The 56,822-nt window shown below is 57.0% G+C and carries 56 protein-coding genes and 1 pseudogene (1 of these 57 running past the window's edge); 51 read left to right on the top strand and 6 right to left on the bottom strand.

Annotation, left to right across the window (positions count from 1 at the left end; genetic code table 11):
- A protein-coding gene (locus AB5Z09_RS10410; protein WP_231720585.1) for a GNAT family N-acetyltransferase crosses the window boundary here: on the bottom strand, nt 1–283 show its 5' portion. Its footprint begins 137 nt before the window's first position; the window shows 283 of its 420 coding nt (coding positions 1–283); it begins with the start codon at nt 281–283; its stop codon lies off the left edge, out of view.
- 160 nt (nt 284–443) lie between these two features.
- Between AB5Z09_RS10410 and AB5Z09_RS10405 the strand changes: the two genes are divergently transcribed.
- Entirely contained in the window at nt 444–944 is a 501-nt protein-coding gene (locus AB5Z09_RS10405; RefSeq protein ID WP_128816009.1) for an SRPBCC domain-containing protein, read from the top strand.
- Between the two features lie 205 nt (nt 945–1,149).
- Here the strand turns inward: AB5Z09_RS10405 and glk are convergent.
- Nucleotides 1,150–2,121 (bottom strand): annotated as a pseudogene (gene glk / locus AB5Z09_RS10400) (glucokinase); the annotation flags it as partial.
- Nucleotides 2,122–2,468: 347 nt separating this feature from the next.
- Here glk and AB5Z09_RS10395 point away from each other — a divergent pair.
- The 3 genes from AB5Z09_RS10395 to AB5Z09_RS10385 all read left to right on the top strand — a co-directional run bounded on the left by AB5Z09_RS10395 (nt 2,469) and on the right by AB5Z09_RS10385 (nt 5,925).
- Nucleotides 2,469–3,323, top strand: coding sequence for a MurR/RpiR family transcriptional regulator (locus AB5Z09_RS10395; RefSeq protein ID WP_005334759.1), 855 nt, complete (start codon nt 2,469–2,471; stop codon nt 3,321–3,323).
- A gap of 163 nt (nt 3,324–3,486) precedes the next feature.
- Nucleotides 3,487–4,926, top strand: coding sequence for a pyruvate kinase (gene pyk, locus AB5Z09_RS10390; protein WP_005353698.1), 1,440 nt, complete (start codon nt 3,487–3,489; stop codon nt 4,924–4,926).
- A gap of 213 nt (nt 4,927–5,139) precedes the next feature.
- Nucleotides 5,140–5,925 carry a hypothetical protein gene (locus tag AB5Z09_RS10385; protein WP_368195249.1) on the top strand — a complete coding sequence of 262 codons (786 nt, stop codon included), beginning with the start codon at nt 5,140–5,142 and terminating at the stop codon, nt 5,923–5,925.
- 91 nt (nt 5,926–6,016) lie between these two features.
- Here AB5Z09_RS10385 and AB5Z09_RS10380 read toward each other — a convergent pair whose 3' ends face one another.
- Nucleotides 6,017–7,768, bottom strand: coding sequence for an amidohydrolase (locus AB5Z09_RS10380; protein WP_368195248.1), 1,752 nt, complete (start codon nt 7,766–7,768; stop codon nt 6,017–6,019).
- 66 nt (nt 7,769–7,834) lie between these two features.
- Nucleotides 7,835–8,746, bottom strand: a complete 912-nt coding sequence (locus AB5Z09_RS10375; RefSeq protein ID WP_192848968.1) for a GyrI-like domain-containing protein — start codon at nt 8,744–8,746, stop codon at nt 7,835–7,837.
- Nucleotides 8,747–8,900: 154 nt separating this feature from the next.
- Here AB5Z09_RS10375 and fliE point away from each other — a divergent pair, with 154 nt between their 5' ends.
- The 39 genes from fliE (at nt 8,901) to AB5Z09_RS10180 (ending at nt 44,672) form a co-directional block, all read left to right on the top strand.
- A complete protein-coding gene (fliE, locus tag AB5Z09_RS10370) occupies nt 8,901–9,218 on the top strand; it encodes a flagellar hook-basal body complex protein FliE (protein WP_005362062.1) in 318 nt (105 codons plus the stop codon).
- 62 nt (nt 9,219–9,280) lie between these two features.
- A complete protein-coding gene (fliF, locus tag AB5Z09_RS10365; protein ID WP_005334750.1) occupies nt 9,281–10,990 on the top strand; it encodes a flagellar basal-body MS-ring/collar protein FliF in 1,710 nt (569 codons plus the stop codon).
- Entirely contained in the window at nt 10,983–12,044 is a 1,062-nt protein-coding gene (fliG, locus tag AB5Z09_RS10360) for a flagellar motor switch protein FliG (RefSeq protein ID WP_005334749.1), read from the top strand. Before fliF ends, fliG begins: the two co-directional genes overlap by 8 nt.
- 68 nt (nt 12,045–12,112) lie before the next feature.
- Nucleotides 12,113–12,937, top strand: a complete 825-nt coding sequence (fliH, locus tag AB5Z09_RS10355) for a flagellar assembly protein FliH (RefSeq protein ID WP_368195246.1) — start codon at nt 12,113–12,115, stop codon at nt 12,935–12,937.
- Between the two features lie 52 nt (nt 12,938–12,989).
- Nucleotides 12,990–14,321, top strand: a complete 1,332-nt coding sequence (fliI, locus tag AB5Z09_RS10350) for a flagellar protein export ATPase FliI (RefSeq protein WP_368195244.1) — start codon at nt 12,990–12,992, stop codon at nt 14,319–14,321.
- Nucleotides 14,322–14,348: 27 nt separating this feature from the next.
- Nucleotides 14,349–14,789: a flagellar export protein FliJ gene (gene fliJ, locus AB5Z09_RS10345; protein WP_005334746.1), complete on the top strand. Its 441-nt coding sequence runs from the start codon at nt 14,349–14,351 to the stop codon at nt 14,787–14,789.
- A gap of 67 nt (nt 14,790–14,856) precedes the next feature.
- Nucleotides 14,857–16,761, top strand: coding sequence for a flagellar hook-length control protein FliK (locus tag AB5Z09_RS10340; RefSeq protein ID WP_368195243.1), 1,905 nt, complete (start codon nt 14,857–14,859; stop codon nt 16,759–16,761).
- A 57-nt stretch (nt 16,762–16,818) separates the two neighbouring features.
- A complete protein-coding gene (fliL, locus tag AB5Z09_RS10335; RefSeq protein ID WP_368195241.1) occupies nt 16,819–17,334 on the top strand; it encodes a flagellar basal body-associated protein FliL in 516 nt (171 codons plus the stop codon).
- A 7-nt stretch (nt 17,335–17,341) separates the two neighbouring features.
- On the top strand, nt 17,342–18,412 hold the full coding sequence (fliM, locus tag AB5Z09_RS10330; protein WP_005334736.1) for a flagellar motor switch protein FliM: 1,071 nt from the start codon (nt 17,342–17,344) through the stop codon (nt 18,410–18,412).
- A 49-nt stretch (nt 18,413–18,461) separates the two neighbouring features.
- Complete coding sequence (gene fliN, locus AB5Z09_RS10325) at nt 18,462–18,854, top strand: flagellar motor switch protein FliN (RefSeq protein ID WP_005298791.1); 393 nt, start codon at nt 18,462–18,464, stop codon at nt 18,852–18,854.
- Entirely contained in the window at nt 18,851–19,231 is a 381-nt protein-coding gene (gene fliO, locus AB5Z09_RS10320; RefSeq protein ID WP_075114864.1) for a flagellar biosynthetic protein FliO, read from the top strand. The genes fliN and fliO overlap by 4 nt, the downstream gene beginning before the upstream one ends.
- Complete coding sequence (fliP, locus tag AB5Z09_RS10315) at nt 19,218–19,991, top strand: flagellar type III secretion system pore protein FliP (protein WP_075114865.1); 774 nt, start codon at nt 19,218–19,220, stop codon at nt 19,989–19,991. Before fliO ends, fliP begins: the two co-directional genes overlap by 14 nt.
- Before the next feature lie 25 nt (nt 19,992–20,016).
- Nucleotides 20,017–20,286 carry a flagellar biosynthesis protein FliQ gene (gene fliQ / locus AB5Z09_RS10310; RefSeq protein ID WP_368195240.1) on the top strand — a complete coding sequence of 90 codons (270 nt, stop codon included), beginning with the start codon at nt 20,017–20,019 and terminating at the stop codon, nt 20,284–20,286.
- Complete coding sequence (fliR, locus tag AB5Z09_RS10305; RefSeq protein ID WP_019444720.1) at nt 20,283–21,080, top strand: flagellar biosynthetic protein FliR; 798 nt, start codon at nt 20,283–20,285, stop codon at nt 21,078–21,080. Before fliQ ends, fliR begins: the two co-directional genes overlap by 4 nt.
- Nucleotides 21,073–22,203, top strand: a complete 1,131-nt coding sequence (flhB, locus tag AB5Z09_RS10300) for a flagellar biosynthesis protein FlhB (RefSeq protein ID WP_019444721.1) — start codon at nt 21,073–21,075, stop codon at nt 22,201–22,203. The genes fliR and flhB overlap by 8 nt, the downstream gene beginning before the upstream one ends.
- Before the next feature lie 107 nt (nt 22,204–22,310).
- Complete coding sequence (gene flhA, locus AB5Z09_RS10295; RefSeq protein ID WP_005353675.1) at nt 22,311–24,413, top strand: flagellar biosynthesis protein FlhA; 2,103 nt, start codon at nt 22,311–22,313, stop codon at nt 24,411–24,413.
- Nucleotides 24,414–24,429: 16 nt separating this feature from the next.
- Nucleotides 24,430–25,854, top strand: coding sequence for a flagellar biosynthesis protein FlhF (gene flhF, locus AB5Z09_RS10290; protein WP_064339694.1), 1,425 nt, complete (start codon nt 24,430–24,432; stop codon nt 25,852–25,854).
- Nucleotide 25,855: 1 nt separating this feature from the next.
- The gene (locus AB5Z09_RS10285) at nt 25,856–26,731 is read left to right on the top strand and encodes a MinD/ParA family protein (RefSeq protein ID WP_013723550.1); all 876 of its coding nucleotides are present in this window, start codon (nt 25,856–25,858) and stop codon (nt 26,729–26,731) included.
- Nucleotides 26,724–27,443: an RNA polymerase sigma factor FliA gene (locus AB5Z09_RS10280; RefSeq protein ID WP_019444723.1), complete on the top strand. Its 720-nt coding sequence runs from the start codon at nt 26,724–26,726 to the stop codon at nt 27,441–27,443. The genes AB5Z09_RS10285 and AB5Z09_RS10280 overlap by 8 nt, the downstream gene beginning before the upstream one ends.
- 111 nt (nt 27,444–27,554) lie before the next feature.
- Nucleotides 27,555–27,938, top strand: a complete 384-nt coding sequence (gene cheY, locus AB5Z09_RS10275) for a chemotaxis response regulator CheY (RefSeq protein ID WP_013723552.1) — start codon at nt 27,555–27,557, stop codon at nt 27,936–27,938.
- A gap of 12 nt (nt 27,939–27,950) precedes the next feature.
- Nucleotides 27,951–28,691 (top strand): protein phosphatase CheZ, encoded by a 741-nt coding sequence (locus tag AB5Z09_RS10270; RefSeq protein WP_005334707.1) that lies wholly within the window; start codon nt 27,951–27,953, stop codon nt 28,689–28,691.
- Nucleotides 28,692–28,702: 11 nt separating this feature from the next.
- Nucleotides 28,703–30,886, top strand: coding sequence for a chemotaxis protein CheA (locus AB5Z09_RS10265; RefSeq protein ID WP_368195238.1), 2,184 nt, complete (start codon nt 28,703–28,705; stop codon nt 30,884–30,886).
- A 32-nt stretch (nt 30,887–30,918) separates the two neighbouring features.
- Nucleotides 30,919–32,034 carry a chemotaxis response regulator protein-glutamate methylesterase gene (locus AB5Z09_RS10260; protein WP_100645386.1) on the top strand — a complete coding sequence of 372 codons (1,116 nt, stop codon included), beginning with the start codon at nt 30,919–30,921 and terminating at the stop codon, nt 32,032–32,034.
- Between the two features lie 2 nt (nt 32,035–32,036).
- Nucleotides 32,037–32,774, top strand: coding sequence for a flagellar motor protein (locus tag AB5Z09_RS10255; protein WP_368195236.1), 738 nt, complete (start codon nt 32,037–32,039; stop codon nt 32,772–32,774).
- 2 nt (nt 32,775–32,776) lie between these two features.
- Entirely contained in the window at nt 32,777–33,697 is a 921-nt protein-coding gene (locus AB5Z09_RS10250; RefSeq protein WP_368195234.1) for a flagellar motor protein MotB, read from the top strand.
- Between the two features lie 4 nt (nt 33,698–33,701).
- Nucleotides 33,702–34,496, top strand: a complete 795-nt coding sequence (locus AB5Z09_RS10245) for a ParA family protein (RefSeq protein ID WP_100645387.1) — start codon at nt 33,702–33,704, stop codon at nt 34,494–34,496.
- Complete coding sequence (locus tag AB5Z09_RS10240) at nt 34,493–35,365, top strand: chemotaxis protein CheW (RefSeq protein WP_088868756.1); 873 nt, start codon at nt 34,493–34,495, stop codon at nt 35,363–35,365. The genes AB5Z09_RS10245 and AB5Z09_RS10240 overlap by 4 nt, the downstream gene beginning before the upstream one ends.
- Before the next feature lie 69 nt (nt 35,366–35,434).
- The gene (locus AB5Z09_RS10235) at nt 35,435–35,923 is read left to right on the top strand and encodes a chemotaxis protein CheW (RefSeq protein ID WP_005298836.1); all 489 of its coding nucleotides are present in this window, start codon (nt 35,435–35,437) and stop codon (nt 35,921–35,923) included.
- A gap of 28 nt (nt 35,924–35,951) precedes the next feature.
- Complete coding sequence (locus AB5Z09_RS10230) at nt 35,952–36,329, top strand: DUF2802 domain-containing protein (RefSeq protein ID WP_005334692.1); 378 nt, start codon at nt 35,952–35,954, stop codon at nt 36,327–36,329.
- 198 nt (nt 36,330–36,527) lie between these two features.
- A complete protein-coding gene (gene ccmA / locus AB5Z09_RS10225; protein ID WP_111900486.1) occupies nt 36,528–37,172 on the top strand; it encodes a cytochrome c biogenesis heme-transporting ATPase CcmA in 645 nt (214 codons plus the stop codon).
- Nucleotides 37,173–37,176: 4 nt separating this feature from the next.
- Nucleotides 37,177–37,845, top strand: coding sequence for a heme exporter protein CcmB (gene ccmB / locus AB5Z09_RS10220; RefSeq protein ID WP_368195232.1), 669 nt, complete (start codon nt 37,177–37,179; stop codon nt 37,843–37,845).
- 170 nt (nt 37,846–38,015) lie between these two features.
- Nucleotides 38,016–38,756 (top strand): heme ABC transporter permease, encoded by a 741-nt coding sequence (locus AB5Z09_RS10215; RefSeq protein ID WP_021229891.1) that lies wholly within the window; start codon nt 38,016–38,018, stop codon nt 38,754–38,756.
- 2 nt (nt 38,757–38,758) lie between these two features.
- Nucleotides 38,759–38,965: a heme exporter protein CcmD gene (gene ccmD, locus AB5Z09_RS10210; protein ID WP_005353657.1), complete on the top strand. Its 207-nt coding sequence runs from the start codon at nt 38,759–38,761 to the stop codon at nt 38,963–38,965.
- Nucleotides 38,962–39,453, top strand: a complete 492-nt coding sequence (gene ccmE, locus AB5Z09_RS10205; protein ID WP_005334685.1) for a cytochrome c maturation protein CcmE — start codon at nt 38,962–38,964, stop codon at nt 39,451–39,453. Before ccmD ends, ccmE begins: the two co-directional genes overlap by 4 nt.
- An 82-nt stretch (nt 39,454–39,535) precedes the next feature.
- Nucleotides 39,536–41,491: a heme lyase CcmF/NrfE family subunit gene (locus AB5Z09_RS10200; protein ID WP_193860087.1), complete on the top strand. Its 1,956-nt coding sequence runs from the start codon at nt 39,536–39,538 to the stop codon at nt 41,489–41,491.
- Nucleotides 41,488–42,018 carry a DsbE family thiol:disulfide interchange protein gene (locus AB5Z09_RS10195; RefSeq protein ID WP_005353655.1) on the top strand — a complete coding sequence of 177 codons (531 nt, stop codon included), beginning with the start codon at nt 41,488–41,490 and terminating at the stop codon, nt 42,016–42,018. Before AB5Z09_RS10200 ends, AB5Z09_RS10195 begins: the two co-directional genes overlap by 4 nt.
- Nucleotides 42,019–42,029: 11 nt before the next feature.
- Complete coding sequence (locus AB5Z09_RS10190) at nt 42,030–42,509, top strand: cytochrome c-type biogenesis protein (protein WP_144712272.1); 480 nt, start codon at nt 42,030–42,032, stop codon at nt 42,507–42,509.
- Nucleotides 42,506–43,774: a c-type cytochrome biogenesis protein CcmI gene (gene ccmI / locus AB5Z09_RS10185; protein WP_368195230.1), complete on the top strand. Its 1,269-nt coding sequence runs from the start codon at nt 42,506–42,508 to the stop codon at nt 43,772–43,774. Before AB5Z09_RS10190 ends, ccmI begins: the two co-directional genes overlap by 4 nt.
- An 85-nt stretch (nt 43,775–43,859) precedes the next feature.
- The gene (locus AB5Z09_RS10180; protein WP_005334673.1) at nt 43,860–44,672 is read left to right on the top strand and encodes a VacJ family lipoprotein; all 813 of its coding nucleotides are present in this window, start codon (nt 43,860–43,862) and stop codon (nt 44,670–44,672) included.
- Between the two features lie 112 nt (nt 44,673–44,784).
- Here AB5Z09_RS10180 and sodB read toward each other — a convergent pair whose 3' ends face one another.
- Nucleotides 44,785–45,369, bottom strand: a complete 585-nt coding sequence (gene sodB, locus AB5Z09_RS10175; RefSeq protein ID WP_005334664.1) for a superoxide dismutase [Fe] — start codon at nt 45,367–45,369, stop codon at nt 44,785–44,787.
- Between the two features lie 288 nt (nt 45,370–45,657).
- Between sodB and AB5Z09_RS10170 the strand changes: the two genes are divergently transcribed.
- The 6 genes from AB5Z09_RS10170 (at nt 45,658) to AB5Z09_RS10145 (ending at nt 52,916) form a co-directional block, all read left to right on the top strand.
- Nucleotides 45,658–46,002, top strand: a complete 345-nt coding sequence (locus AB5Z09_RS10170) for a Grx4 family monothiol glutaredoxin (RefSeq protein WP_005353650.1) — start codon at nt 45,658–45,660, stop codon at nt 46,000–46,002.
- 359 nt (nt 46,003–46,361) lie between these two features.
- Nucleotides 46,362–47,366 (top strand): bifunctional threonine ammonia-lyase/L-serine ammonia-lyase TdcB, encoded by a 1,005-nt coding sequence (gene tdcB, locus AB5Z09_RS10165; RefSeq protein WP_005334660.1) that lies wholly within the window; start codon nt 46,362–46,364, stop codon nt 47,364–47,366.
- Nucleotides 47,367–47,377: 11 nt separating this feature from the next.
- Nucleotides 47,378–48,709, top strand: a complete 1,332-nt coding sequence (gene tdcC, locus AB5Z09_RS10160; RefSeq protein WP_005362021.1) for a threonine/serine transporter TdcC — start codon at nt 47,378–47,380, stop codon at nt 48,707–48,709.
- Nucleotides 48,710–48,765: 56 nt separating this feature from the next.
- Nucleotides 48,766–50,124 carry a propionate kinase gene (tdcD, locus tag AB5Z09_RS10155; protein WP_368195229.1) on the top strand — a complete coding sequence of 453 codons (1,359 nt, stop codon included), beginning with the start codon at nt 48,766–48,768 and terminating at the stop codon, nt 50,122–50,124.
- Nucleotides 50,125–50,168: 44 nt separating this feature from the next.
- Nucleotides 50,169–52,463, top strand: coding sequence for a formate C-acetyltransferase (gene pflB, locus AB5Z09_RS10150; RefSeq protein ID WP_368195227.1), 2,295 nt, complete (start codon nt 50,169–50,171; stop codon nt 52,461–52,463).
- A 69-nt stretch (nt 52,464–52,532) separates the two neighbouring features.
- Nucleotides 52,533–52,916 carry a RidA family protein gene (locus AB5Z09_RS10145; RefSeq protein WP_368195226.1) on the top strand — a complete coding sequence of 128 codons (384 nt, stop codon included), beginning with the start codon at nt 52,533–52,535 and terminating at the stop codon, nt 52,914–52,916.
- 81 nt (nt 52,917–52,997) lie between these two features.
- On the opposite strand, the gene AB5Z09_RS10140 is transcribed toward AB5Z09_RS10145, so the two are convergent.
- Nucleotides 52,998–54,209, bottom strand: a complete 1,212-nt coding sequence (locus tag AB5Z09_RS10140) for an RsmB/NOP family class I SAM-dependent RNA methyltransferase (protein WP_368195224.1) — start codon at nt 54,207–54,209, stop codon at nt 52,998–53,000.
- A gap of 215 nt (nt 54,210–54,424) precedes the next feature.
- On the opposite strand from AB5Z09_RS10140, the gene AB5Z09_RS10135 reads away from it, so the two are divergent.
- Both AB5Z09_RS10135 and AB5Z09_RS10130 read left to right on the top strand, forming a co-directional pair.
- Nucleotides 54,425–56,401, top strand: a complete 1,977-nt coding sequence (locus AB5Z09_RS10135) for a reprolysin-like metallopeptidase (protein ID WP_216955861.1) — start codon at nt 54,425–54,427, stop codon at nt 56,399–56,401.
- The gene (locus tag AB5Z09_RS10130; RefSeq protein WP_120415664.1) at nt 56,398–56,727 is read left to right on the top strand and encodes a hypothetical protein; all 330 of its coding nucleotides are present in this window, start codon (nt 56,398–56,400) and stop codon (nt 56,725–56,727) included. The genes AB5Z09_RS10135 and AB5Z09_RS10130 overlap by 4 nt, the downstream gene beginning before the upstream one ends.
- Nucleotides 56,728–56,822 lie beyond the last annotated feature (95 nt).

Below are 56,822 nucleotides of genomic sequence, written 5' to 3'. Positions count from 1 at the left end.
AATCAGCGAGGCCTCGCTCCAGCAGGGCGCGCCCTATCCCCTGACCGTGCCAGTCGCTTGACACATAGAGGTGATGGACGAAGTGATCGGGCTGCCAGATGGCTATAAAGCCGCAGATATTGCCCCCCTGCTCGGCGACCCACACCTGTTCACCTTTGGTCTGTTCCTCGAAATCCTCGAGTTGGAAACGGGCGGGATCAACCCAGTGAAAGGTGTGGCGGCGGCTCTTTAAAAACAGCCGGGCCAGTTGTGGAATGTCGTGTTCTTCCATGAGCCGGATCATGATGTCCTCCCGGATCAAGCCAATGTTCATTGAGGCAGCTGCACAGCGGCAGGTTAATCGATGCAAATGACAAGGGTGTGATTAAGCACTGTCCATTGTATTTGCCATGGGGCTATACTGCCGGAGTCCCTTGTATGGATGGCTTGAGGATCGCTGATTTATGGACAATAAACTGATTGAAGGCAACATTTTTGTGCCGGCGCACATAGACGATGTCTGGCACGCCTGGACTACCGAAAGCGGTCTGCGCAGTTTTCTGGCTCCCGAATGTTTGATGGTGGCCGAACCGAATGGTCCTTTCGAGATCTACTTCAGGCCTGATGCCCCGCTGGGTGAACGTGGCAGCGAAGGGTGCCGGGTCATGGCCGTCATGCCTTATGACCTGCTCAGTTTCAGCTGGAATTTCCCGCCCAGCCTACCCCATATCCGCCAGCAAAAGACCCAGGTTTGCCTGCGCTTTGTGCCGGAAGGGCAGGGAACTCGCCTCTACTTCCTCCAGAGCGGTTGGGCCAATGATCCGGATTGGGATCAGGGTTATGCCTATTTTCGGGAAGAGTGGCTGGAGACCAGCCTGCCACGGTTGCAGTACCGTTTTACCCATGGCCCCATCGACTGGAATAATCCCCCCGACAAGACGCAGCTGAAGGCGTTGGCCCAGTAATCCCGGATATCAGACATAAAAAAAACCGGCCAAAAGGCCGGTTGAAACAGTTCAGGCTTGTCAGGTGACAAACGTATCCAGCGGATGAGAGTCGCTTTCCACTCCTTGTGAAGCACAACCCTCTTGGTTACGTGCGGCTACTTTATGCCATTCACACTGAATCGAGGCTGAACCATGGATGATCCCGCCTCGTTCCCCTCTTTAATCAGACAGTGATCCCCATCGACTGGCGCAAGTAAGCGCCCGCACCGAGCAGCCCCGGCCCTTCATGGGTGATCAGAAACACCGGGATCTCCTTGAGGTAGGACTTGAAGCGCCCCTTGTCTTCAAAGGCGACCCGGAAACCGGAACCGGTAAAGAACTCCTGGAAGCGCGGCACTATGCCACCTGCGATATAGACGCCGCCAAAGGTGCCCATATTGAGGGCCAGATTGCCGGCAAAGCGGCCCATCAGCACGCAGAACAGGCTCAGAGTGCGGCGGCAATCGAGGCACTCACCCGCCAGTGCGCGCTCGGTAATGTCTTTGGGGGCAAACGGTTCGGGTTCACGGCCATCGGATTTCACCAGCCCGCGATAGAGATTGACCAGACCCGGACCGGAGAGGAAACGCTCTGCCGAGACATGGCCCAATTCACCTCGCATTACTTGCAGCACCGCATCTTCCTCTTCGGTGTTGGCAGCAAAATCCACATGACCACCTTCACCCGGCAGACTCAGCCACTGCTCACCCGCCTTGACCAGATGGGCGACCCCAAGGCCGGTGCCCGCACCATAGATGGCGATGGGCTTGCCCGCTACCGGCGCGGCGCCGCCCAGCTGGATGCGATCCGATTCGGCCAATACCGGCACCGCCATCGAGACCGCAGTAAAGTCGTTGATCACTTGCAGGCGTGCCAGCCCGAGATTGCTCTGCATCTCGCTGATGGAGAACTCCCAGCTGTGGTTGGTCATGGCAACCCAGTCACCGTTGATGGGGCAGGCGATGGCAATGCAGGCTTCAGCTACCTGAACCTTGTGTTCTTCCAGATAGAGGCGTACCACGGCTTCAAGGCTGGGATGGGCCAGACCTGAGTAGGTCTTTGCCTGAGAGATAGTACCGGTGGCCAGCTCACACAGGGCCAGACGCGCATTGGTGCCGCCGACATCGCCGACCAGCGCATGGGTATGCTGCATAACAACTCCTTCGTTACAGGATGGGGACGACTCTGGTGTCCCGAGATTATTGTTGGATTATGACGGCTCATTCTATCCGAGCTCAGGCTTGCTCACCCGCCGGATCGATACAAACGTGCGCCTGCTCACAGTGTTGTTGCTTTGCAACATTTGTAAGCGCTTTCATGGCAAGGTGACGTTTTGTAACGAAAAGTACGAAATAATTAGAGATGAGTCATACTTTGTATGGCAGGCGTTAGTTGCGATAACCGCTTGTCTTGTATAGTCCTTAGCTTGAATGGAAACTTGCTTAGCCGTAGATTGAGTGCAAAGACACTGAAGCTAAATTACAAAAACGCCTGGTGGTGATGATGAATACCCTTGATAAAATTACGAACAACTTGGAAAGTTTCAGTAAATCAGAACGCAAGGTTGCCGAGGTGATCCTGGCGTCTCCCCAGACCGCCATCCACTCCAGCATCGCTGCTCTGGCCAAGATGGCCGACGTCAGTGAACCGACCGTCAACCGCTTTTGCCGCCGTCTCGATACCAAGGGCTTTCCTGATTTCAAACTCCATCTGGCCCAGAGCCTGGCCAATGGCACCCCTTACGTAAATCGTCATGTGGAAGCGGAAGATGGGCCTGATACCTACACCGCCAAGATCTTCGAATCCACCATGGCCTGTCTGGATGCTGCCAAAAACAGCCTGGATATCTCTGCCATCAACCGCTGTGTCGATATCCTGACCCAGTCCAAGAAGATCAGCTTCTTCGGCCTTGGCGCCTCCTCCGCCGTTGCCCGCGATGCCCAGAACAAATTCTTTCGCTTCAACATTCCGGTAGTGAGCTTTGACGATATCGTCATGATGCGCATGAGCTGCATCAACAGCAGCGAAGGGGATGTGGTGGTGCTCATCTCCCACACCGGCCGCACCAAGGCGTTGGTCGAGATCGCCGCGCTGGCTCGCGAGAACGACGCCACCGTGATCGGCATGACCGCCAAGGACTCCCCGCTGGCCCGCGAGTGCAATCTGGTGCTCTCCATGGATGTGCCGGAAGATACCGATGTCTATATGCCGATGGCATCCCGCATCGCCCAGCTGGCGCTGGTGGATGTGCTGGCGACCGGTTTTACCCTGCGCCGGGGGATGAAATTTCGCGAAAATCTGAAGAAAGTAAAAGAGGGATTGCGCGAATCCCGCTTCGAAACCCCGCACTCTTCCTGAACCGTCGGGGGCTCCGGCCCCCGACTGTCTATGCCACCCGCCTTGGTGTAGTATTGTAATTTAATAACAAAAACCACCCAGATGGTTTGTAAACGGGTGCATCGAGCCATGGGCTTGATGGGGCAGAATCTCAAGTCATATCAACTTCATATTGGAGTCTTTCATGCCTAGACGTACAAAGATTGTAACCACACTCGGTCCGGCTACCGACCGCGAAGGGATCCTCGAAGGGATCATCCGCGCCGGGGCCGACATGGTGCGGATGAACTTCTCTCACGGCACTGCTGAAGACCATATCCTGCGCGCCAATCAGGTGCGTGACATTGCTGCCAAGCTCGGTCGTCACGTCGCCATCATGGGTGATCTGCAAGGCCCGAAAATCCGTGTTTCCACTTTCAAGGATGGCAAAATCTATCTGGCCATCGGTGACAAGTTCATTCTCGATGCGGCACTCGGCAAGGGTGAAGGTTGTCAGGAGCAGGTCGGTATCGACTACAAGAGCCTGCCAGACGATGTGGTACAGGGCGACATCCTGCTGCTGGACGATGGTCGTGTGCAGCTGAAGGTCGAGCAGGTTGAAGGCACCCGCATTCACACCACGGTGACCGTGGCCGGGCCGCTCTCCAACAACAAGGGCATCAACAAGAAAGGGGGCGGTCTCTCCGCTCCGGCCCTGACCGAGAAAGACAAGGAAGACATCAAGACCGCTGCCCGCATGAATGTGGACTATCTGGCTGTCTCCTTCCCGCGCTGTGGCGATGACCTGCGTTACGCCCGCGAGCTGGCCCGCGAAGCCGGTTCCAATGCCAAGATCGTGGCCAAGGTTGAGCGCGCCGAAACCGTCGCCACCGATGAGGCGATGGAAGACATCATCCTCGGTTCCGATGCCGTGATGGTTGCCCGTGGCGATCTGGGTGTCGAGATCGGTGACCCCGAGCTGGTTGGCGTACAGAAGAAGCTGATCCGCCACTCCCGTCGTCTCAACCGTGTGGTGATCACCGCGACCCAGATGATGGAGTCGATGATCAATGCGCCGCTGCCGACTCGTGCAGAGGTCATGGATGTGGCCAACGCCGTGCTGGATGGTACCGATGCGGTGATGCTCTCCGCCGAGACTGCCGCCGGTCAGTTCCCCATCGAGACAGTGACCTCCATGGCGAGCGTCTGTGTCGGTGCCGAGAAGCATCCGAGCCTGAACGTCTCCAACCACCGCATGAGCTACACCTTCACTTCCGTTGAAGAAGCTGTAGCCATGTCCACCATGTATGCAGCCAACCACCTGGAAGGGGTGAAGGCGATCGTGGCACTGACCGAGTCCGGCACCACGCCGCTGCTGATGTCCCGTATCAGTTCCGGTCTGCCGATCTTTGCCATGTCTCCCCACAACAAGACCCTGGCCTGGACCAATCTCTACCGTGGCGTCACCCCAGTGATGTTTGACGGTGACGAGACCAAACCGGTCTACGAAGTGTGCCGCGACGCGCTGGCCGTGCTCAAGGATAAGGGGCTGCTGCAGAGCGGCGACATGGTGCTGCTGACTCACGGTGACAAGATGGAAACCGTGGGCAGTACCAACACCTGCAAGGTGATGATGGTCGAATAAGCCCGTCCGGTTTTACTGTGCTTAACAAGGCTGCTCCTCTTTGATGAGCAGCCTTTTTGTTAACTGCTGTCGGGCTGTGGCGGTATAAACAGGACTCAATGATTGCTTAACCGGATTCCCCTTCCGATAATGCGGGGGTGATTTTCAGCGGGTAGCCTGTTGTAGGTGGTCGCCCCAGGTAACCCAGACACTCGACAATACGGGAGTGAAAAAATGAACAAGCGTAACTGGTTGCTGGCCTTGTCACTGAGTCTGGCCTTCTCACCCTGTTATGCCGACTGGGCCAAGCTCAAGGCCGCAGCGTCCGATCTGGGTGCGGCAGTGAGCGAGACCAGCAAGGAGGTGTGGCAGGATGTCAGTGATTTCTCCAAGAAGAGCTGGGCCTCCATCTCGGCCTGGGGAGAGGATGCCTTCAATACCGCCGGGGTCTGGACCGACAAGAGCATCGCGACCGGCAAGGAGTGGCTGAAGGCGGCCGACAAGGAGCTCAACGAGATGCTCAACCCCAAGACGGCGAAAGAGGCGAGGATCGCGCTCAATACCATGGCCGACACTGCGCTGATCCGGTTGTTCAACGAGCAGCCATCAGTCAAGTTGTTGTTTGACAAGGCTTATGGCTATGCAGTGTTCGATTCGCGCAAGTTCTCCCTGATGCTGCATACCAATCAGGGGGCCGGGGTGGCGGTCAATCGCAAAACCGGCAAGCACACCTATATGAAGATGTTTGGCGCAGGTCTGGCGGCTGGGATTGGTGGCAAGTTCTATCAGCAGGTGATCCTGTTTGAAGACAAGGTCAGATTCGATGCCTTCGTGACCCAGGGGTGGGAAGCTACCTCCGAAGTGGGTGTGGTGGCCGGCAAGGAGAGCGCCGAACTGACCGCCAAATACAACGGCGGCATGGCCATCTACCAGATTGGCGAGAAGGGCTTGCTGCTCGATGCCAATATCTCCGGCTCCAAGTACTGGATTGACAAGGACTTGACTGAAACGAGCCGCTAATCCCGCCGTTATCGGTTGCTCACTGCACGCCATACGCTTGTCGTGATCTTGCCAACAGGCCCGCAATGCGGGCCTGTTTGTTCTCTCGGTGTCAGTGGGCCGAATAGACCTGCTTGCCCTTGAACATGGTCCAGAGCACCTTGGTCTCCTTGAGCTCTTCGCTTGCTACCTGTTCCAGATTGCGATCCAGCAAGATCAGGTCAGCACTCTTGCCCGCGCTGATGGAGCCAATCTCTTTCTCCCGTCCAATTACCTTGGCGGCGTTGAGGGTATAGGCCTGCAAGATGGCCTGACGGCTGATCTGCTCGCTGGCGGGGGGCAGCAAGCCAAGCTCCCCTTGACGGGTGATCGCGGTATACATGGCGAGGAAAGGGTTGGGGCTGGAGACCGGCCAGTCACTGGCACCGGCGATAATGGCGCCGCTTTGCAGCAAGCTGCCTGCCGGATAGAGGCGGGCTAGCAGTGCCGGGGGCACTTTTCCCTCAAGCAACAGGGTGGTCGCCACGTTTTTCCCGGCCCACAACAGTTGCATCGATGCAGCCACATTGAGCGGTTTGAAGCGGGCAATACTGGCCGGGCTCACCACCTCCAGATGGGTGATGCTGTGCAGCAGGCGGTGATCCCGATTGTGGGCCCGGGCATAGGCGATGGCATCGAGGGATTCACGGACGGCCCGATCGCCGATGGCATGAAAGTGAGCGATAAGTTGATGGGCATCCGCGGTGCGGATCAGCTCGTTGAAACGCTGCTTGTCCAGATCGTCCTTGCCGCTGTAACCGGGACGGTTGAGGTAGGGCTCGCTCAACTTGGCGGTCTGGGATGGATACTCGATGACACCATCTTGCAGGATCTTGATCCCCACCAGTTTAACGTCCGGGGCATCTTGAAACTGCTGTTGCAGCGCCAATACGTCATCAATGATGGCGGGTGATGCATGTATCCCCACCAGTGCCAGTGCGGACACATGTCCGGTCAGCTTGCCTTCCCGGGAGAGCATGCTGTACGCCGGCAGCAGGCCGGTATTGCGGCGATCCGGCTCGGCGTTGAAGATGGGGGCGAGGGGGCGAATGTTGCTGATAGGGTCCATCCAGGCGGTAATGCCCACCTGATTGAGTTGTTTGGCGGCGGTCATGATGGCACTGGCAATCGTCTCGTCGCTGACGGGGGGCAGGGCCTTGATGATGGTATCCCAGCCGCCTTCTGAGGCAAAGCCATTGAGCTTGCCGGATGGGGTGAGGCCAAAATTGCCTTTCAGCGGAGCATAACGACCGTCAAGGGTGTCGGCATCAATGCCAGCCTTGCGCAGCATGGCCTGATTGGCCCAACCGGTGTGGGCATCCGAACCGGCAAGCACTACCGGGATCTGCCGGTATTGCGGGCCATTGAACACCTGATCGAGCAGGGGAAGCTGATGCCAGTAGTCGAGGGAGACATTGCTGTATAGCTCTACATCGCCCAGTGTCAGGCGGGGGTCATCCTTGCTGCGGGTCAGAAATTGCTGCACCTGCTCAACCTCACTCATGGCATCAGGAAAGTTAACCGTCATCCCCTGAAAACCGGCAAATGCCGCATGAACATGGCTGTCGATGAGCCCTGGCATCAGGTACTTTCCTTTCAGATCAAGACGCTTGGCATGGTTGCCGAGGCGGGCGCTGACCTCCTGATAGCTGCCGACTGCCACTATCTTTTTACCTTCAATGCCGACCGCTTCCGGGTGAGGGTTCGCCGGATCACCACTGTAGATGGTGCCGCCAAAGATCAGAGTCTGGCTCTGTGACTGGGCATTGGCGGCAGCGGGGAGCGTTACCAGCAGGCTGGCGAGAAACAGCGTTTTGATATTCATGAGCATGACTCCGTCGCTTCGGTGACCGAAGGCACCGAAGTGGGTAAATGGAAATGAGGTATCGGCTTATCGGTTGATCAGCGGGATACAGATATCAAACACGTAATGATCCCGGTCGGGGTCCGTGCCTGCGTGGTATTGCTCGTAACACGGGCGATCGTCGCAGTTCAGCCCTTGGCCCACTACCCAGCGAAACGCCGTTTCCCAGCAGGCAACCAGTTGATCGCCGCGAGCGATAAACTGACAAACCGCATAGGGGCCCGCGGCGATGGTCTGGGTGGTTAACTGGCGCCCAGCGGGGATCTCTGGCCCCAGCTCGATGCAGACGTCAGTACGGCAACGGGTCTCATCGGTGATATCGGGGATATCCCAATAGAGACTCAGGGTACCCGCCGGTGTCATCGCCTCGTCTGAGGCAAACAGCGCGAGCAAATCCCGATGAGCTTGCTCGCAGGTCTCTTTGCCATAGGGGCCCAGGCGGCGCATGTACGCCACGCGCCGGGCGGGCATCTGCCTGACGCTAGCCCCCTGCAACAGACCCGGGTGTTCGGTGACCGGGTGCATGACCAGGCCATCATAGGTGTCAAAGGGAAGGGGATCGTTTCCAATCTTGCTTTTCCAGTTTCCCCCCTGCTGCTGGCGGTATTCCGAAGGGCTCATGGCGAAGTGCAGGCGAAAGGCCTTGGCGAAATTCTGGGAGCTGGAGAACCCGGCGGCCAGTGCGAGGGTGGTGATGTCGCTTTGGGGGGAGGCGAGCAAGCGACGGGCTGCGCGCTCCATACGCAGGCGCCGGGTAAATCCGGCAATGGTCTCGCCGACCATCGTCTTGAAAATACGGTGGAAGTGGAAGGTGGAGATGGCTGCCGCTGCTGCGACCTCATCCAGGCCCGGATTGTCATCCAGATGGTGGCTGATGTAGTCCATCGCCTTGAACACGGGTTTGCGATAATCCAGAGCGGACTCCTTGCCAGCCAGCAAAAGTGGGCGTCAGAGTCGGATTTAATCAGAGCCACCTGCCGTTGTCGAACCCGTCCGGCCTGGTCTGGCCACTCATCCGCATCGCGTTTTTAACGCATTGGCACTCTAATTGCTTGTTGCATGCCAGCGTCAATGATTTGTCTGGGGATGGAAAATGGAAATTAGTGCAAGCAGCCTGATGCAAGAGATGCAGGCGCTCAAGATCGAAGCAGGCGCAACGCCGCTGGCACAACCCGGTCGTCAGGTAACCTCCGACTTTGGTCAGCTGCTGCAACAGGCGCTTGGCAACGTCAACGAGCTGCAAGGGGCCGCCAATGACCTGCGTACCCGTTTCGATATGGGCGACAAGTCGGTGGATCTGGCCGAGGTGATGATCGCGGGCCAAAAATCGTCTATCGCCTTTGAAGCCACGGTACAGGTGCGCAACAAGATGGTCGATGCCTACAAGACCATCATGAACATGCCGGTATAAGCGACGCCAATAAACCATGACGACTGAACATCATGAACATGTCAGCAATAAGGACATAAATCGTGGCTACTGACCAAAACGGCGATCTGCTGATAAACGATGAGGGCACCGCCGCCCTCGATGAAAATGAGCAGAAGAGTTCGGCGCTGGGCTTCCTGTCCAACACCGATGTGCTGCGGCAAATCACCCTGATCCTGGGGCTTGCCATCTGTCTGGCCATTGCGGTGTTTATCCTGCTGTGGGGCAAGGAGCCGGATATGCGTCCCCTCGGCACCTACACCACCCAGGAGCTGGTGAAGACTCTCGATTTCCTCGATCAGCAGAAGATCCCCTACGAGGTAGATGGCAAGAGCGTGCTGGTCAACGCCGAAAGTTACCCCACTATCCAGTTGGCCCTGACCCGTGCCGGTCTTGCCAATGCCACCGATAGCAACATCGGTGGTGAAGATATCCTGCTGAAAGATTCCAGTTTCGGCGTCAGCCAGCGGATGGAGAGTGAACGTCTGAAGCTGAGCCGCGAGCGCCAGCTGGCGAGCGCCATCGAGCAGTTCCAGAATGTGGCCAAGGCCCAGGTGCTGCTGGCTATTCCGAAAGACAACGTGTTTGCCCGCAACGAACGCAAACCCAGTGCCACCGTGGTGCTCAACCTGAAAGGGGCGGCGCTGGGGCAGGGGGAGGTGGACTCCATCGTCGATATGGTAGCGTCCGCCGTACATGGCCTTGAGCCGACCCGGGTGACCGTCACCGACCAGAATGGCCGCCTGCTCAACTCCGGCTCGCAAGACCCGATCTCGGCCCAGACTCGCAAAGAGTTTGCCATGCAGCAGAAACAGGAGCTGGAGTACAAACAAAAAATTGACGCCATCCTGATCCCGGTGCTGGGGGCCGACAACTATACGGCGGAAGTGGATCTCTCCCTCGACTTCTCCCAGCAGGAGCAGACTCGCAAGACTTACAACCCTGACTTGCCTGCAGTGCGCTCCGAGATGACCATGGAAGAGAACAGCGCCAGCGGCAGCAATGGTGGTGTGCCTGGTGCACTCTCCAACCAGCCCCCTGCCGCCTCCAATATTCCCGAGGAGGCGACCGGTGGTGATGGTGCCAGCGCTGCCGCTTCGGGCCGCTCCCGCAAAGAGGCGACCCGCAACTTCGAACTGGATACCACCGTCAGCCATACCCGTCGCCAGATGGGAGGCATTCGCCGCATGACCGTCTCGGTTGCCGTGGATTACAAAGCGGTACCCGGTGCCGACGGGGCTGTGACCCGTGAGGCGCGCACCCAGGCAGAACTCGATACATTGCGCCGTTTGCTGAGCGGTGGCCTTGGCTTTGATGTGACCCGTGGTGATACCCTTGAGGTGGTCGCGATTCCGTTCAATCGCCCAGAGCTGGATACCGTGGCCGAGGTGCCGCTCTACGATCAGCCCTGGTTCTGGCGTGCGGTGCGGATTGCCGCCTCGGTACTGGTGATCATCGTCTTGATCGTCACCGTGGTTCGCCCCATGCTCAAGCGACTGCTCTATCCGGATGCCAAACCGGAAGGGGAAGTGGATTTCGACAACCACACCGTACTGGGTGGCGACGACGAGTTGAGTCTGCTGTCAGCACAAGTCGAGAACGATCAGGTATTTGGTGTCCGTGATGGCCAGCTGAAACTGCCGGATCTGCACCGTGACGAAGACTTGCTCAAGGCGGTACGTGCGCTGGTTGCGAACGAGCCGGATCTGGCCGCTCAGGTCATTAAAGAATGGGTAACGAACAAAGATGCCTGAAGAAAAGAAGAGTCAAGTCACCGGCAATGACATCACCGACAGTCAGCGCCAGATCCTCGACCAGATGTCGGGGATGGAGATGGCTGCGGTGCTGATGCTGAGCCTCAATGAAGAGGATGCAGCCCAGATCTTCCGTCATCTCGAGCCCAAGCAGGTGCAGCGGCTCGGTATGTCGATGGCCTCCATGTCTGACTTCAGTCACGATCGGGTGGCGGCGGTGCACCGTCAATTCATCGACGATATCCAGAAGTACACCAACATTGGTATCGGCAGCGAAGACTTCGTGCGCAAGGCGTTGGTGGCGGCCCTTGGCGAGGACAAGGCGAGCAATCTGGTGGACCAGATCATTCTCGGTTCCGGCGCCCGTGGCCTCGATTCGCTCAAGTGGATGGATGCCCGTCAGGTGGCCAGCATCATCCAGAACGAACACCCGCAGATCCAGACTATCGTGCTCTCCTATCTGGAGCCGGAGCAATCCGCCGAGATCCTGAGCCAGTTCCCGGAGCAGGTGCGTCTCGATCTGGTGATGCGTATCGCCAACCTCGAAGAGGTACAACCGGCGGCACTGCAAGAGTTGAACGACATCATGGAGAAACAGTTTGCCGGTGCGGCCGGTGCCCAGGCAGCCAAGATGGGCGGCCTGAAGGCAGCCGCCAACATCATGAACTATCTGGATACCAATATCGAAGGCCAGTTGATGGACTCCATCCGCGAGTCGGACGAAGAGATGAGCCAGCAGATCCAGGATTTGATGTTCGTGTTCGAAAACCTCATCGATGTGGACGATCGCGGCATCCAGACCATGCTGCGGGAAGTGCCGGGGGATCTGCTGCAACGCGCCCTCAAGGGCTCCGACGATCAGATGCGCGAGAAGATCTTCAAGAACATGTCCAAACGGGCGGCCGAAATGCTGGCGGACGATCTGGAGGCCATGGGGCCGATCCGGGTCTCCGAAGTGGAAGCGGCCCAGAAAGAGATCCTCTCCATCGCCCGTCGTCTGGCGGATGCCGGCGAAATCATGCTGGGTGCCGGTGGCGGCGAGGAGTTCCTCTAAGCCATGGCCCATAAACCGAATTGCGATGCCAAGCCCGCATCAGGCAGTGGTGAGGAGCCGCGCAAAACATGAATAACAAACTGCGTGGTTATGTGCGCCCCGAGGGCGATGATGCCCGGGTTGAGACTTGGGGCTGGCCCGAGATGGAGGTCGAGGTAGAGGCGGGAGCGCCTACCAATGCTCTTGGCCTGTCCCCTGACTGGTATCAGCAGGAAGAGGAGGTGGTGGAGCCGGAGCCCGAACAGGAGCCGGCCCCCAGCATCACTGCCGAAGAGCTTGAAGCGATCCGTCAGGCCGCCTGGGAAGAGGGGATGGCCGAGGGGCGCGAGTCCGGTTATGCCAAGGGTATGGAAGAGGGCAAGCTGGAAGGATTGCAACAGGGTCATTCCGCTGGTCTCGAACAGGGGCGCGAGGAGGGGCTGGCCATGGGCCGCGAGCTGGTGGAGCAGGAGATCGCCCACTGGCAGGGGCTAGCCGCCCGCCTTGCCAATCCGCTTAACGAGCTGGATCAGGCGGTGGAGCAGCAGCTGGTCTCGCTGGTGATGCAACTGGCCCGCGCGCTTATTCGTCACGAAGCGGAGACCTCCCCCCGCATTCTGCTGGAGGCGCTTAAAGAGGGGCTGGCCTTGCTGCCTGCCGCCGAACAGGGGGTGACTCTGATGTTGCATCCCGACGATATCGCGCGAATCGAACAGGCATTTGGCGCCGACGAGTGCGCCAAGCGCCACTGGCGATTGCAGAGCGATCCCACCCTATCCCCCGGCGATCTGCAACTGGCGACCGAGCTCTCCAGCATCGATTTGACCCTCTCCGGGCGCATCGATCAGCTGCTGCGCAACTTCTTGCGGGACAACGCGTCCCAGAAACCGGCTTCGCCGGACTCACGCCCATAACCGATGCCGGACGTTGCCGTCCGGCTGCACTTTTTAGCTCTCAGGAGGCCAGATGAGCGGCACGCTACTGAACCGGTTGCAAGGGTACAAGGTACGCGACAGCGCCCCCAAACCGCCGGTCGCCGGTAAATTGACCCGGGTGGTGGGGCTGACCCTCGAAGCCATCGGCTGCCGCGCCGCCATCGGTGCCCTCTGCCGCATCGATACCCTTGATGGGACGCTGGAGGCTGAAGTGGTCGGTTTTTCTGGCGATCGCCTCTATCTGATGCCGAGCGAGCAGCTCAAGGGGGTGATCCCCGGTGCCCGGGTGGTGCCCATCACCGAAGAGCACGGCATTCCGGTTGGGATGAACCTGCTTGGTCGAGTCATCGACGGCATCGGCCAGCCACTCGATGGGCTGGGCCCCATTCTCTCCTCCCAGACCGTGCAGTTTGCCCAGCACCGCATCAACCCGCTCTCTCGCCGTCCGATCCATCAGCCGATGGACGTGGGGGTGCGCGCCATCAACGCCGTGCTGACGGTCGGTCAGGGCCAGCGGATGGGGCTGTTTGCCGGTTCCGGTGTCGGTAAATCGGTGCTGCTGGGCATGATGACCCGCGGCTCGGTGGCGGATGTGGTAGTGGTCGGCCTCATCGGTGAACGGGGTCGGGAAGTAAAAGAGTTTATCGAAGACATTCTGGGAGAGGAGGGGCGAGCCCGCTCCGTGGTGGTGGCGGCTCCCGCCGACGCCTCGCCGCTGATGCGGCTCAAGGGGTGTGAAACGGCGCTGGCCATTGCAGAATATTTCCGCGATCAGGGGCTTAATGTGTTGCTCTTGATGGACTCCCTCACCCGTTATGCCCAGGCCCAGCGTGAGATCGCGCTGGCGGTGGGCGAGCCGCCTGCAACCAAGGGTTATCCACCGTCGGTATTTGCCAAATTACCGGCGCTGGTGGAGCGGGCGGGCAACGGCAGTGACGGCCAGGGCTCCATCACCGCCTTCTTCACCGTCCTGACCGAGGGGGATGACCTGCAAGATCCCATTGCCGATGCGGCGCGGGCGATCCTCGATGGCCACATAGTGCTGTCGCGCGAGCTGGCCGATGCGGGCCACTATCCGGCTATCGACATCGAGAAGTCCATCAGTCGGGTTATGCCCATGGTGACCTCGCCGGAACATATGGATCTGGCGCGCACCCTCAAGCAGTTCTACTCCCTCTATCAGCAGAACCGGGATCTCATCACCATCGGCGCCTACAGTCAGGGTTCCGATCCGCGCATTGACCGCGCCATCATTCAAAAACCCTATCTGGATCAGTTCTTGCAGCAGGGGATGCGTGAGGTCATTCACTACGATGATGGCCTGCAAGCCTTGCAGATGGTGGCGATGCCATTGATGCGCTGATGATGGTCGGTAACAGAGAGGTCGACGATGAGTAAAGGGTTGGTATTGTTGGCCGATCGGCTGGTGGAGGCGGAGCAGCAGTGTGCGCTGGCGCTGGTGAAGGCGCAGCAGGATCTCAAGCTGTTCATGGATCAGCAAAATGCCCTCAATCAGTACCGCCAGATCTATCACCAGCAGTGGACCGATCGCGGCCTGCAGGGGATTTCGCCTCAACAAAATACCCAGTATCACGCCTTTATCAACAAGCTCGAACAGGCAGCGACCCAGCAGTACGAAGGGGTGTTGCAGGTGCGTCAGGCGCTGGAACAGCGCCGTGAAGAGTGGCTGGCTGCACAGCAGCGGCGCAAGGCGGTAGAGCTGTTGCTGGAGAAGCAGGCGAGCCGCGAGCAGCAGAAAGCCCAGCGTCAGGAGCAGAAGATGCTGGATGAGTACGCCATGTTGCGACGCTTTCATCAATCTGGCCTGTAACTTGCTTTGATCTGGACATTGTCGGCGGCCATCTCTTTGGGGGCCACCAGAATTCAGGGATCCCATCATGATGCAGACACTGTTGACACAAACGCCTTCGGCTGCGGCCAACGGGTTGGACAAAGCGCCTCTGAGCGGTTCCGTCGAGAGCAAAAGTATCGATGGGGGAACCGGCAGCGACAGCAAGGGGGATTTCGCCACCCTGATTGCCAAGGCCCGGAACAGCGAACAGGGCGCCGCCGAGGCCACTCAGGGCGGTAACCATGTCCGATCAGCCAAATCTTTGGCGACCGAGAGCGCCTCTCCCAAAGAGGAGACCGGCAAGGAGCAGGATCCTGACGCCGACAACAAGGTGGAGGAGGTCCCTGCCACCGACTTTCTGCTGCGCCTGCAAGACTCCCTCAAGCTCGATACCTCGCTAGTGACACCCCAGCTGGCGGTGGCAGCCCAACAGAGCGCGACTGTGGTAGACGGCAATCCGTTGCCGCAAGAGGGTGAGCAGGAGGGGATTGGGCTTGATGAAAGCGAGCAGACCCCAGCCGCTGCCAGGATTGCCAGCCAGCTTGCCGGTCAGACCGGAGCGCAGACCGCCAACTCGACTCTTGATACCACGGTATCGTCCTCTGCGGCGCGAGTGGTGACGCAGGGCGATGCCTCTGCTGCCGTTCTCTCCTCTGAAAGTGAAGATGCCGCTACTACTGCGGATGGGCAGGCCGGGAAGAAAGCCTCTGCCAAGGGCGAAACCCTCGGAGCAGATGGCAAGCAGACCAAGCCCCTCACGGGGGCCGAGCGGATGGCCCAGCTGGCCAAGGTGCTGCCGGTCGATGAGTCGGCAAGCACCGCCAAATCCGCTGAGTCTCTCGCTGCAAAAGAGGCTGGCGACAGCAAATCCGATCCCGCCGCCAGCAATGCTTTGACTAACAAGGGGCAGGCGACGCAAGCCGCGACTCAGGGGGCTGCGCTCAAGGCCTTCAGTGAGGGGCTCAAGCAGCCTGAAGCTGGCGCTGCAACCACCTCAGCAACTGCGGATGGAAGTGGGGTAGCTGGCAAGGGGGCAGAAAAGGGGGCCGCCGAGGGTAGCCAGCAGCAAGCCACCGCCGCCAATCAAGGTTCGGCGCCCGTGAGGACGGCGCAGAGTGCCGCAGAAAGTGCCGCAGCCCAGAGCAGCGTAACGACAAATGCGACGGCTCAGACCGATAGTGCTGCCGCCCCCGTGATGGTGGCGCCGCAGCAGGTGTTGGCACAGGCTGAATCTCAGGGGCCGCAAGCGCCGCTGTCGACTATTTCAGCCGGCATCAAGCAGATGGAAGTGACCGGCACCGACGAGGTGCGCAAAGCGGTTTCGCTTGAGGTAAAACCGAAGGCCGGTGAGGCGGAGAAGAGCCTGGTTGCGACGACATCGAGCGGCGAGAGCAGCCCGAGCCAGACCGTTCAGCATGGCCAGAACAACCAGACTCAGCCACAGGTGGCCGATAGCCGGGCGCCCGCCGCTGAGACGACGTTGCGCCGTGAGCCGCAGAATTTACCCCATTTGAAACTGGCCAGTCAGGAAGCGCCTGCCGAATTGCACCAGAAGGTCAATGTGATGCTGGCCGAAAAACTGCAACAGGCGGAAATTCAGCTCGACCCCCTCGGCCTTGGCAAGATGAAGATCCAGATCCAGATGGGAGCCGACAGCCAGGCCAACGTTCATTTTGTGGTACAACATGGACAGACCCGCGAGATGCTGGAGCAGGCGATGCCCCGGCTGCGTGACATGCTGGCAGGGCAGGGGATCCAGCTTGGCCAGACGCAGGTGCAGCAGCAGTCGCAGCAACAGGGCCAGCCCACCTTTAACGGGCAGGGGCAGCAGGGGCAGAGTAGTGGTCAGCCGCGGTCCGGTAACGGGCTGGTTGAAGGGGAACTCACCACATCCAACCCCAGTTTGCTGGTGGAATCGACAAACGGTTCCGGAATTGATTTCTATGCTTGATGCAATCCCGAGTAAGTTTATGATATCGAACAGGTTTGAGACTAGGGTGGACAAGGGATGGCTGACGATAACGAGTTGACGCTAAAAGACCCGGCTGCGGGCAAGAAAAAGAAGCTGATCATTATCATTGCCCTGGCGGTAATTTTGCTGGGCGGTGGTGGTGTTGGCGCCTTCCTGATGCTCTCCGGCTCCGATAAACCGCCTGCTGAAGTGGCGGAAGGTGCCGAGGCCGCACCCAAGGAGGAAGCGCCTAAACCTTCCCTCTATGTCGGTATGCCGCGCCCCTTTGTCTTCAACGTCGCAGGTGCCCAGCGAGATCGACTGGTGCAGATCAAGATCCAGCTGATGGTGCGCGGTACCGCCGACGAGACGCTGGCCAAACAGAATATCCCCCTGATTGAAGGCACCTTGCTGCGGGTATTCAGCGCAGCCAGTGCCGAACAGCTGATGACCTTTGAAGGCAAGGAGAAGCTGCGCAAGGATTCACTGGAAGAGTGCCGTCGGGTGCTCAAGGACCTGGTCTCTTCCCCCGTTATCGAACAAGTGCTGTTTACCGGCTTTGTAATGCAGTAGGTGAAGCGTGAGCGATCTGTTAAGTCAGGACGAAATTGATGCCCTCTTGCACGGTGTCGATGATGTCGAAGAGGAAGAGATAGGCGGCGCTGGAGACCCCGGCGTAGCCCAGTTTGACTTCTCCTCCCAGGACCGCATCGTCCGTGGTCGCATGCCGACGCTGGAGCTGGTGAATGAGCGTTTCGCCCGCCATATGCGGATCAGTCTGTTCAACATGATGCGTCGTACCGCCGAGGTCTCGATCAACGGCGTGCAGATGCTCAAGTTTGGCGAGTATGTTCATACCCTGTTTGTGCCGACCAGTCTCAACATGGTGCGCTTCCGCCCGCTCAAGGGGACGGCGCTCATCACCATGGAGGCTCGACTGGTCTTCATCCTGGTGGAGAACTTCTTCGGTGGCGACGGTCGCTATCACGCCAAAATTGAGGGGCGCGAGTTCACGCCGACCGAGCGGCGGATCATCCAGATGCTGCTCAAACTGGTGTTTGAGGATTACAAGGATGCCTGGGCGCCGGTGATGGACGTGGGGTTCGAGTATCTCGACTCCGAAGTGAACCCGGCGATGGCCAACATCGTCAGCCCGACCGAAGTGATCGTGGTCAGCTCGTTCCACATCGAGCTCGATGGTGGCGGCGGCGACTTCCACGTGGCGATGCCTTATTCCATGCTGGAACCGATCCGCGAGCTGCTGGACGCCGGTGTGCAGAGTGACAAGGGGGATACCGACGTACGCTGGAGCAAGGCGCTGCGTGACGAGATCATGGACGTCAAGGTGGAGCTGCGGGCCAAGCTGCTGGAGACCGAACTCACTTTGCGTGAGCTGATGGAGCTGCGACCCGGCGATATCATTCCGGTCGATATGCCGGAAAATCTGCTGGTTTTTGTCGAGGACTTGCCCACTTTCCACGCCAAGATGGGCCGCACCAAGGATAATGTGGCGCTCAAGATCACCGATAAGCTCAAACGTCCTGAAGGGGTCAAGACGGAGATGCATCTGGTGACCCGGGGCGGGGTACGAATTGATGGCGAGGCCGAGCTGGAAGAGCTCGAGCGCAGTATCGAAGATCAACAGCGATAATTGACGGTTTATTACGGTAAACGGTCACGAAGTAGCATAAGGAAACAAGATGAGCGGAACTGAGGAAGAGGATCTGATGGCTGATGCCTGGGCTGCGGCTCTGGAGGAGCAGGTGACGGCGGAAGCCAAGCCAGCCCCGCTGGAAGAGTTGAAAGATGATGCCCCTATCAGTGCCGAGGAGCGTCGCAAGCTCGACACCATTCTCGATATTCCGGTCACTATCGCCATGGAGGTGGGCCGCAGCCAGATCAGCATCCGCAACCTGTTGCAGCTGAACCAGGGCTCGGTGGTGGAGCTGGATCGGGTTGCCGGCGAGCCGCTGGACGTATTGGTCAACGGCACCCTGATCGCTCACGGCGAGGTGGTGGTGGTGAACGACAAGTTCGGTATTCGCCTGACCGACGTCATCAGCCAGATAGAACGGATCAAGAAGCTCAAATGATGCGCCTCCTGTTGTTATTGCTGCCTGTTCCGGCCTTTGCCGAGACAGCGGCATCTGCCAACGTGCCTAGTCTGAGCTCCTGGTTGCTCTCCAGTCTGATGGTGATCGGCCTCATTCTGGTGCTGGGCTTTCTGCTCAAGAAGAGCAAGCTGGCGACCACCATGGGGGGCGGCCAGATGAGGGTCATCGCCTCGTTGCCGGTGGGTTACAAAGAGAAGCTGCTGGTGGTCAAGGTGGGCGAGCAGCAGTTGCTGGTCGGCGTAACACCGCAGCAGGTCAACTTTCTCTACCGACTGGAGGAGCCGCTGGATGAAAACCAGCCACAGGCGTTTTCCCAGCAGCTTGGCAAATTGATGGGCAAGCATGAAAAAAGCTAACGGCTTATGGCTGAAAACGGGGCTGCTGGTCAGCCTGCTGATACCACTGTTTTGCTCCTGGCCAGCGCTGGCACAGGACGCCATGTCGGCGGTGACCGTCAAGACCATGGGGGATGGCTCTCAGGAGTACAGCCTGACCCTGCAAGTGCTGGCGCTGATGACCGCGCTCTCCTTCTTGCCGGCCATGGTGATCATGATGACCTCGTTTACCCGTATTATCATTGTGCTGGGCATCTTGCGTCAGGCGATCGGTCTGCAACAGAGTCCCTCCAACCAGGTGTTGATCGGCATCGCCCTGTTCATGTCGTTCTTCATCATGTCGCCGGTGCTGGATCGCATCAATGATGAGGCGTTGCAGCCCTATCTGGCCGAGACCATTCAGGCAAAGGATGCGCTGGAGCGGGCCGAGTTGCCCATCCATCAGTTCATGCTGGCCCAGACCCGCATCAAGGATCTCAACACCTTTATGGAGATCGCCAACGTGCAGGTGGAGAAACCTGCCGATGTGCCGCTACGAGTGCTGATCCCGGCGTTTGTCACCAGCGAGCTGAAAACCGCCTTCCAGATTGGTTTTATGCTGTTCTTACCGTTCCTGGTCATCGATCTGGTGGTGGCCAGTATTCTGATGGCGATGGGGATGATGATGCTCTCGCCGATGATCGTCTCGCTGCCCTTCAAGTTGATGCTGTTCGTGATGGTGGATGGCTGGAATCTCATTCTGGGGTCGCTGGCCAACAGTTTCGGACTGGGTGCCGGTTAGCCGGTCGAGCGCAAGGAGCCCGAACATGAGTCCTGAAACCTTTATCGACGTCTTTCGCGAGGCGCTCTGGCTAGTCAATATCATGGTCAGCGCCGTGATCCTGCCCAGTCTCGCTATCGGCCTGGTGGTAGCCATTTTTCAGGCGGCCACCTCCATCAACGAACAGACCCTGAGCTTTCTGCCTCGTCTCATCGTAACACTGTTTGCGCTGGGGGCTGGCGCTCACTGGGGCTTGCAGAGTCTGATGGACTTCTTCGTGCTGATGGTGAACCAAATCCCCGAGGTGGTGGGATGACCTACACAACCGCTCTGATCATGGAGTGGTTGTCTTCCATCCTCTGGCCGCTGGCGCGGGTGAGCAGTCTGCTGATGGTGATGGCGGTGTTTGGCAGCCGCCTTGCTCCTGCGCGGGTACGGATGGGGCTGGCTTTGGCCATCACCTTTCTGATAGCCCCGTTGCTTCCGAAAATGCCCCCTATCGAGCTCTTCTCTGCTGGCAGTTTTCTGGTATTGGGCCAGCAGTTGCTGATCGGTATTGCCCTTGGTCTGATGACCCAGTTTCTGATGGAGAGCTTCGTGATGGCCGGTCAGGTCATCGCCATGCAAACCAGCCTCGGCTTTGCCACCTTGGTGGATCCGATGAATGGCCAGTCGGCCCCCGTGGTGGGTCAATTCTATCTGATGCTGGCGACCCTGGTGTTTCTGGCGCTGGATGGCCATCTGGTGATGCTGCGGCTGGTGATCCTCAGCTTTGAAACCTTGCCGGTGTCGGACGCTGGACTCACTTTACCGGCCATCCGTACCCTGATCGGTTTTCTCGGAGTGATGTATCAGGCCTCACTGGTGATGGCCCTTTCTGCCATCGTCGCCTTGCTCTTAATCAACTTCGCCTTTGGCGTCATGACCCGGGCGGCGCCGCAGCTCAACATTTTCAGTATCGGTTTTGCGGTCAGCATGATGTCGGGTCTGCTGATCCTCTGGCTCACTATCGGCGGGTTCCTCGGTCACTTCGACATCATGTGGGAGCGGGTGCAGGAGGTCAGCTGCGAGCTGATCAACACCCAGTGCTTCGGGGGCGCTCATGGCTGATACCGACCAGGAACGTACCGAACAACCCACGGGCAAACGACTGCAACAGGCCCGTGAAAAAGGGCAGATTGCACGTTCAAAAGAGCTGGGGACCGCCAGCGTTCTGCTCTCGGCGGTCTTTGGCCTGTTGATGCTCAAGGGCTCGCTGGCGACCGCCATGGTCAAGGTTGTCACCATGGGCTTTACCCTGGACCGGGAGCAGGCGTTCGATCCCAATGCCATGATCGCTATGGTGCCGGCGCTGCTGGGGGAACTGGTGCTTCCGCTGGGACTCTTGTTTGCACTGGTGGCGATTGCCGCTTTTATCGGCAACACCCTGATGGGGGGGATGAACTTCTCCACTGAAGCCATGATGCCCAAGATGAGCAAGCTGAGTCCACTCAGCGGCCTCAAGCGCATGTTCGGGGTGCAGTCGCTGATCGAGCTGGTCAAATCCATCGCCAAGGTGGTGTTCATCACCCTGTTTGCCTGGTGGATGCTATCCAGCCAGTTCAATCACCTGCTTAACCTCTCTATGGAGGGTTTCCCCGGCGGTATTATCGATGCGCTGGAGTTGTTTCTCTGGATGTTGATCATCCTCTGCTGCGCCCTGCTTCCCATCGTTGCCATCGACGTGCCGTTCCAGCAGTGGAACCACATGCGTCAGCTCAAGATGACCAAGCAGGAGGTCAAGGACGAGTTCAAGGACAGCGAAGGCAAGCCCGAGGTAAAGGGCAAGATCCGTCAGTTGCAGATGCAGATGGCGATGCGCCGGATGATGGGGGATGTACCCAAGGCCGATGTGGTGATCACCAACCCGACCCACTACTCGGTAGCGCTCAAGTATGATGCGGGCAAACCCGGTGCCGCGCCCAAGGTCGTGGCCAAGGGCACAGATGAAATTGCAATGAAGATCAGGGAGATCGCCAGAGAGTACGAGATCCCCATCATGCCGTCACCGGCTTTGACCCGGGCTATTTACCACTCAACCGAGCTGGGCCACGAGATCCCGGAAGGGCTGTTTGCGGCGGTTGCCCAGGTGCTCGCCTATGTCTTCCAGCTCAAGAAATTCCGTCGTGGTCAGGGGCGCCGTCCCCAGCCACTGGCTAAAGATCTCCCCATTCCGACCGAATATCGCAAATGACAAAGTTCTGACGTAGTCAAAATAAATCCATTGCATTTCAATGTCTTGTATTGTTGGCCTGATGTTTGCTTTAATCTGGCACCAGCAGGTTGAAATTGAGAAGCGCGATGGAATTCAAGGCAGTATTGGGCCAGTTCAAAGAGTACCGGGGAGTTTTGGGCAAAGGCCTTGGCACCCCTCTGCTGGTATTGGCCGCGCTCGGCATGGTAGTGTTACCCATCCCGCCGCTGATGCTGGATGTGCTCTTCTCCTTTAACATTGCCCTCTCCATCGTGGTGCTGCTGGTATCCGTCTATACTCGCCGCCCCCTCGAATTTGCTGCCTTCCCGACCGTACTGCTGCTCGCTACCTTGCTGCGGTTGGCGTTGAACGTCGCCTCGACCCGGGTGGTGTTGCTGGAAGGTCATAATGGCAGTGCGGCGGCCGGCCATGTGATCGAGGCGTTCGGTAACGTGGTGATCGGCGGCAACTATGCGGTCGGCATCATCGTTTTCACCATCCTGATGATCATCAACTTTGTGGTAATTACCAAGGGTGCCGGGCGGATCGCGGAAGTAAGTGCCCGTTTTACCCTTGATGCGATGCCGGGCAAACAGATGGCCATCGATGCCGATTTGAACGCCGGTCTCATCAATCAGGAAGAGGCGAAGAAGCGTCGTCAGGATGTAACCCAGGAAGCTGACTTCTACGGCTCCATGGATGGTGCCTCCAAGTTTGTCAAAGGGGATGCCATTGCGGGCATCATGATCCTCTTTATCAACATCATCGGCGGCTTCATCATCGGGATGATGCAGCACCAGCTGACCTTCAGCGAATCGGCCGAGATCTATACCCTGTTGGCCATCGGTGACGGTCTGGTGGCGCAGATCCCCTCCCTGCTGCTCTCCATCGCTGCCGCCATCATAGTGACCCGTCAGAATACCGATCAGGACATGGGTACCGCAGTACTAGGCCAGCTGTTTGACAATCCCAAAGCCCTGATCATCTCGGCCGGGATTCTGCTGATGATGGGGCTGGTGCCGGGGATGCCGCATTTCGCCTTCCTGAGTCTGGGGGCTCTTGCCGCCGCTGGCGCCTGGTGGTTGCTGCGCCGCGAGAAACTGGCGGCCGCCAAAGCAGCCAAGGGCGAGCTGCTGCCTGCCACTGCCGAACAACCTCATGAGCAGAAAGAGCTGAGCTGGGATGATGTGATGCCGGTGGACATCATCGGGCTTGAAGTGGGTTATCAGCTGATCCCGCTGGTGGATCGCAATCAGGGTGGCGAACTGCTCAACCGGATCAAAGGGGTGCGCAAGAAACTCTCGCAAGAGCTGGGCTTTCTGGTCCCGGCCGTCCACATTCGCGACAACCTGGATCTGGCGCCAAACCAATACCGCATCACCTTGATGGGGGTCAGTACCGGCGAGGCCAATGTCTACCATGATAAGGAGATGGCCATCAATCCGGGGCAGGTGTTCGGCCAGATCCAGGGGATAGCCACCCGGGATCCCGCCTTCGGACTGGAAGCGGTCTGGGTTGCCAAGGAGATGGTCTCTCAGGCACAGACACTGGGGTATACGGTGGTGGATACCGCGACCGTGGTGGCTACCCATCTGAGCCAGATCCTGACCAACCATGCGGCTTTGCTGCTGGGTCATGACGAGGTACAACAGCTGCTCGACATGATTGGCAAACATCAGAGCAAGCTGGTCGAAGGGCTGGTGCCGGAAGTGATCAGCATGGGTAACCTTGTGAAGGTATTGCAGAATTTGCTCAATGAAGGCGTGCCAATCCGCGATATGCGCACTATCCTGCAGACCCTGGTTGAATACGCACCGCGCAGTCCGGATCCGGAAGTGCTCACGGCCGCTTGCCGGATTGCCCTGCGTCGCCTGATTGTGCAGGAGATTGCAGGCCCCGATCCCGAGCTGCCGGTGATTACCTTGGCGCCGGAATTGGAACGTATATTGCATCAATCCCTGCAGGCTGGTGGCGGTGATGGTGCCGGTATTGAACCGGGTCTGGCAGAGCGGATGCAGCGTTCACTGGTGGAAGCCACTCAACGACAAGAATTGGAAGGCCAACCGGCCGTGCTTCTGACATCGGGGATCTTGCGCAATACCCTGGCGAAATTTGTCAAGAATGCCATTCCTGGATTGCGCGTTCTGTCTTATCAGGAAGTGCCCGACGACAAGCAGATCCGCATCGTCAGTGCGGTAGGGCAGAACTAGTTAGCGGAGACGACGGGTGAAGATTAAGCGGTTTTTTGCCAAGGATATGCGAACGGCTCTGGCCGAGGTCAAGGAGACTCTCGGGCCGGATGCCGTCATCATGTCCAACAAGAAGGTCACCGGAGGGGTAGAGATAGTCGCCGCAGTCGATTATCAATCCCAGGTCCCGGGGCCCAAAGATGCGCCGGTTCGTCGTCAGCTGAACGATGAGAGCGTCAATATTTCGTCTGCTGCACGGCAGATGATCCGCCCCGAGCCGTCGCCGGCGAAGGAGCAGAACGAACATTATGCCGATACCCTGGCCGCCTTGCTGGCGCGCCAGCAGAAGCTCAAGCCGGGCAATGGGGCGACACTGGGTAATACCCAATCGGCCGGTCTGGCCGCTGCCAATGCTGCGCCCAGAACATTGGCCGAGCAGGGGCAGTGGGGCGCCGCTCCGGAACCTGCCAAACCCAAGGCTCGGGTTGCGTCCGGCCAGCGCCCCCCTCAACCTGCCCAGCGGGATCAGGAGATGGAGGGGATGCGCAAGGAGATGGCCAGCATCCGTAAATTGCTGGAGCACCAGATCTCCGGGCTGATGTGGCAAGAGGTGGAGCGCCGCGAACCGATGCGGGCCCTGCTGATCAAGGAGCTCAAGAAGCTCGGCTTTGACGATGCGTTTGCCGATCAACTTGCGGGACTGATCCCCGAAGATATGTCCATCCATCAGGCGATGGCCCAGTTGGCCGAGGTGCTGACGGCCCAGCTCAAGATCAGTGAGGACGAGATCATGCGTCAGGGCGGCGCGGTGGCGCTGCTTGGTCCGACCGGGGTGGGCAAAACCACCACCATCGCCAAGCTGGCGGCCCGTTTCGCCATGAAGTATGGCGCCGAGCAGGTGGCGCTGATCACCACCGACAACTACCGGATTGGTGCCCATGAACAGCTGCAGACCTATGGCCGCATCATGGGGTGTCCGGTGCGGCAGGTACGTGATGCCGAAGAGTTGGCCAATGCTCTTTATCAGTTCCGCCATCGTCGGCTGGTACTGATCGATACGGCCGGGGTGGGTCAGCGGGATATCCGCCTGACCGAGCAGCTCGATACCCTGGTCAAGAATGCCAAGGTGCGGATCCGCAGTTATCTGGTGATGTCGGCAACTTCCCAGCGTCGGGTGATGCAGGAGGCGGTTGACCATTTCCGGCGTATTCCATTAAGCGGCTGCATACTTACCAAATTGGATGAAAGTCTGAATCTGGGCGAAGTGATTAACGTGTGTATCCAGAATTCATTACCCATCAGCTATATCACTGACGGACAAAGGGTTCCGGAAGATATTCAGGTTGCCAATGCGGCGCAGCTCGTCGGGGCTGCCATGGGCTCGCTGGAGCGAGAAACAGAGGAGCCCTATTTCTGGGGCGCAGGCTTTGGCGAGGCCGAAGATTCGGAGTTTTATGAGTAACATGTATATGGATCAGGCGAGTGGTCTGCGCAAAATGCGTCAAAACAATCGAGTAAAAGTAATCGCCGTTTCCGGTGGTAAAGGTGGCGTGGGCAAGACCAACGTGACCCTGAACGTGGCCGGAGCCATGGCCGCCCAAGGCAAGCGGGTGATGGTGCTGGATGCCGACCTGGGTCTGGCCAACGTCGACGTCATGCTGGGGCTGCGGGTTCATCGCAACCTCTCTCACGTGCTGGCGGGTGAGTGCACCATCGACGATATCATCGTCGAAGGCCCCTACGGCATGATGATCGTGCCTGCGACCTCGGGCACCCAGTCCATGGTCGAGCTTTCTCCGGTGCAGCATGCCGAGCTTATCCGTGCCTTCAGCGAGATGAAGACCCAGGTCGACATCCTGCTGGTGGATACGGCTGCGGGGATCTCCGACATGGTGCTGAGCTTCACCCGAGCAGCTCAGGACATCATGGTGGTGGTCTGTGATGAGCCGACCTCCATCACCGATGCCTACGCCCTCATCAAGATCCTCTCCAAGGATCACGGCGTGTTTCGTTTCAAGGTGGTGGCCAATATGGTGCGCAGTCTGCGCGAAGGGCAGGAGCTCTTTGCCAAACTGACCCGGGTCACGGATCGTTTCCTCGACACCTCCCTGGAGCTGGTCGCCTGTGTACCCTATGACACCAATCTGCGTGCCGCCGTGCGCAAGCAGAAGCTGATTGTCGAGGCGTTTCCCAAGTCACCGGCCGCACTGGCGTTCCGGGCCCTTGCCAACAAGGCGGCGAGCTGGCCGGTTCCCAACCAGCCGGGCGGCCATCTGGAGTTTTTCCTGGAAAATTTGTTGCAGAAACCGGCCACAACACAGGAAGGTTCCCGTGAATAAAGCCCAAGCGTACTTGCGTCATCAGGATTCCTATGTGCTGGTGGAGCGTCATGCTCCCCTGGTCAAGCGAATTGCCCAGCATTTGTTGGCTCGCCTGCCCAGCAGTGTCTTGCTGGATGACCTGATCCAGGCAGGTATGATTGGGCTGCTTGAAGCCTCCCGCAATTTTGACGGTAGCAAGGGGGCCAGCTTCGAGACGTATGCCGGGATCCGCATCCGAGGCGCCATGCTGGATGAGATCCGGCGTGGTGACTGGGTACCCCGCTCTGTGCATCGCAACAGTCGGGCTATTGCAGAAGCGATCGAGAATGTCGAGCAGACGCACGGGCGTGACGCGCGAGATACCGAGGTCGCTGCCGAGATGGGGGTCTCCATCGCTGATTACCATGCGATGCTGCAAGATGTCTCCTGCGGCAAAATTATCGGCATCGAAGATTTGGGTGTCAGCGAGGATGTGATCGGTAACCCCGATGATGCTCCTTCAGGCTCGGGATTCGATGAATTGGCTGCCGAGCGATTTCAGATTCAATTATCCGAGCAAATTGGTCGTCTACCAGAGAGGGAAGCTTTGGTTCTCTCTCTTTACTACGATGAAGAGCTGAATTTGCGTGAAATTGGCGAAGTTTTGAATGTCAGCGAGTCGCGTGTGAGCCAGATCCACAGTCAGGCAATGCACAGATTGCGTGCTCGTTTGAGAGATTGGCATCTATAAGTGTTTGTACTGGCTACACTGAGATGAAACTCTAAGGCATAATCCGCACGACACAACCCGTTTTTAGCATCATGTAAGTGAGCCACTCTGGTGGCTATTTAGGAGGGAATTTTGGACAAGAACATGAAAATCCTCATTGTTGACGATTTTTCAACGATGCGCCGGATTATCAAGAACTTGCTGCGCGACTTGGGATTCAACAATACCCATGAGGCGGATGACGGCAATACAGCGCTGCCGATGCTGAAAAATGGTGATTTTCAGTTTGTAGTTACCGACTGGAACATGCCTGGCATGCAAGGTATTGACCTGCTTAAAGCCATCCGTGTCGATGAGAAGCTCAAGCATCTGCCGGTACTGATGGTAACCGCTGAAGCAAAGCGTGAGCAGATCATTGAAGCCGCCCAAGCTGGTGTTAACGGTTACATCGTCAAGCCCTTCACAGCAGCAACGCTCAAAGAAAAACTCGATAAAATCTTCGAACGAATTGGCTAAGGAGCTGCTGGGATGATGGCCAAAACGAGAGCAATGATTTCGCTCGACCAGGCAAGGATGCTTGTTGCTCATCTGGAGCAAGGCAAATTTGAGCTGGCCGATGAACTGCTTGCCGAAGTATGTGCCCCCAACGCAGCCGATCTGTTTGAAAAAGTAGGTCAGCTGACCCGACAACTGCATGATTCACTTCAAGAATTTCGCCTCGATCCCCGTATTCCTGATTTGGCTACTCATGACATTCCAGATGCTCGGGAACGTTTGAGCTACGTTATCGATATGACCGACAAAGCGGCCAATCGCACAATGGATGCGGTGGAAGCCAGTTTGCCGATAGCGGATCGCCTGAATGACAATATCCAGCTGGTGATGCCGAACTGGAATGCCCTCATGTCTCGTGACATGAGCGTGGGACAGTTCAAATCCTTATGTCACCAACTTGATGATTTTATTAAGGCTTCAGAGTCTGATGCCGATAAATTACGGCAACTGCTGACAGAAATCCTGATGGCACAAGATTTTCAGGATTTGACAGGTCAGATGATCCGGAAGGTCATCAAGCTTGTTCAGGAAGTTGAAACAAAATTAATAGAAATGCTGACCATGTTTGGTGAGGCTTCTGCTGAGCATTCAACTCGTAGTATTCCTGTCAACGGGATTGAAGCAGAGGGCCCTATCATGAACCCTGAGGCTCGTGCCGATGTGGTCAATGGTCAGGATGATGTGGACGATCTGCTGTCTAGCTTGGGATTCTAATGGAGTGACGCATGGCCTTCGAAGTTGATGAAGACATACTGCAAGACTTTCTGGTCGAAGCATCCGAAATATTGGAACAGTTGTCTGAACAACTGGTCGACTTGGAAAAGCGGCCCGATGACAAGAACCTGTTGAATGCCATCTTTCGCGGTTTCCATACCGTGAAAGGGGGAGCAGGTTTTCTGTCGCTCGGTGAACTGGTTGATGTATGCCACGGTGCGGAAAACGTGTTCGATATCTTGCGTAATGGCAAGCGAACCGTTACTGCGGAGCTGATGGATGTGATCCTGCAAGCGCTGGATGCCATCAATGTCATGTTCGCCCAGGTTCAAAATCGCGAAGCACCCAGCCCTGCGTCAGATGATTTGCTTCATGACCTCCATGAGTTGTGCAAGCCAGAAGGGGAAGAGCAACTGCGCACTGCTACCAGTGCGGCTGCGGCTGTAGAATCTGAACCTGCAGCACCGGTAGTTGTTGAAGAAGTTGCTCCAGAAATTGTTGACCCCGCAGCCATCAGCAGCGAGCCTGCTCCTGTCAATGGTGGCGGCTCGATCGATGAAATTTCTGCAGACGAATTTGAACGTCTATTGGACGAGCTCCACGGTGTGGGGGGGGCTCCGACCAAGACGGCTGCAGCACCCCCGATAACGAGTGGGTCTGGCGATATCACCGATGATGAGTTTGAGGCCTTGTTAGACCAGCTCCATGGCCAGGGACAGCACATGGGGGCGCCAGAGGTGAATCCTCTGAAGTCGGTGCAAAAAGAGGTGGACGAGCTTATCGATGATGATGAGTTTGAGCGTCTGCTTGATGAATTGCATGGCCGTGGCCAAGGGCCTCAGAGTACTATGGCACCTGCCGCACCTGCCGCACCTGCCGCACCTGCCGCGGTGACTCCGCCCAAACCTGCCACTCCTGTAGCCAAACCAGCACCGGCTGCCCCCGCAAAACCTGCCGAAGCAGCCAAGGCACCAGCGCCTGCCGCCAAGGCTGCGCCTGCGCCAGCAGAAAATAGTGCCGTGCAAAGCGATACGACGGTGCGGGTGGATACCAAGACTCTCGATGTCATCATGAACATGGTAGGTGAGTTGGTACTAGTCCGTAACCGGTTGGTGAGCCTGGGTATTGCCAGCAATGATGAAGAGATGTCAAAGGCGGTTGCCAATCTGGATGTGGTAACGGCTGACCTGCAAGGGGCGGTGATGAAAACCCGCATGCAGCCAATCAAGAAGGTGTTTGGTCGTTTCCCGCGCGTTGTGCGTGATCTGGCCCGAACCCTTAAGAAAGAGATTGAGCTGGTGATGGTGGGCGAAGAGACAGATCTGGATAAAAACCTGGTGGAGGCGCTCGCCGATCCTCTGGTTCACCTCGTTCGCAACTCATGCGATCACGGGGTCGAAATGCCTGATGTTCGTGAGAAAGCGGGCAAACCGCGGCAAGGGACGATCACCCTTAGCGCCTCCCAGCAAGGCGATCATATCCTGCTTTGCATCGAGGATGATGGGGCTGGGATGGATCCGGAGAAACTCAAGTCCATCGCAATTAGTCGCGGTGTTCTGGATGCAGATACTGCCGCTCGCATGAGCGACAACGATGCCTATAACCTGATCTTTGCCCCAGGCTTTTCAACCAAGGCCGAGATCTCCGATATATCTGGCCGTGGTGTCGGAATGGACGTGGTTAAAACCAGCATTGTCAGCCTCAATGGGTCAGTGCACATCGATTCCACTTGGGGGAAAGGTACCCGTCTCGAAATCAAGGTTCCGTTGACGCTAGCCATTCTGCCGACTCTGATGGTGGAAGTGGGTGAGCAGACCTTCGCGCTTCCCCTTGGCTGTGTGAACGAGATTTTCCATCTGGATCTGAAAAAGGCCAACATGGTTGATGGCCAGCTCACCATCATTGTGCGCGAGAAGGCGATACCGCTCTTCTATCTGCACAAGTGGTTGATTCGTGGCGCCAATAAACGTTCACGCCAGGATACCGGACATGTGGTGATCGTGCAGATTGGCACTCAGCAAATCGGGTTTGTGGTAGACAGCCTGATTGGTCAGGAAGAGGTGGTGATCAAGCCACTCGATAACCTGCTGCAAGGTACGCCGGGTATGGCTGGGGCGACGATTACCAGTGATGGCGGAATTGCTCTTATTTTGGATGTGCCGAGTCTGCTCAAAGCATATGCGCGTAGACATTAATAGCTCAGGCCCAAGGAGTTAGAAAAACAACAATGGCAGTCAAGGTATTAGTTGTCGACGATTCGAGCTTCTTTCGCCGTCGGGTGAGCGAGATCATCAATCAGGATCCCATGCTGACGGTGATTGATACGGCCCAGAATGGACGTGAGGCGGTGGACAAGGCGATGTCGCTGCGCCCTGATGTGATCACCATGGACATCGAGATGCCCGTGATGGATGGCATAAGTGCGGTGCGGGAGATCATGGCCAAGTGCCCAACCCCCATTCTGATGTTCTCCTCCCTGACCCATGAAGGAGCCAAGGCTACGCTGGATGCGCTGGACGCCGGAGCCCTTGACTTCTTGCCCAAGAAGTTTGAGGACATTGCCAGAGACAAAGATGAAGCGGTCAGACTGTTGCAACAGCGGGTAAAGGAGATCTCCCGCAAGCGCTTCCTGATGACATCAGCTGCTCGCCCCAAAGCACCTGAACCGGTTGCTCGTGCTCCGCTGGGTAGCACTGCGCTCAGAACTTCAGATCGTCAGCCTGACCTGCAACGTACTGTGCCAAGTGCCTCATTCAAGCGCAGTGGCAAGAGTTATCAGTTGGTGGCGATCGGGACTTCTACCGGCGGACCTGTTGCTTTGCAAAATGTGCTGACCAAGTTGCCGGGGGATTTTCCCCATCCCATTCTGCTTATACAGCATATGCCAGCCACTTTTACCGCCGCGTTTGCTGCCCGTCTCAACGGGTTATGTCAGATTGGCGTCAAGGAAGCGGAAGATGGCGATGTGCTTAAACCAGGACATGCCTACCTTGCTCCCGGTGGCAAACAGATGCTGCTGGAAGGTCGTGGTGCAGGAGCCCGCATTCGCATTGTTGATGGCAACGACAAGGTAAATTACAAGCCTTGTGTGGACATCACCTTTGCCTCTGCGGCCAAGACCTATGCCGACAAGGTATTGGCGATTGTGCTGACCGGTATGGGCGCAGATGGCCGTGATGGCGCCAGACTGCTGAAAGAGCAGGGATCAACCATCTGGGCTCAGGATGAGGCTTCCTGCGTGGTATATGGTATGCCCCAAGCAGTAGCCAAAGCGGGGATTGCCAGCGAATCACTCCCTCTGGACAAGGTGGCCCAGCGTATTCTGGTTGAGTTGGGGCGCTAATCATGGGCTTGCTCGGTCTGCTCCTGGCATTGGGGGCTATCGCCATTGCCCAAATGTGGCATGGCGGCTCCCTGTTGACGCTGGTGGACGGCCCCGCTTTTTTGATCGTGCTGGGTGGTACCGTCGGCGCCGTCACGTTGCAGACTCCAGCCAAGTACATCCTGCTGGCGTTGCGCCAGCTGTTATGGATTTTTACCCCTCCCCGCCAAGATCTCGCGACCCAGGCCGAACGGTTGCAGTCATGGGCCGTCTTTGCGCGCCAGCAAGGGCTGCTGGCCCTTGAAAATCAGGCCGAGCAGGAGGAAGACAACTTTACTCGCCAAGGGCTTGGCATGATTGTCGATGGGGTCTCCACGGAGGATATTCGCATGTTGCTCGAAGCCGATATCGATATCGAGCAGGAGCGCAATGAACATGCCGCCAGGGTATTTGAAGCCATGGGGGGGTACAGTCCGACCATCGGGATCATCGGTGCCGTGCTGGGCCTGATCCAGGCCATGTTTCATCTCGAAGACCCGTCAACGCTGGGGGCGGGTATCGCAGTGGCATTTGTAGCGACCATCTATGGAGTGGGGTTTGCCAATCTCATCTACCTGCCTATCGCCAATCGGCTACGCGCATTTCACTACCACTATGCACTCTTTCAGGAGATGACCCTGGAAGGGCTGCTGGCTATCGCTCATGGTGAAAACGGCTTGCAGGTTGAACGCCGGCTCAGGGCCTATTTGAAAGGAGAGTAGCCATGCGCAAGCGCTATCGGTTGCACTTGCAGGGTCGCGAGCATCTTGACCGCTGGCTGGTCTCCTATGCCGATTATATGACGCTGATCTTTGCCTTGTTCGTGGTGCTCTACTCTGTTGCGCTGGTGAACAAGGACAAGTATCGCGCGGTGATTGATGGTATGAGCCAGGCGTTCAGTGTCATGCAGTCTGGCGGCAATGGCTTGCTTGAAGGGCAGGTTAATTCCCTGCTGGATAACCCGGTATCTGCCTCTCCATCGTTGCTGGAAAGCCCTGCATCCCCCTCTCCTTCACTTGCTCCCATTTCTGGAGTGCCAGTACTGCAAGATGGCACGACACTTGCGAAACTTGATATGCAGTTGCAACAGAGCATGGGGTCGCTGGTGGATGCCGGTATCGTCAAAGTGACGCAAGATGAGAACTGGCTGACGGTTGAACTCAGTTCCGGGTTGTTGTTTGGCAGCGGCAGTGCCTTTTTGGGACCAAACGCTGCACCGGTCATTAATACTCTTTCAAGTATTCTCAAACCGGTCGATAACTATGTAAGGGTTCGGGGTTATACCGATAACCAACAGATAAATAATGAAATTTATCGTTCTAACTGGGCGCTTTCTGCTGCTCGGGCCGAGGCGGTACTCAATGGCTTGATTGCCGATGGGATCGCCCCTCAGCGTCTGGCGTTCGAGGCATATGGCGAGTTTTCCCCCTTTGCTGACAACGGCAGCGAGCAGGGCAGACTGCAGAATCGCAAGGTTGTGGTCGCTATCTCCAAGTTTGCCTGGGTGCCGCCAGCACCTGTGGTTGCAACGCCTACGGTAGTTGCCGAACCGGTTCCTGCTGTACAACAGGCGGTGGATGCAGGAGATATAAAGGTGATCGCCTTGCCCGGTGGTGGCATACGCATAACAACAAGGCAGGATTGATACAGTGATTGTTTGGACGGTTGCCAACCAGAAAGGTGGTGTGGGTAAAACCACCACAGTGGTCTCGCTTGCGGGGATCTTGGCCCAGCGTGGCCAGCGGGTACTGTTGATTGATACCGACCCCCATGCTTCACTGACTGCATATCTTGATTTTGATTCAGATCGCCTGGATGGAACCCTCTATGAGTTGTTTCAAGCTGTCAAACCGACAGCTGAGCTTGTCAATAAACTGACGCTCAAGACCAAGTTCGAAAATATCAACTTACTGCCAGCATCTATTACCTTGGCGACCCTTGATCGGGTGATGGGCAATCGTGAGGGGATGGGACTGGTACTGAAGCGGGCACTGCTGCGCATTCAGGATCAATATGATTACGTGCTGATCGATTGCCCGCCAGTGCTGGGGGTGATGATGGTCAACGCGTTGGCTGCCTGCGATCGCATTCTGGTGCCTGTCCAGACCGAATTTCTGGCCCTCAAGGGGTTGGAGCGGATGATGAAAACATTCGAGATCATGCAGCGTTCCAAGCGGGACAAGTTCCGTTATACCGTGATCCCGACCATGTTCGACAAGCGCACCCGTGCCTCTCTGATGACCTTGAAGTCGATCAAGGATCAATATGGAGATTCAGTTTGGAATGCGGTGATCCCTATTGATACCAAGTTTCGGGATGCCAGCTTGCTGCATATCCCCCCGTCTATCTATTCTCCCGGGAGTCGTGGAACCTATGCATATGAAACGTTGCTCAACCATCTTGATGCCCTTGAGCGGCAACGGGTTCATGAGGTGACGCCATGAGAGATACCATTCAAGTTCGGGCGATGGATGACTATTTCCACTCCCTGCTGCTCGATGAGCCACTGGTGCTGGATGAAGTGGAAGAGGTTCAATCTGCCCCTGTTTTACAGTTGCAACGTCAGCCCCAAAGCGTCCCTGAGGTAGTCGCCGCACCTTACCTCGAAAGCGATCCACGGCTTGCCCAACTTGGTGAGCTATTGGCTCAGGTGGGACAAGTCCAGTTTGAGAATGACGCCTTCACCCAGGAGATAACACTCACCGCACCGCTGGAAATTGTGGCGGAGGAGTCACTGTTGCCGGTGGAGCCTGAGTGGCCTGCGGAGGTGCTGCTCCCCGAGGTTGCGGAGCCCCATACTACTATCCTGACCGAGACAGCGCTGGAGGTTGCTCCGGTCGAGGCCAGTGAACCTGTTACCTGGGAAAATATCGATACCGGTAAAGAGTTTCAGGCCCTTTTCTTTGAAGTCGCGGGCGTGACGTTTGCGGTGCCGTTGACCGAGCTGGGTGGTATTCATCAGCTGGGCGAGATCACCTCCCTGTTTGGCCAGCCGGGCTGGTACAAGGGGATCATGACCTCTCGCGAGCAGAAGATGAATGTGGTCGATACTGCCCAGTGGGTCATGCCGGGTCAGCATCTCGAGATGGATGATTACAAGTATCTGATTATGCTTGGTGAATCGCCGTGGGGATTAGCCTGCCACCATCTCAAAGGGACTGAATTGTTACACCGTGACCAAGTGAAATGGCGCCATCAGGAGGGCAAGCGCCCCTGGTTGGCGGGCATGGTCAAAGAAAAAATGTGTGCCCTGTTACACGTCCGCGAACTGCTCCTGTTGCTGGAGCGTGGGGTTAACATAGAAGGTCGCTGATAACTTCTGCAATCGAGCTGTTTTATTGCTAGTTTTAGCAGTAGACGTTTTCATAAAAGGAATAAAAACATGACAGAAAAGCGCAATATTGCACAGAATCTGGCCGAAGATGAAGTGCTGCAATGGGTAACCTTCCAACTGGAAAACGAAACCTACGGCATCAATGTGATGCAGGTTCAGGAGGTGTTGCGCTACACCGAAATTGCACCGGTGCCGGGTGCGCCTGAGTACGTACTGGGGATCATCAACCTGCGTGGCAATGTGGTGACTGTCATCGATACCCGCTCCCGTTTCGGTCTGCCTTCCGGTGATGTGAGTGAAAACTCCCGGATCGTGATCATTGAGGCCGAGAAGCAGGTGATCGGCATCATGGTCGACAGCGTGGCAGAAGTGGTTTATCTGCGCTCTTCCGAAATCGATGCGGCACCTGCGGTCGGTACTGAAGAGAGCGCCAAGTTTATTCAGGGGGTGAGCAATCGTGATGGGCAACTGCTGATCCTGGTTGACTTGAACAAGCTGCTCTCCGATGAAGAGTGGGAAGATATCGGTTCCCTCTGATAAGTAAGGTGATGTTTTGATAATCGAGATGGTTGCCTTGGGGATGTCCCTGATTGCCTTGGCGTTTGCCTCTTATATCTGGTTCAAGAGCAAGCGCAGCAAGCAGGAGTCCGAGGCCAGTGTGGCAACCCTGCAAGGTCAGCTGGAAAGCTTGCGCAAGCAGATGATGGAACTCCATACCGGCGCTATTGGCATGGGGCAGCGTCTGCAGTCGGTGGAAGGGGCGATGCAGCAGGTCAATGAGCGCCAGCAAGAGCTGACCATGCAGGATCCCGAACGCAGGCTCTACAGCCGAGCGGCAAAGATGGTCGAACTGGGCGCCGATCTTGATGAAGTCATGAGTGAGTGCGAGTTGCCAAAGGCAGAGGCTGAGCTCTTGATATCGTTGCGAAAAGGTCGCTCTTGATGATTCAGGAAGGCAATTGCCTTCCTGAATTTTATGGCGTGCAGCCGCTTTTCCCCCAGCTGCGTTGACCAGGCGGTTTCTACCGTATTTTCTTTGTGATCCCGGTCGCCAGTCAGTTCAATTGTTGCATCTTTGAAAAGACGTATTCCAATACTGTGTTAAGATGCAGACCGCTTCATTTTCTCTGAAAAAATCCCCATGCTGCTTCAAGTTAACAATCTGAGCTGCGTGCGCGAAGATCGCACTCTGTTTGAACACCTCACTTTCTCTGTTGCGCCCGGCGATCTGGTGCAAATTGAAGGGCCCAACGGGGTCGGCAAGACCAGCTTGTTGCGGTTGTTGACCGGGCTGTCGCAGCCGTTTGCCGGTGAGGTGTGCTGGAATGGGGAGAATATTCGTCACTGTCGTGATGAGTATCATGCCAATCTGCTCTATCTCGGCCATCAGCCGGGTGTCAAAGCGGCGCTGACCCCTTTTGAAAACCTTAAGTTCTACCAGCAGTTGCATCACCCGCAGCAAACAGAGACTGACTTGTGGCAGATATTGGCCAGGGTAGGGCTGGCCGGATTTGAAGAGAACCCGACCGGGCAACTCTCTGCCGGTCAGCAACGCCGGGTGGCTCTGGCCAGACTCTGGCTGTCACAGAAACCGGCACTCTGGATCCTCGATGAGCCCTTTACTGCCATCGACAAGCAAGGGGTCAAGGTGCTCGAACAGCTCTTTCTGGCCCACGCCGAGCGGGGCGGCATGGTGATCCTCACCACCCATCAGGATCTGACCCTGATGCAGGGACGGCTGAAGACTATCTCGTTGACCCCCTTCGCATCGACATTGCAGGAGTAACGCCATGTTGCGCGCTGTTATGCACCTTATTCACCGTGAACTGCTGATGGCTCTGCGCCAGCGTTCCGATATTCTCAACCCGCTCTGGTTTTTCCTCATCGTCATCACCCTGTTTCCGTTAGGCATTGGCCCTGAGCCCAAACTGCTGTCACGTATTGCCCCGGGGATCATCTGGGTGGCGGCGCTATTGGCGGCCATGCTGTCGCTGGAGCGACTGTTTCGCGACGACTTTGCCGATGGCGCGCTGGAGCAGATGATGCTGATGCCGCACCCGCTGGGCTTGCTGGCGCTGGCGAAAGTGGTCGCTCACTGGCTGCTGACCGGCTTGCCGCTGCTGCTGATCTCTCCCTTGCTGGCGATTTTGCTGTCGCTGGATATGAACACCTATCTGGCTGTCGTCTCGACGCTGGCACTTGGCACTCCGGTATTGAGTCTGCTCGGCGCGGTCGGGGTCGCGTTGACGGTGGGACTGCGCAAAGGCGGGGTGCTGCTCAGTCTGCTGATCCTGCCGCTCTATATTCCGGTACTGATTTTTGCCACCTCAGCCATCGATGCCGCGGGGATGAGCTTGCCCTATGGCGGGCAGCTTGCCATTCTGGCCGCCATGCAGGTGGGGGCTTTGACACTGACGCCGCTGGCTGTGTCGGCGGCGTTGCGGGTCAGCCTCAACTGATGGCCGTGAGCTGAACCGGATTTGGCTCCGAACGGAGTCTTTTTACAAAAAATAATGTTGCGATGGATCAAGGAGAGTGCCGCTTATTGCTTTCGGGGTATTTGATGCTGCCCTGCGGTCGGTATGGTAGGCCTCGCCAAACGATTAATAACAAAAAGGTTTTGTGAGCTATGTGGAAATGGTTGCACCCTTATGCCAAACCGGAGCGTGCCTATCAGCTGGCAGGCACGCTGTTGCCCTGGTTTGTGGTGATTAGTCTGCTCTCGTTTGTGATCGGTACTGTCTGGGGCCTCGCGTTTGCGCCAGCGGATTACCAGCAGGGAGATTCGTTCCGGATCATCTATATCCACGTGCCTTCCGCCATTCTCTCCATGGGAGCCTACTCCACCATGGCGGTGGCCGCCTTTATCGGCCTGGTGTGGCAATTGCGGATGGCGGACATGACGGTTGCAGCCATTGCGCCGGTCGGCGCCGTATTTACCTTTATTGCCCTCTTTACCGGTGCCGCCTGGGGCAAGCCGATGTGGGGAACCTGGTGGGTGTGGGATGCGCGGCTCACCTCTGAACTGATCCTGCTGTTTCTCTACCTCGGCGTGATTGCTCTCTACAACGCCTTCAGCGACAAGGTGGTCGCTGGCCGTGCGGCCGGCATTCTGGCACTGGTTGGGGTGATCAACCTGCCCATCATTCACTACTCGGTGGAGTGGTGGAACACCTTGCATCAGGGGGCTACCATCACCAAATTTGACAAACCCTCCATTTCACCCGAGATGCTCTGGCCGCTGTTGATCATGATCCTGGCGTTTGCCGCGTTTCTCGGGGCCCTGACCCTGATGCGTTTTCGTAATGAACTCCTGATGCGGGAGTGGCATCGCCCCTGGGTCAAAGAGATTGCAGAGCAGGAGAAGTAAGCATGCACTTTGCCTCTTTCAGTGATTTTATGGCGATGGGCGGTTACGCCTTCTATGTCTGGCTCTCATTTGGCCTGACGCTGGTGTGTCTGGTCGGCATCATCATTTCTACCCGCATGAAAACCCGCAGCCTGCTCGCCGAGTTGCGCAGCAAACAGGCACGTGAGGCCCGTCGCAAGGCGGCCCAGCAGATGGAGAACACCCTATGAACCCGAGACGCAAAAAACGCCTCACCATCATTCTGGCCATTACCCTGGGTCTGGCGACCGTCAGCGGGCTGGTGCTCTACGCACTCAGTCAGAATATCGACCTCTTCTACACCCCGAGCGAGCTGGTGGAGGGGAAGGGGCCGGACAAGATCAAGCCGGAAGAGGGGCAGCGCCTGCGCATCGGTGGATTGGTCGTGCCGGGATCGGTACAGCGGGATCCCCAGAGCCTCAAGGTTGCCTTCAAGCTGGTGGATAATGGCGGTCATCTGGTGAAGGTCGAGTTTGACGGCATCCTGCCGGATCTGTTCCGTGAAGGGCAGGGGATTGTTGCCCAGGGCACCCTCAAGGATGCCACGACCGTAGAGGCGTTCGAGGTGCTGGCCAAGCACGATGAGAACTACATGCCGCCGGAAGTGGCCGATGCCACCAACGGCATGCACTTCAAGCCGGAGTATACCGAGGCGCAGTTGAAGGGAGCCAAGCAGTGATCCCTGTGGTGTTTGCCTTTTCCGCTTTGCCTGCCGTGCGTGGTGCGGCTGTTGTCACCGTTCAATTGAAAGGAATGCCTTCATGATCCCGGAATTAGGTCAGTTTGCGCTGATCCTGGCCTTTGCCACCGCCCTGCTGCTGGGTAGCTACCCGCTGCTGGGCGCCAGTTGGGGGCGTCTTGGCATGATGTCGGCGGCCCGTCCGCTCGCCTATGCCCAGTTCTTGCTGCTGCTGCTGTCGTTTCTCTGCCTGACCTGGGCCTTTATCGATAACGACTTCACCGTGCAGTATGTGGCCACTAACTCCAACAGCCTGCTGCCGCTAGCATATCGCATTTCCGCCGTATGGGGCGCCCACGAAGGCTCCCTGCTGCTGTGGGTACTGACCCTGGGTGGCTGGACCGCGGCGGTAGCCATGTTCAGCCGCCGTCTGCCGCTCGATGCTGTCGCGCGGGTACTCGGCGTGTTGGGGCTGATCTCGGTCGGCTTCACTGCCTTCGTGTTGTTCACCTCCGATCCCTTCACCCGCACCTTGCCCTATTTCCCGGTAGATGGTCGTGACCTCAATCCGCTGCTGCAGGATCCGGGTCTTATCTTCCATCCGCCGATGCTCTACATGGGTTATGTGGGCTTCTCGGTAGCGTTTGCCTTTGCCATTGCTTCGCTGATGACCGGTCGTCTCGATGCGACCTGGGCCCGCTGGTCTCGTCCCTGGACCATGGCTGCCTGGGTATTCCTGACCCTCGGCATAGTGCTCGGCTCCTGGTGGGCCTATTACGAACTCGGTTGGGGCGGCTGGTGGTTCTGGGATCCGGTAGAAAACGCCTCGTTTATGCCCTGGCTGGCGGGTACCGCTCTGCTGCACTCGCTGGCGGTGAGCGAGAAGCGCGCCACTTTCAAGGCGTGGACCGTGCTGCTGGCCCTCTCCGCCTTCTCGTTGAGCCTGCTGGGTACCTTCCTGGTGCGCTCCGGCGTGTTGGTGTCGGTCCATGCGTTTGCCTCCGATCCGACCCGCGGTCTGTTTATTCTCGGCTTCCTGCTGGCGGTGATCGGCTCATCCTTGCTGCTGTTTGCCTTCAAAGGCTCGCAGGTGAAGAGCCACGGCAAACACGAGTTGTGGAGCCGCGAGACCCTGCTGCTTTGCAACAACATCATGCTGGTGGCGGGTCTGCTGACCGTGCTGCTCGGTACCTTGCTGCCGCTGGTGCACAAGGAGCTGGGGCTGGGGAGCATCTCTATCGGTACTCCCTTCTTCAACCACATCTACAGCTGGCTGATCATCCCGTTTGCCCTGCTGCTGGGGATTGGCCCGCTGTTTCGCTGGCGTCGTCAGGAGCTGGGGGAACTCAAAAGCAAGGTGGTTGTGGCACTGGTGCTGAGTCTGGCCGCAGCCTTGCTGTTGCCGCTGCTCTTTGCCGAAACCTTCAAGCCGTGGGCGGCGGTAGGGATTGGTCTGGGGGCCTGGATCATCGTCACCAGCGTGCAGGAGACCTGGGCGCGGGCTACCCACAAGCACAGCTTTGCAGTCGGTGTGCGCAAGCTTGGCAACAGCCACTGGGCCATGATCCTCGGCCATGTGGGGCTGGCAGTCAGCATCATAGGTATCGCCTGCACCCAGAATTACAGCATCGAGAAGGATCTGCGGATGCAGGCGGGTGATCGGGTGCACTTTGCCGATTACGAGTTCGTCTTTGCCGGGATCAAGGAGAAGAACGGTCCCAATTACGATGGCTTCAAGGGCGTGCTGGAAGTGCACCGCAATGGCAAGCAGGTCGCCCTGCTCAAGCCCGAGAAGCGGATGTACAAGGTGAGCCGGATGCCGATGACCGAGGCGGCCATCGATGCCGGTATCACCCGCGATCTCTATGCGGCGCTGGGGGAACAGCTCGACAACGGTGCCTGGGCGGTGCGGATCTACTACAAGCCGTTCGTGCGCTGGATCTGGTTCGGCGGCGTCTTTATGGCTATTGGTGGCGTGCTGGCGATGCTCGACAAGCGTTACCGTTTCGGCCGTCGTGAGGAGGAGGCCAAGGCATGAACAAAAAGACCTGGTTGTTTTTAATCCCCTTTATCGTCTTTTTGCTGGGGGCTGTGTTCCTGTTCAAAGGGCTCTACTCAGATCCCACCAAGCTTGAGTCCGTGATGGTGGGCAAAGAGGTGCCGGTGTTCACCCTTCAGGACATTTACGATCTGAACAAGCAGCACGATCGCAGTATCCTGACCGGTCGCCCCATGCTGCTCAACGTTTGGGCCACTTGGTGCCCCACCTGCTACGGCGAGCACACCTACCTCAAACAGTTGGCAGGGCAGGGTATTCCCATCATCGGCATGAACTACAAGGATGAGCGTGACAAGGCGATCAAGTGGCTGGCGGAGCTGGGCAACCCCTATCAGGTCAACCTCTATGATCCGGACGGCATGCTGGGGCTGGATCTCGGTGTATATGGCGCGCCGGAGACCTTCTTTATCGACAGCAAGGGGATCATCCGGTATCGCCACGTGGGGGATATAAACCCCGAGAACTGGGCGTCGACCCTCAAACCCATCTTTGATGCCATGAAGTGAGGGGAGTCCTGATGAGAGTATTTATTGCTTCCCTGCTGCTGTTGCTGGGATGGGTGGTGCAAGTACCCGCCATGGCCGCTATCGATGTCTACACCTTCGACAACGACAATCAGGAGCAGGTCTTTCGCGAACTGACCAAGGAGCTGCGTTGCCCCAAGTGTCAGAACCAGGATATCGCCGACTCCAATGCGGGGCTGGCCAAGGACTTGCGCGACAAGACCTACCAGATGGTGCGCGAGGGTAAGGATAAAGAGGAGATCGTGGATTACATGGTGGCCCGCTACGGCAACTTTATCCTCTATAACCCGCCCCTAATGGCCTCCACCCTGATCCTCTGGCTCGGCCCGCTGCTGGTGATCCTGATCGGTGGCGCCGTGGTCGTGATGCGCAGCCGCCGGCCCCCTGCGGTGAAAAAACAACTGGATAACGCCTTGAGCGAGGAGGAGCAGCGCCGACTGGCCGAGCTGCTCAAAGAGGAAGAGAAACAATGACCGCTTTTTGGATAGTGATTGCGGGCTTGCTGGTGCTGGTGAGTCTGGCGCTCGTCGTGCCGCTGTGGCGTGGTGAAGGCAAACAGAGCATCAGTCGCTCGGCGCTCAACAAACAGCTCTATCGCCAGCGGCTGCTGGAGATTGGCGAAGAGCGCGAGCAGGGTGTCCTGGCTGAGGAGTCTGACTCGCTGGTCGAGCTGCAACGAAGTCTCTTGGATGATATTCCCGATGTGGAGCAGACCGCCCGCAGTGGCAAGAGTCTGATCTGGATCCCTGGTGTACTGGTGCTGTTGGTGGTGAGTCTGGGGCTCTACTACAAGTTGGGCTCCTGGCAAGAGGTGAGTCGCTGGCAAGATGCCAGCAGCCGTCTTGGAGAGTTGAGTAATCGTATTTTGGTGGAGCGGGATGCCCAGGTGACCGAGCAGGATCTGCTGGATTTCACGCTGGCACTGCGTACCCGCCTCAAGGATGAACCGAACGACTACCGCGGCTGGCTGCTGCTGGGACGCTTGGCGCTGGATGGCAATGATCCCGAGATGGCCAGCGAGGCGCTGGAGCGGGCCTACACGCTGGCCCCCCAGAAGTCGCTGGTGGCGGTGCCCTATGCGCAGGCGCTGATGATGACGGGGGATGAGGCGCAAGCGGATGCCCTGTTGCAAGCGGCTATCGCGCAGGATCCGGACAATATCGAAGCACGCTCCGTCTATGCCTTTATGGCGCTGCAAAAAGAGGACTTCCAGACCGCGCTGGCTCGCTGGCAGGCGATGTTGCCACTGATGGAGAAAGGTACCCCCCGTTACGTGATGGTCGAGCGCTCCATGGAGTACGCCCGCGCGCAGCTCAAGCAGCGCGGCATCGAGGTGACGAATTCAGGCGCAGCCAAAGCGGGCGCAGTTGAGGGACAACCGTTGGCGGTGAAGGAGGGGGAATTCCCCATCCACGTCACGTTGGCGGCGGGCATTCAGATGCCGGAAGATGCCCATCTCTTCGTCTTTGCCGTGGTGCCCAACGGGCCGCCCATGCCCATCGCCGTGAAGCGTATCGCAGGGCCAACCTTGCCTGTTACCCTGTCACTCGGGGATGGCGATGCCATGATGGAAGGCAGCAAACTGGCGGCCTATCCGGAGCTGCAGTTCAAGGCGCGTCTCTCGCGCGGTGGCAATGTGATGAACAAGAAAGGAGCCTTCGAAGGGGTATCCGTGCCGGTCAAGACGGCCGAGATCCCTGCTGCTCCGATTGACATCCGCATCGATCACGCCCTCTAATATGCCTTTGGATAACCCGGCTCCTGGATAGGAGCCGGGTTATCTATACTTCTGATAAATCAAAATAAAACGTCAGGACAATCATATGTATCTTCGTTCAGGGGCCATACTGGCAGCCCTCTTGCTGGCTGGCTGTGCCGGTGGCCCACCCAAGCCTGGCCCAGAGAGTCTGGATCTCAATCCCGGCATGAATAATCCGGGTGCCACCAGTACGGCGGCCGATCCGCGCGATCCCTTCCAGGGGGCCAACCGGGCCATGTGGGCGGTCAACTATGATGTGCTGGAACCCTATGTGGCACGTCCTGTGGTACATGCCTATGCCCGCTACATTCCGGTAGGGGTGAAGGATGGCATTGCCAACTTTGTTGCCAACTTTGATGAGCCAAGCAGCATGGTGAACCATCTGATCACCGGTGATTTGAAGGGGGCGGGCACCAACCTGGGGCGCTTTACCCTCAACACCACGGTCGGTCTGCTGGGTATCTTCGATGTGGCCAAACATGCCGGTCTCGAGCGCAACAAGCTGGAGATGGACACAGTGCTGGGCAGGGCCGATATCGGTAATGGTGCCTACATCATGGTGCCTGTCTACGGCCCGACTACCACCCGGGAGCTGGTTGGTGATGCGATTGACAGCTTCTACTTCCCCTATGCCCTGTTAACCTTCCCGATGAAGGTTGCACACTGGGCACTGGATGGCTTGGGCACACGTGCCAAGCTTATCGATCAGGAGCGGATCATCGACAACTCCCTCGATCCTTATGCGCTGACCAAGGACTTCTACCTGCAATATAACCAGGGCAAGGTGACGGGGAAGCAGACCGAGCTGAAAGCGTCTCAGCAAGAGCAGGCCGACGATGCCAATCTGGATGAATATATGGACGAGTTGGACCAGTAAACGGGTCATCTCGATATGTAAAAGGCGCCTGCGGGCGCCTTATTCATTTTCGCAGCCATATCGAGATAAAAAAACGCCCCGCAGTGCGGGGCGTTTTGGCAAGCGAGGCTGATTAGGCAGCCAGATTCTTGGCCACGAATTCCCAGTTAACCAGAGCCCAGAAGGTTTCCATGTACTTCGGACGCAGGTTGCGGAAGTCGATGTAGTAGGCGTGCTCCCACAGGTCAACGGTCAGCAGCGGGGTGGTACCGGCTTCAGTCAGCGGGCAGCCAGCGTTGGAGGTGTTGACGATAGCCAGAGAGCCGTCAGCTTTCTTCACCAGCCAAGTCCAGCTGGAACCGAAGTTGCCGATGGCTGATTTGGTGAAGGCATCTTTGAACTCGGCGAAGGAGCCGAATGCCTTGTTGATGGCATCAGCCAGGGCGCCAGTCGGCTCGCCACCGCCATTCGGGGAGAGGCAGTGCCAGTAGAAGGTGTGGTTCCAGATCTGGGCGGCGTTGTTGAAGATGCCGCCGTTGGAGGTCTTGATGATCTCTTCCAGAGACTTGCCTTCAAACTCGGTACCCGGCACAAGATTGTTCAGGTTGACCACGTAGGTGTTGTGGTGCTTGCCGTGGTGATATTCCAGAGTTTCCTGGGAGATGTGCGGTTCCAGAGCGTTGATTGCATAGGGCAGAGCGGGAAGTTCGAATGCCATTTTCTACTCTCCATTGGCTGGACCGTGCGAAGGCGACGGTTGCAAGACATTGCGTACTCTTTTCTATATGTGAAAAGAGTTGTTTTTAAAATGATGGGGCTGGGTAGCCCAAAGCCAAGGGATTGTAGCAGTATCAAAGATGGCCTAACAACTCTTGATTGGCGCCATGATCGCGATCAATCCAGTGTGGGTTCTTTGCACAATTCGAGCCGGGTCACCCCTTTGTCAGTTTGTGCTCGGGCAAGATTGCAGTAGAATGGCCGCCGAAATCGCTCTAGTGAGGCACCTATGGAAACTATTGAAAAGATTAAGCAGCAGCTGGCTGACAACCCCATCATCATCTACATGAAGGGCTCCCCCAAGCTACCCAGCTGTGGCTTCTCTGCCCAGGCCTCCCAGGCTCTGATGTCCTGCGGCGAGCCGTTTGCCTACGTTGATATCCTGCAAAATCCGGATATCCGCGCCGAATTGCCAAAATTCGCCAACTGGCCGACCTTCCCCCAACTGTGGGTTGAAGGTGAGCTGATCGGTGGCTGTGACATCATGATCGAGATGTTCCAGGCTGGCGAGTTGCAGGCTCTGATCAAAGAGACTGCTGCCAAGTACAAGAAAGATGATGCTGCAGCCGAGTAATCGGTTCTGTGTTGTCGAGAGGGAGCCTTATAGGCTCCCTTTTTTATTGTCCCGGTTCTGGTAGGCAAGCAACTGATTGCCGGTTGCAAAAAGCAACGCAATTACCCTGAAAAATCTAATCTTTACGGCTTTGTTTTGGAGTTGTTAATTATATTATTTGCCAATATTTGATTACTTTTTTTAATCCCTTTGGATTCAAGTGTTGCTGCTATCACATTTTTTGATAATTTCACCGTAACGCAGTCTCTTTGTAGATTTTTTTGTGTTTATGCTCACATTAATTGCAAGTGATAGAACCTAGTATCGCTTCGCCCTGTGAAATAAAACCCTACAAATTAATAAATAAAAAGAGATTTGCGATGAAGATGTATAGCAATCTGCCCATTGGTCTTCATGATATTACTGAAGCCAAAAAAAGACTGACCAATCATATATACAAGACCGCGCAACTACCCTCTAACTACATCAGCGAACGTTGCCATGGCGAGGTTTACCTCAAGCTTGAAAACATGCAACGTACAGGCTCTTTTAAAATTCGTGGTGCCTTCAACAAACTCAGTTCATTAAGTCTGGAAGACCGACAAAAAGGTGTTGTCGCCTGCTCGGCGGGCAATCATGCCCAAGGTGTATCACTCTCCAGTGCCATGCTGGGAATTGATGCCAAGGTGGTCATGCCTTGCTGTGCCCCCAAATCAAAAATTGCTGCAACCAGTGACTATTCAGCCAAAGTGATCCTCCATGGAAATAGCTTCAATGACACCATTGCCAAAGTCAGCGAAATCGTGGAGATGGAAGGCCGCGTATTTATTCCCCCCTTCGACGATGCAAAAGTGATTGCCGGCCAGGGCACCATTGGCCTGGAAATTATCGAAGATTTGTATGATGTCGATAACATCATAGTGCCGATCGGTGGCGGTGGTTTGATTGCCGGTGTTGCCATGGCTATCAAATCTATTAATCCGACCATCAAGGTGATTGGTGTGCAATCCGAGAATGTGCACGGTATGGCGGCCTCTTTCTATGCCGGTACCATGACCAATCACAGAACCAGCAGCACGCTGGCCGATGGCTGTGATGTGGCAAGACCCGGTTCACTGACCTTCGAAATCGTCAAACAATTGGTGGATGATATTGTACTGGTCACCGAGGATGATATTCGTCATAGCATGGTTGACCTTATTCAGCGCAACAAGGTGATTACCGAAGGGGCGGGAGCTCTGGCCTCGGCAGCGCTGCTCAGTGGCAAGCTGAAACATTATGTCGAAGGTAAAAAGACCGTCAGCATTATTTCGGGTGGCAATATTGATCTGACCCGGATCGCCGAAATTATCGAACAGAACAATATTCGTCAATTTAGCCTGTAAGGAATGCAGTCATGATATTAGACAGTGTTGTCACCGGCAGTAAAGAGAATACTCGTGCATGGCGTAAATCGGATACCACATGGGGATTAGGTCTGTTCGGTACTGCTATCGGGGCGGGGGTCTTGTTCTTTCCAATCCGGGCCGGATATGGTGGCCTGATCCCAATATTAATCATGTTGGTGCTGGCTTACCCCATTGCATTTTATTGCCATAGGGCGTTGGCCAGATTATGTCTTTCTGGCAGTAATCCATCGGCAAATATTACCGAGACCGTTGAAGAACATTTTGGAAAGATGGGAGGAGTGGTAATTACCTTCCTCTATTTCTTTGCCATCTGCCCACTGCTGTGGATATATGGTGTGACGATCACCAATACCTTTATGGCATTTTGGGAGCATCAACTACAGTTGGTTCCGCTTAATCGAGGTGTGGTTGCACTGGCATTGTTGATGTTGATGGCATTCGTGATCTACTTCGGTAAAGATCTGATGGTCAAGGTGATGAGCTATCTGGTCTTTCCCTTTATTGCCAGTCTGATCGTTATCTCTCTCTCCCTCGTCCCGTACTGGAACAGTGCCGTCTTTGATCAGGTCAATCTGAGCGAGATATCGATGTTTGGTCATGATGGTATTCTGGTTACCGTCTGGCTGGGGATCTCCATCATGGTCTTCTCCTTCAACTTCTCGCCGATTGTCTCCTCTTTCATCGTCTCCAAACGGGAAGAGTATGAGCAGGAGTTCGGTCGTGATTTTACCGAGAAGCGCTGCTCGAAGATTATCTCCGGTGCCAGCATGCTGATGGTGGCCGTGGTGATGTTCTTTGCCTTCAGCTGCCTCTTTACCCTGTCACCGCAAAATATGGCGGAAGCCAAAGCCCAGAACATTCCGGTGCTCTCCTATCTGGCCAACCACTTCTCCTCAATGACGGGCAGCAAGTCTGCGTTTGCCACCACTTTGGAGTATGCGGCGTCCATCATTGCGCTGGTTGCCATCTTCAAATCCTTCTTTGGCCACTATCTGGGGACGCTGGAAGGGTTGAACGGCCTCATCCTCCGCTTTGGCTACCAGGGCGACAAGAGCAAGGTTTCCAGTAAAAAACTCAACATGGTCAGTATGTTGTTCATCATGGGTTCGACCTGGCTGGTCGCTTATGTGAACCCCAACATCCTCGACCTGATTGAGGCAATGGGGGCGCCAATCATCGCTTCCCTGCTCTGTCTGCTGCCGATGTATGCGGTGAGCAAGACACCTGCGCTGGCCAAATATAAAGGCCAGGCCAGCAACGTGTTTGTCACCATCATCGGTGTGCTGACCATCCTGAATATAGTTTCCAAGCTGTTCTGAAAACCTTTTCTGCAAGTCATCAGCCATTCAGGCCCTGACCCTTTGGCAGGGTCTGCATGGCGCAGTCAGAAGCGCGCAATAACCGGTTCTTGGTTGGCCCAATTATGTGGGCCCAGAGCAAGGCTATCCGTTATTTGGCCACCACAAACAGTGGTAAATATGTTCTGACTGCAGTGACTCGACATCATAAATATCGAGGCGATGTAATGAAGTTTGATTCGTTGGTTCTGGTTATCAATTGCGGCTCTTCGTCGGTCAAATTCTCGGTACTGGATAGTCAATCCTGTGAGGTGGTGATATCCGGTATGGCGGATGGTATTGAGACGGCCCATCCCCAATTGCAAGTGGGTAAAGAGCCCGCAATGTCATTAGCTGAAAATAACCACACCTGTGCATTGGCTGCCATCGCGGCGGAATTGAAAAAACGGGATCTGCTGGATGCCATTGCACTGGTTGGTCATCGTATTGCTCATGGTGGTAGTGAATTTAGTGAAGCCGTGATCATTGATGAACATGTATTGGCCAAAATCAAGCAGGTGTCACCTTTGGCTCCCCTGCATAATCACGCAAATCTGAGCGGTGTGATGGCGGCTCGTCAGCTATTTCCTACACAACTCCAAATTGCGGTATTTGATACCGGTTTTCACCAGACCCTGAAGCCGGAAGCTTATATATATGGGCTGCCTTACCAATATTTGCAGGATTACGGCGTGCGCCGCTATGGCTTCCACGGTACCTCCCATCGCTATGTCGCCGAGCAGGCTTGCGTATTTATGGGGCTGGATGAGCAGCATGCCGGTCTGGTCATCGCCCATCTGGGCAATGGCGCCTCTATTTGCGCGGTACAGGATGGCAAGAGCGTCGATACCTCGATGGGGATGACGCCGCTGGAGGGGCTGATCATGGGCAGCCGCAGCGGCGATATCGATTTTGGCGCGCTGGCCTATATCGCCAGCAAGACCGGGCAATCCATCGAGGATATTGAACGGGTATTGAACAAGCAGTCCGGCCTGCTGGGTATTTCGGGGCTCTCCTCGGATATGCGGGTATTGGAAGCTGCCTATCACGAAGGGCATCCCGGGGCGAAATTGGCCATTCACGCCTTTGCCCATCGTATTGCCCGCCATATCGGTGGTCATGCCACCTCATTGCGCCGACTGGATGCCGTTATTTTCACCGGCGGTATTGGCGAAAACTCGGCCTTTATCAGAAAGCTGGTATGCGAACGACTTCAGGTATTTGGCGTAGCGATCAGCGAGCCGTTTAACCAGCGTCCCAATAGCGAGGGCTGCCGGATAATTTCGGCGGCAGAATCCATGGTACTGGCGGCGGTTATTCCCACCAATGAAGAGAAAATGATCGCGCTGGATGCCATTCGTCTGGGGCTGAAGGTTCGTCAGGCCGAGTGCGTCTGACATCTTCCACTGTAGTGTCATGAGTAGTGAATGAGGTTTATTTGATGAAAGTTGATATGCAATTGGATCAGGATAAATTCCGTCAGGCATGGCAAGGGTTTGTCGGTGAAAACTGGAAGCACGAGATCAACGTCCGTGATTTTATCCAGCAGAACTACACCCCCTATGAAGGTGACGAACAGTTTTTAGCAGATGCCACCGAAGCGACCACCACTTTATGGAACAAGGTGATGGAGGGGATCCGCATCGAGAATGCCACCCACGCGCCCGTTGATTTTGATACCAATATTGCCACCACAATCACCGCCCACGGGCCGGGTTATATCGAGCAGGGGCTGGAAAAAATCGTTGGCCTGCAAACCGACAAGCCCCTTAAAAGAGCACTGCATCCATTTGGCGGCGTAAATATGATCCGCAGCTCTTTTGAAGCATATGGCCGGGAGATGGATCCCGAATTTGAATATACCTTCAGCGAATTGCGCAAAACCCATAACCAGGGCGTGTTCGACGTCTACTCTCCCGAGATGTTGCGCTGCCGAAAATCAGGAATTTTGACCGGTTTGCCGGATGGTTACGGCCGTGGTCGCATTATCGGAGATTATCGTCGGGTCGCGCTCTATGGCATAGATTATCTAATCCGTGAGCGGGAGCTGCAGTTTGCCGATCTGCAACCGGCGCTTGAGCGGGGAGAGCAGCTGGAGCAGGTGATCCGCCAGCGCGAGGAGCTGGCCGAGCACAAGCGGGCACTGGTGCAGATCAAGCAGATGGCGGCCAACTACGGCTTTGACATCTCCGGGCCGGCACGCACTGCCCAGCAGGCAGTCCAGTGGCTCTACTTTGCCTATCTGGCGGCGGTGAAGTCGCAAAATGGCGGGGCCATGTCCCTCGGTCGCACCGCTACCTTCCTAGACATCTATATCGAGCGGGATCTGAAGGCGGGGCTTATCAGCGAGCAGGATGCCCAGGAGCTGGTCGATCACTTCATCATGAAGGTCCGCATGGTACGTTTCCTGCGTACCCCCGAGTTTGACTCCCTCTTCTCCGGCGACCCCATTTGGGCCACCGAGGTCATTGGTGGCATGGGGCTGGATGGTCGTACTCTGGTGACCAAGAACTCCTTCCGTTACCTCCACACCCTCAAGACCATGGGGCCGGCGCCCGAGCCCAACCTCACCATCCTTTGGGCGGAAGGATTGCCGCGGGCCTTCAAGACCTATGCCGCCCGCGTCTCCATCGATACCTCATCCCTGCAGTATGAAAACGATGACCTGATGCGCACCGACTTCGAGAGCGATGACTACGCCATCGCCTGCTGCGTGAGCCCCATGGTGATCGGCAAGCAGATGCAGTTCTTCGGTGCACGCGCCAACCTGGCCAAGACCCTGCTCTATTGCATCAACGGCGGGGTGGACGAGAAGCTTAAGATCCAGGTTGGTCCGAAAGTGGCGCCCATCATGGACGAGGTGCTGGATTACGAGACCGTCATGGCCAGCCTCGACAGCTTTATGGATTGGCTGGCGGTGCAGTACATCAGCGCGTTGAACCTGATCCACTACATGCACGACAAGTACAGCTATGAGGCCTCGCTGATGGCGCTGCACGATCGCGACGTCTATCGCACCATGGCCTGCGGCATTGCCGGTCTGTCGGTGGCGGTCGATTCGCTGGCGGCCATCAAGTACGCCAGGGTCAAGCCGGTGCGCGATGCTGACGGGCTGGCGGTCGATTTCGTGATTGAGGGGGAGTATCCCCAGTACGGCAACAACGATGAGCGGGCCGACTCCATCGCCTGCGATCTGGTCGAGCGCTTCATGAAGAAGATCCAGGCGCTGCCGACCTACCGCAATGCGGTACCGACCCAGTCGATCCTGACCATCACCTCCAACGTGGTGTATGGCCAGAAGACTGGCAACACCCCGGATGGCCGCCGCGCCGGTGCCCCGTTTGCACCGGGAGCCAACCCGATGCACGGTCGGGATCGCAAGGGGGCGGTCGCTTCGCTGGCCTCGGTGGCCAAGCTGCCGTTCAAATACGCCAAGGACGGGATCTCCTACACCTTCTCCATCGTGCCGGGGGCGCTCGGCAAGGAACCCGCCAATCGCGAGAGCAATCTGGTGGGGCTGATGGATGGCTACTTCCATCATGAGCGGGATGTGGAAGGGGGTCAGCACCTCAACGTCAATGTGATGAATCGCGAGATGCTGCTGGATGCCATCGACAATCCGGACAAGTACCCCAGCCTGACCATCCGGGTCTCCGGTTATGCGGTGCGCTTCAACGCCCTGACCCGCGAGCAGCAGCAGGACGTCATCTCCAGAACCTTCACCAACATGATGTAGCTCTCATGCCCGGGGTGAGCAGGCTTGCTCCGGGCCTACTTTTTGTTTGTCAGCACGAGGAAGTAACAGATGCGACAGGTTATCACTACCAAGGCGGCGCCGGGCGCCATCGGCCCCTATGTGCAGGCCACCCGGATTGGCAACATCCTCTACACCTCCGGTCAGATCCCGCTGGACCCGGTGAGCGGCGACGTTGCGGAGGGGATCGAAGCGCAGACCCTGCGCTCCCTGCAAAATCTACAGGCGATTGTCGAGGCGGCAGGCGGCGAGGTGCGCAACATCTTCAAGACCACGGTGTTTGTCTCTGATCTGAACGACTTTGCTGCGGTGAATCAGGTCTACAACGACTTCTTCACCGAGCACGATGCCATGTATCCGGCTCGCTCCTGCGTAGAAGTGGCTCGGTTACCGAAGGATGTGAAGATCGAGATAGAGGCGATTGCTGCGCTGTAACCCCATCGGGAGTGTGTCAGCAAGCCAAAACAGAGCGGCTGCCAATGGCAGCCGCTTTTTTCTATATGGTCATCGGGCAGATCAGGCGATCCGTTCGATACGAGCCATGTAGAAGCCGTCGAAGCCGGTCTCGGACGGGCTCACGGTGTGATCGTCACGCAGACGGAAGTTTTCGTTGGCGGCGAGGAACTTGTCCACCTGCTGGCGGTTCTCCTCGGGCAGGATGGAGCAGGTTGCATAAACCAGCAGGCCGCCGACTTTCACCATCTGGCTGTAACGCTGCAGGATCTCTTCTTGCAGCGCGACCAGCACCGGCAGACGCTCGGCGGTATCACGCCACTTGGCATCCGGATTGCGCTTGAGTACGCCCAGACCGGAGCAGGGCACGTCCAGCAGCAGGCGATCTGCGCTCTCTTTGAGGCGCTTGACGGTCTTGCTGCTGGTGATGACCCGGGTCTCCACGTTGTGGGCACCGGCGCGACGAGCGCGTTGCTTGAGGTTCTCCAGCTTCCACTCTTCCACATCCATTGCCAGCAGACGGCCTTTGCCCTGCATCATGGCGGCGATATGCAGGGTCTTGCCACCAGCACCGGCACAGGCGTCGATAACGCGCATGCCTGGGGCAACTTCCAAAGCGGCAGCAACCAGCTGGGAGCCTGCGTCCTGCTGTTCGAAGCAACCATCGGCAAAGGCCTTGGTACGGAACAGGGCGGCGTCGGAGGTGACCTGCAGGGCAGTCTCCACACCTTCAACCGGAATGGTGGTGACCTGTTCTTTGGCCAGCATGGCCTGCAGCTCATCACGGGTGCACTTGAGGGTGTTGACCCGCAGGTAACGCTTGGGCATCCAGGCCAAGGCTGCACGCTCGGCAGGCCAGGCTTCACCCAGCTGCTCGCTGCCCAGTTTCTCCAGCCAGCTCGGGCAACCATCCATCAATACCGGGTTCTTCTTCGCCTCGGTCAGACGGCGGCGGAATGCTTCTTCATTGAAGCGATCCAGGGTCGGGTGGTTGGGCTGGGCAATTTTGTGGAATGCGTGCCAGCTGTGAAGCAGCGGCCAGACATTCTTTTCGGCCTGACGCACCTGAATACCGGTGAGGAAACAATAGAGGCTGAGACGGCGCAGCAGGTCGCCGGTGACCAGGGCAATCCTTGCCTGTTCTTGCGGTTTGAGTTCGATGCCGGAGAAGTGACGGGCATAAGCGCGGTCGAGGGTAAGACCCTGACCGAGCACATCGTCAACAATGGCAACGACCAGATCCCCGAAACGGGGCAACAGTGGGGATTTGAGCATGAGATTAACCTTGGCCAGATAAAGATGAACCGCACCTTTGTGAAGAGGAGCAGTTCTAAAATTGACAAATCCGCGCAATGATAGGGGTTAGACGGGGTTGGCGCAACACTCCCCATGGGTGAGTGGCTGAAACAGTGGCGCCGGGCTTTTTGATTCGGCGGGATAGTGATGCCGGTAATGGTTCAAAAAAGTGCATGACTACAAGGATGACAAAGATGCATGTGACCAGTAAGTGTTCGTTGGCCTTGTTAGTGGCCAGTTTGTTGGGGTCAACCAGCCTGATGGCCAGCGAGTGGAGCACGGTAGCCGCCAGAGCGACTGCGGAGCAAGGTTATGAGGTGCGGGCTAATCAGTTTCGGGTGGCCAAGGTGCCGCTCGACTATTTTGCCGGGCTGCAAGCCGGGGCGAGTGAGCTGACCCTGCCGCTGCCCGATGGGGGGGAGGTCACCTTTGCTCTGGAAGCCTACGACTTGCTGCCTGCAGATCTTGCCGCCAAGTATCCGCAGATCCGCACCTTCAAGGGTCACAACCCGGCGTATCCGATAGAGACAGGGCGCTTCGATCTGGGGCCGCAAGGTTTCCACGCCATGTTCAGCCATCAGGGCAGGATGGTGTTTGTCGATCCGCTGCGCAATGCCGAAGGCTACGCCGTCTATTACCAGCAGGATGCCCATAGTCGATTGGAAGAGGCTGCAGATGAGGTGATAGGGCCCAAGCTCAGCAAACTGGTGCGCAAGGTGCAAGTGGATGGCAATGTTCGCAAGCGCTACGTCATTGCCATTTCGGCGACAGGAGAATTTACCCAATACCACGGTGGCTCCAAAGCGCTTACCATGGCGGCGATTGCGACCTTGCTCAACCGCGTCAATCAGGTCTATCAACGGGATGTGGGCGCCGAATTCGTGCTGGCCAGTGGCAATGACAACCTGATCTTTACCGATCCGGCCAGCGACTTGTTTGCCAATGATAATTCGGATGCGCAGACCAATATCGGGGTACAGGCTTATTACTTTACCAATATGCAGCTCGGTAATTTTGATATCGGCCATGTCCTGAATACCAATGGCGGCGGTCTGGCCGGATTGGCAGTGCTCTGCACCAATCAGAAGTCTGGTGGGATGTCGGGTTCACCCACACCGGTAGGAGATGCCTTCTTCGTTGACTATGTGGCTCATGAAATTGGCCACCAGTTTGGTGCCGATCATACCTTCAACGGCACTACCGGGAGTTGCGGTGCAGGTACCCGGGTTGCCAATCAAGCCTATGAGCCAGGTAGTGGCAGCTCCATAATGGCCTATGCCGGTATTTGTGGTGATGAGAATATCCAGACTCACAGCGACCCCTATTTTCATAGCAAGTCCATCGAGCAGATGCGTGCGCACATGGCGACCGTATCGACTTGTGGAACCACACTCGCGTTGAGCAATAATGCCCCGCAGGCAGCAGCAGGGGGGGACTATGTGATCCCTGCCAATACGGCCTTTATGTTAAAAGGGGCTGGTGGAGATCTGGATAATGATTCTCTGCTCTACAACTGGGAGCAGATCGATCTGGGTACTGAATCGAGTAGTGCCGCCACCATGATTGACGATGGCTCCCGGCCGCTGTTTCGTTTTGTCTCTCCCACGGCATCGCCGGAGCGGATCCTGCCGAGTTTGCCATCCCTGCTCTCCGGCACGCTTGCCAAAGGAGAGGCCTGGCCGACTACCAACCGGGATCTCAATTTCAGACTGACGGTGCGTGATGGTCAGGGTGGCGTTGCCAGTGATGACATGAAAGTGCAAGTGATCAATACCGGCGCGGCATTTCGCATCACCAACCCGTTTTACGGGGTGACTCTCACTCCGGGGGCCAGTCAGGCCGTAGCATGGGATGTGGCAGGCACAACTGTGGCGCCGATCAGTTGCAGCAAGGTGGACATCTCGGTGACTCAGGATGAGGGCGTAAGCTGGACAATGCTCGCCGCCGGACAACCCAATAACGGCGCAGCAACGGTAACGTTGCCTGCCGATCTCACCAGCAGCGTCAGGCTGAAAGTGGCATGCAGCGACAATATCTTCTTTGCCATCAGTCCCCTCAAATTGCCTCTGGTGCAAGGTGGCTCGACTTCAGGTGGCGGCGGTGGTGGTGGGGCGCTCGGATTGTGGACGCTGGCTCTGGCGCTGCTCGGCTGGCAACGGAGGCGCACATGAAGGGAGTCCCTCTGTTGCTGCTTGTCATGCTCGGCGGTTGTCAGGCCGATGCCAGCACGCTGGAACAGGAGCTGAGTGCAAACCTCGCCAGGCAGGATTACCGCCTGATAGTGATAGCCGGGCGGGGAGAGTTCGCCCCCGGTATTGCAGCCGAGCAGCAGGCAGAGGCCAAGGCGCGCTGTGGCAAGCGTTATCTGGATGGATTGGGCGATGTGATAAGGCCCGGTCAGCAAGAGATACATGCCAAGTTGAGTGCTTACGCCAGCGAGTATAACCAGCGTATGGTGATTCATTGCCCAATAGCATCGGGCGCTGGCAAGCAGTAATACACCAACGAACCAATCCAAATGGAGGGGATACTCATCCCCCTATCTATCCGTGAAGGCGCCAATGGCGCCTTCACTTTTTTCCGTTGTTGAAT

Source organism: Aeromonas sp. R2-2 (assembly GCF_040908355.1).
In the GTDB taxonomy this organism is placed as follows: Bacteria; Pseudomonadota; Gammaproteobacteria; order Enterobacterales; family Aeromonadaceae; genus Aeromonas; species Aeromonas veronii.
The sequence above is the reverse complement of the archived record's forward strand: the minus strand, read 5'-3'. Positions and strand labels throughout refer to the sequence as shown.

Coding starts and splice junctions, on each gene's coding strand:
- AB5Z09_RS10240 (WP_088868756.1), top strand. CDS start 34,493: ATGAGAGATACCATTCAAGTTCGGGCGATGGATGACTATTTCCACTCC.
- flhB (WP_019444721.1), top strand. CDS start 21,073: ATGGCTGATACCGACCAGGAACGTACCGAACAACCCACGGGCAAACGA.
- pflB (WP_368195227.1), top strand. CDS start 50,169: ATGAAAGTTGATATGCAATTGGATCAGGATAAATTCCGTCAGGCATGG.
- ccmA (WP_111900486.1), top strand. CDS start 36,528: ATGCTGCTTCAAGTTAACAATCTGAGCTGCGTGCGCGAAGATCGCACT.
- ccmD (WP_005353657.1), top strand. CDS start 38,759: ATGCACTTTGCCTCTTTCAGTGATTTTATGGCGATGGGCGGTTACGCC.
- flhA (WP_005353675.1), top strand. CDS start 22,311: ATGGAATTCAAGGCAGTATTGGGCCAGTTCAAAGAGTACCGGGGAGTT.
- fliN (WP_005298791.1), top strand. CDS start 18,462: ATGAGCGGAACTGAGGAAGAGGATCTGATGGCTGATGCCTGGGCTGCG.
- AB5Z09_RS10180 (WP_005334673.1), top strand. CDS start 43,860: ATGTATCTTCGTTCAGGGGCCATACTGGCAGCCCTCTTGCTGGCTGGC.
- fliG (WP_005334749.1), top strand. CDS start 10,983: ATGCCTGAAGAAAAGAAGAGTCAAGTCACCGGCAATGACATCACCGAC.
- AB5Z09_RS10340 (WP_368195243.1), top strand. CDS start 14,857: ATGATGCAGACACTGTTGACACAAACGCCTTCGGCTGCGGCCAACGGG.
- AB5Z09_RS10195 (WP_005353655.1), top strand. CDS start 41,488: ATGAACAAAAAGACCTGGTTGTTTTTAATCCCCTTTATCGTCTTTTTG.
- AB5Z09_RS10285 (WP_013723550.1), top strand. CDS start 25,856: ATGTATATGGATCAGGCGAGTGGTCTGCGCAAAATGCGTCAAAACAAT.
- tdcC (WP_005362021.1), top strand. CDS start 47,378: ATGATATTAGACAGTGTTGTCACCGGCAGTAAAGAGAATACTCGTGCA.
- fliJ (WP_005334746.1), top strand. CDS start 14,349: ATGAGTAAAGGGTTGGTATTGTTGGCCGATCGGCTGGTGGAGGCGGAG.
- AB5Z09_RS10230 (WP_005334692.1), top strand. CDS start 35,952: ATGGTTGCCTTGGGGATGTCCCTGATTGCCTTGGCGTTTGCCTCTTAT.
- fliE (WP_005362062.1), top strand. CDS start 8,901: ATGGAAATTAGTGCAAGCAGCCTGATGCAAGAGATGCAGGCGCTCAAG.
- AB5Z09_RS10250 (WP_368195234.1), top strand. CDS start 32,777: ATGCGCAAGCGCTATCGGTTGCACTTGCAGGGTCGCGAGCATCTTGAC.
- fliQ (WP_368195240.1), top strand. CDS start 20,017: ATGAGTCCTGAAACCTTTATCGACGTCTTTCGCGAGGCGCTCTGGCTA.
- AB5Z09_RS10255 (WP_368195236.1), top strand. CDS start 32,037: ATGGGCTTGCTCGGTCTGCTCCTGGCATTGGGGGCTATCGCCATTGCC.
- fliO (WP_075114864.1), top strand. CDS start 18,851: ATGATGCGCCTCCTGTTGTTATTGCTGCCTGTTCCGGCCTTTGCCGAG.
- AB5Z09_RS10140 (WP_368195224.1), bottom strand. CDS start 54,209: ATGCTCAAATCCCCACTGTTGCCCCGTTTCGGGGATCTGGTCGTTGCC.
- tdcD (WP_368195229.1), top strand. CDS start 48,766: ATGGCGCAGTCAGAAGCGCGCAATAACCGGTTCTTGGTTGGCCCAATT.
- AB5Z09_RS10405 (WP_128816009.1), top strand. CDS start 444: ATGGACAATAAACTGATTGAAGGCAACATTTTTGTGCCGGCGCACATA.
- AB5Z09_RS10380 (WP_368195248.1), bottom strand. CDS start 7,768: ATGAATATCAAAACGCTGTTTCTCGCCAGCCTGCTGGTAACGCTCCCC.
- AB5Z09_RS10130 (WP_120415664.1), top strand. CDS start 56,398: ATGAAGGGAGTCCCTCTGTTGCTGCTTGTCATGCTCGGCGGTTGTCAG.
- fliP (WP_075114865.1), top strand. CDS start 19,218: ATGAAAAAAGCTAACGGCTTATGGCTGAAAACGGGGCTGCTGGTCAGC.
- AB5Z09_RS10215 (WP_021229891.1), top strand. CDS start 38,016: ATGTGGAAATGGTTGCACCCTTATGCCAAACCGGAGCGTGCCTATCAG.
- fliI (WP_368195244.1), top strand. CDS start 12,990: ATGAGCGGCACGCTACTGAACCGGTTGCAAGGGTACAAGGTACGCGAC.
- fliL (WP_368195241.1), top strand. CDS start 16,819: ATGGCTGACGATAACGAGTTGACGCTAAAAGACCCGGCTGCGGGCAAG.
- AB5Z09_RS10135 (WP_216955861.1), top strand. CDS start 54,425: ATGCATGTGACCAGTAAGTGTTCGTTGGCCTTGTTAGTGGCCAGTTTG.
- AB5Z09_RS10395 (WP_005334759.1), top strand. CDS start 2,469: ATGAATACCCTTGATAAAATTACGAACAACTTGGAAAGTTTCAGTAAA.
- AB5Z09_RS10200 (WP_193860087.1), top strand. CDS start 39,536: ATGATCCCGGAATTAGGTCAGTTTGCGCTGATCCTGGCCTTTGCCACC.
- AB5Z09_RS10385 (WP_368195249.1), top strand. CDS start 5,140: ATGAACAAGCGTAACTGGTTGCTGGCCTTGTCACTGAGTCTGGCCTTC.
- fliR (WP_019444720.1), top strand. CDS start 20,283: ATGACCTACACAACCGCTCTGATCATGGAGTGGTTGTCTTCCATCCTC.
- fliH (WP_368195246.1), top strand. CDS start 12,113: ATGAATAACAAACTGCGTGGTTATGTGCGCCCCGAGGGCGATGATGCC.
- pyk (WP_005353698.1), top strand. CDS start 3,487: ATGCCTAGACGTACAAAGATTGTAACCACACTCGGTCCGGCTACCGAC.
- ccmB (WP_368195232.1), top strand. CDS start 37,177: ATGTTGCGCGCTGTTATGCACCTTATTCACCGTGAACTGCTGATGGCT.
- AB5Z09_RS10265 (WP_368195238.1), top strand. CDS start 28,703: ATGGCCTTCGAAGTTGATGAAGACATACTGCAAGACTTTCTGGTCGAA.
- AB5Z09_RS10145 (WP_368195226.1), top strand. CDS start 52,533: ATGCGACAGGTTATCACTACCAAGGCGGCGCCGGGCGCCATCGGCCCC.
- AB5Z09_RS10190 (WP_144712272.1), top strand. CDS start 42,030: ATGAGAGTATTTATTGCTTCCCTGCTGCTGTTGCTGGGATGGGTGGTG.
- AB5Z09_RS10270 (WP_005334707.1), top strand. CDS start 27,951: ATGATGGCCAAAACGAGAGCAATGATTTCGCTCGACCAGGCAAGGATG.
- AB5Z09_RS10235 (WP_005298836.1), top strand. CDS start 35,435: ATGACAGAAAAGCGCAATATTGCACAGAATCTGGCCGAAGATGAAGTG.
- tdcB (WP_005334660.1), top strand. CDS start 46,362: ATGAAGATGTATAGCAATCTGCCCATTGGTCTTCATGATATTACTGAA.
- AB5Z09_RS10260 (WP_100645386.1), top strand. CDS start 30,919: ATGGCAGTCAAGGTATTAGTTGTCGACGATTCGAGCTTCTTTCGCCGT.
- ccmE (WP_005334685.1), top strand. CDS start 38,962: ATGAACCCGAGACGCAAAAAACGCCTCACCATCATTCTGGCCATTACC.
- ccmI (WP_368195230.1), top strand. CDS start 42,506: ATGACCGCTTTTTGGATAGTGATTGCGGGCTTGCTGGTGCTGGTGAGT.
- sodB (WP_005334664.1), bottom strand. CDS start 45,369: ATGGCATTCGAACTTCCCGCTCTGCCCTATGCAATCAACGCTCTGGAA.
- AB5Z09_RS10170 (WP_005353650.1), top strand. CDS start 45,658: ATGGAAACTATTGAAAAGATTAAGCAGCAGCTGGCTGACAACCCCATC.